Below are 52038 nucleotides of genomic sequence, written 5' to 3' on the forward strand. Positions count from 1 at the left end.
ATGGACCCGACCGATGCCGGAGGGCAGTTCTGCGACCGGGGGCGTAGCTATTCCTCCGCGATTCACGCCGCCACCGACGAAGAAAGGCGCATCGCGCAGGAGGAAGTCGCCCGCGCGCGGAAAGCGCTTGGCCGGGATATCGCCACACCGGTCGAAGGTGAAGCTACCTTCTACCGGGCCGAAGACTACCACCAGAACTACTATATGAGCGAGGTGAGGCAGTTGACCCGTTTCGGCCTCGTCACCCGCGCCAGGGCCTACAAGAGCTACCGCAAGGCCTGCGGTCGCGATGCCAGGGTGAAGCAATTGTGGGGAAGAGAGGCCTATACCGGCGTCGTCCGGAACGGCAGCTAATCGCTTTTCGGACTAACCTCCCGAAAACGTTTGAAGTTCCCGCGGGGGGCACTTATGTGCTGGTGCTGTACTTCCATGATATGAGCGTTATGTCATATTATCGATACAGAGATCGGTAAGAGAACGGCACACAGCCCCCGGACCCATGGCGATGGAATTTCAAAGCGCATCTTCCACCTTTACGGACATCGTGACCGGCCGGGCGGATTCGCGCGCGCCACAGACCGCGCACATCGTCGACCAGTTGATCGAGGAGCGTGGCCAGACTCTGGTCAAGCATCCGTTGTGGCCGCTGCTGCGCCCGGCGCTCTACAAGATGCTGTATTACGATCAGGCCGTTCGCATGGCCGACGATGTTGCCGAGCTTAGCGGCCTTGAATGCTTCGAATATGTCAGCCGGTTGCTCGAGCTCGACATTGTCGTGGAAGGCAAGGAGCACCTGCCGAAGGACGGTGCGTTCGTGCTTGTGTCCAACCATCCGACCGGGATTGCCGATGGCATCGCCGTTTACGACATGATCAAGGATGCGCGGCCCGACCTCGTCTTCTTCGCCAACCGCGACGCCGTCAGGGTCAACCAGCGCCTTTCGGAGATCATCATCCCGGTCGAATGGCGGACGACCGAGAAATCCCACGCCAAGAGCCGCGAGACCCTGGTACGCACCAGCCGCGCCTTTTCCGACGGCCGCGCAATCATATTGTTCCCCTCCGGCCGGATCGCCTATTGGTCGAAGGGCCGCCTGAACGAGCGGCCCTGGCAGGCGACCGGCATCCAGATGGCGAAGCGGTTCGACGTGCCGGTGATTCCGATGCACATGGGCGCCCGCAACTCCAAATTGTTCTATCTCCTATCGCACCGCACGCCGGAACTGCGGGACATGACGGTGTTCCACGAATTGCTCAACAAGAAGGGCCATCCCTTCCGCATTCGAATTGGCAAACCGATTGACCCGGCGGCGCTTGACGGCGACGTGCAGGATCTGACGGTGCGTCTGCAGCAGCACTGCGAGCACACGCTGCGCGCAGACCGGATGGCCGGTTTCCCGGCAGGCTGATCCGCCTCAGTGAAAATCCCGTGATTTCGGTATCACGCTGACATTGCGCGGATGACGACCGGCATTTGAGGGCTGGGGATTGACGACATGGTCGGCGCGCGCGAGGTCGGAGCGCAGGAGATCGTCCGAAAGGCCGGTGAGCCGATCGGTATCGTCGGTCATCTGGCGCGCCACTACATGGATCACGGCGTCGTCCATCTGTACCGTGCCGTGCACCGCCATCAGCCGCGCGCCCATGATCGTTTTCCGATATTTCTTCAACGCACTCGGCCAGACCACCAGATTGACGATACCGGTCTCGTCCTCGAGCGTGATGAACACCACGCCCTTGGCGCTGCCCGGCCGTTGGCGGATCAGGACGATACCGGCCACGGACACGAGCTGCCCGAAGCGAAGCGCGCGCAGGTCAGCTGCCCTGGTGAACCCCTGCCCCGCATAATCCTTTCTTAAAAATGACATTGGATGCGCCTTCAACGAAAGGCGCGTGGTTTGATAATCTGCGACGACATGCTCGCTCAGCGGCATTGCGGGCAGAAGCACCGGTGTGTCGGCGCCCTCGTCGCGCACGTCCTGATAGGAGAACAGCGGCAATTCGTGGGCGTTCTTGATCGCTTTGGCATCCCATAGCGCGGCGCGGCGGTCCTTGGCCAGCGACCGGAAAGCGTCGGCGGCGGCAAGAAGCTGAATGCCCCGCGTCGATAGCCCAGCGCGGCTGCGCAACTCCTCGACGCTCTCGTAAGGCATGTCGCGATGTTCGAGCAGCCGGGCTGCGTCGCCTTGGGAAAAACCATCGATTTGGCGAAAGCCAAGTCGCAGCGCATACTCCCGCGGGCCGTCCGGCATATCCGGAAGCGGCTCAAGCACATTGTCCCAGTCGCTGTAATTGATGTCGGCAGGCAGCACGGTGACGCCGTGTTCGCGCGCATCGCGCACGATCTGCGCCGGCGCGTAGAACCCCATCGGCTGCGAGTTCAGCAGTCCTGCGGCAAAGGCTGCCGGATAATGGCATTTCAGCCAGCTCGATATGTAGACGAGATGCGCGAAACTCGCCGCGTGGCTCTCCGGAAAACCGTATTCGCCGAACCCTTCGATCTGGCTGAAACAGCGCGCGGCGAAACCGGGATCGTAACCACGCTCCACCATGCGGCCGACCATCTTGTCCTTGTGGTCGCTCACCATGCCGCGCGAGCGGAAGGTGGCCATCGCCTTGCGAAGCTGGTTGGCTTCGACCGGCGAGAACCGGGCCGCGACCATGGCGATCTTCATCGCCTGTTCCTGGAAGATCGGCACGCCGAGCGTGCGTTTAAGGATGTTCTTCAGTTCGTCCGGATCGTGCTCGGGGCCGGGCGAGGGATACTCTTCGGGCTCCTTGTTCTGCCGGCGGCGCAGATAGGGGTGCACCATGTCTCCCTGAATCGGTCCCGGACGCACGATCGCGACCTCGATGACGAGGTCGTAGAAGGTGCGCGGCTTCAATCGTGGCAGCATGTTCATCTGCGCCCGGCTCTCGACTTGGAAAACCCCCAGCGAATCGCCCTTGCAGAGCATGTTGTAGACCGCCGGATCCTCCTGCGGGACGGTCGCCAGCGTGTAACGCCTGCCATATTGCGCGGCGATGATGTTGAGGCATTTGCGTATGCAGGTCAGCATGCCGAGCGCCAGCACGTCGACCTTCAGGATGCCGAGCGCGTCGATATCGTCCTTATCCCATTCGATGAAACTGCGCTCGGGCATGGCGCCGTTGCCGACCGGAACCGTTTCGGTCAGCGGATGCTGGGTCAGGATGAACCCGCCGACATGCTGGGATAGGTGGCGCGGCATGCCGATGAGCTGATCGGCAAGCGCGATGGTGCGCTTGAGATGCGGATCGGAAAGATCGAGCCCGGCCTCCCTTACCTCGGCCTCGCCGACCGAAGACCCCCACGATCCCCACACCGTCTTCGCCAGCGCGGTTGTCACGTCCTCCGACAGACCCATGACCTTTCCGACCTCACGGATTGCCATGCGGGGCCGGTAATGGATGACCGTGGCGCACAGACCGGCGCGGTTGCGGCCATATTTCTGGTAGATGTGCTGAATGACCTCCTCACGCCGCTCGTGCTCGAAATCGACGTCAATATCCGGCGGCTCCTTGCGTTCCTCGGAGATGAAACGCTCGAACAGCAATTCGTGCTGCGCCGGATCGACGGAGGTGATCTTCAGGCAATAGCAAACCGCACTGTTGGCTGCCGAGCCGCGGCCTTGGCAAAGAATCTCTTCTTCACAGTCACGCGCAAATTTCACGATATCCCGTATGGTCAGGAAGTAGCGGGAGATGTCCATCTTGGCCATCAGCGCCAGTTCCCTCTCCAGCGTCTCCCGCACGCTCTCCGGAATGCCATGCGGATAGCGCTCCGCCGCGCCCGCCCAGGTCAGTTCGGCCAGATACTCGTCAGCGGTCTTGCCGTCCGGCACCGTTTCCTCCGGATATTCGTAGCGTAGCTCGGCCAATGAAAACGTACAGGCGTCGGCGATGATGCGGCTTTGCGCGATTGCGTCCGGCCAGTCGGAGAACAGGCGAACCATCTCGTCCGGGCTCTTCAGATGGCGTTCCGCATTGGGGTGCAGGCGATGCCCTGCCTCGAAGAGGATCACCTTCTCGCGAATGCAGGTCATTACGTCCTGAAGCGGACGGCGCGCGGGCGTGTGGTAATGTACGTCATTGGTCGCAACGAGTCTCAGGCCATGCTGTCCAGCGAGCCTTGAAAGCCGGTTGATGCGCGCGCGGTCGTCGCCACGATAGAGATGCGCCGCGGCGATGTGGCGGAATGCGGGCAGGCTTTGGCGGAGACGGGGAAGATCGGCGGCAAAGGCATCGAGGTCTTCCTCCGGGATGGCGATCAAGACGACATCGTCAGCTTGCGTCCCCAGAGCTTCAGCAACCATGGAAAGCGTCAGGTCACAGGCACCCTTTTGCTGCCATTCGCCGTTTCGGTCCTCCATCTTGCCCGCCGACAACAGCCGGCAAAGGCGACCATATCCTGCCCGGTTCTTCGGATAGGCGTAAAGCGAAGGCGCATCCAGAAGATCGAGACGGCAACCGATCACCGGCCGCATTCCGGCCGTCGAGGCCTCGGTATGCAGGCGAACGGTTCCTGCCATCGTGTTGCGGTCGGCGATGCCGAGCGCGTCGTAGCCGAGCAGATGCGCCGTCAGCACCAGGTCAACGGGATCGGACGCCCCCCGCAGGAAGGAGAAATTCGTCGCCAATCCCAGCTCCACGAAGGGCGCGGGTGGATTGGACGTGAACCCTTCCTGCCCGGAGATCGTTCTTTTGCCGGGTGTGAGCGGGGCTTCCGGCATCACGCATCCAGTCCGTGAATGAACCACAGTGGCAGCCCGCCCCTGCCATCACCCGGAAGCCCTTGGCGGAAAATCCAGTAACGCCGGCCCTCGCTGTCCTCGATCCGATAATAATCGCGCAGACGCGCTGTCGATTTCTCGCGCCACCATTCCGGGGCGATCCGCTCCGGACCCTCACTTTTATCGATCCGGTGCGTCTTGCGCCGCCAGACGAACTGCGCCGGCGGGCCGTCCGGCAGTGAATAGAGCACCCGCACCTCTTCCGGCTGTCGAAGCAGGCGGAGCGGCCGCTGCAGCTTTCTGCCGATCATTACCGGCTCGGCGGCATCCTGCGCTCTGGCCGGAGCAAGGATCTCTGCGCGCTCCGGGATGTGGCTGCCACGCGCTACCGGCCGCGTCACCGCGGCGGGGCCGAACCGGGTGTTCAACCGGTCGATGAGGCAGAACAGTTCGACATCCTTCACGTCTTCCCCTGTCAGTTCCTTTTGAATCCCGTCTAGTTCCTCATGGACGAGGACGTCGAGCGTCATCACCTCGAAGCCGAAGCCCGGATCGAGCGTTTCGAGCTTGCCGTCGAATAATTTGGTCAGATGCGCGGTTTCCCGGCTGCCCCGGCTGGTCGCCACCTCAACTGTCGAAACCCCGCCACTGACGCGGAAACCGGTCAGGCGCAGGCGCCGCGCGCCGGCACCGCGTTCCTGCATGCGCCGCACGACATCGCCTGTCAGTTCGGCTAGGACGAAGCGGACGCTTTCAAGTTCGCCGATCGGTTCGGCTAGCCGCCGCATGGCGCGCAACAATGGCGGGGGTTCTTCCGCCATCAGCGGCTCGGCAAGGCGGCCCATGGCCTGGTCCAGGCGCAGAACCGGATTGGCGGAAAGCGCGTTATCGCGCCGGAACCGCCGGACCAGCGCCGCGCGCGGCACGTCCGCCACCGCGCCGACGGACTTCAGCCCGAGCCGTTCGAGCAGCACCACGGTCCGGGCGTCGATCCTGAGCGCGGCGACAGGCAATAGCGCAAGCATCTCCGCCAGATCGTCTTCCGTGCACATGCTGCGTGGTTTCGCTGCGTAGCGCGCCAGCGCCCAGGCAGCGCCGGTCGTCGGCGCAACGGCTGCGCGTATCGTCAGGCCGGCCGCCGCGAAGGCGCGGGCCATGTCGTCCAGCATCGCTTCCTCACCGCCCCACAGATGGTCGGACCCGGTGGTGTCGAGCAGCAGCCCGTCGCTGTCATCCGTCCTGGTCCAGGGACACCATCGCCGCGCCCAGTGCGACAGCCGGGCGAGATCCTTTTCATCTTCGCCCTCCTCCGCATCCTCGACCCGAATTGCCGGCACCAGCGCCCGCATGTCGGTGACGCGGGCACCGCGCTTCATGCCAAGCTTCGCCGCTATGGCGTTGACGCCATGAATCACCGGCCCATGCGCACCTTGGCGCGCCAGTACGACCGGTTCGGATTCAGCCGGCGCGGGAATACCGTAATGGCGGCTCCTCCAGCGCTGGATCGCGAAGTGGGGAAGAAAGATCGAGACGATGCGCCTTTGCGTCATAGCCCGCCTCCCAGAGGCCCGGCCTGCTGTCGCGCGCGCGAAACAATTCCGCCCGCCAGCGCGGAACGCCCGGCGCCTGGGGATCGTAGGGATGGGGCGCGGAGATGGAAGACGTAACACGCCAGCGCGAGCGGGCCGCCGACAAGCTGGACCCAGCCGCGAAACGGATCAGGAAAACTTGTATCCCGGTACGCTCGGAACGCATGGCGAGCCGCTTCGTCGCCGTGAAGTCGAGCGCCGCCGGATCTCCCCATATCTCGCCGATGACGGCTGCGAGGGCGCTGCATTTCAGCCCCTCCTCCATTGCCCACAAGACACCTGCCGCGTCCGATGCGCATACGGCGATGAGCTTGTGGCGGTCTGCGCCGAAGCGCTCCAGGCCCTGCCCGTAAGGGCGGCCCATCTCCTCTGCGCACATGCGGTCCTGAACCCATAGAACGGGCTTTCCGGCCGGTATCTGCGCCAAGGCGAACCCCGCAGCACCGGCGTCGCGTGTTGCTCCCATGAGTTCGGCCAGTTGCGGCTTCGGGAACGGGCGAAGTGTCTCGCCTCTGCGCAAATCAGCGGCGTGGCGCACGTTGGCGCCTTTCCGGGAATCCGGCGCAAGGACAGTTTTCTGCGAATGGCCATTCATTCCCATCAGACATTTGTTCTCTTTTTGTTCCAACAATAAAACATCCGAATCCCTCGGAGAGTCAATCGCGGAATTGCATAAGGGTTTAAACCGGCGCGACCGGCACCCTCCCTGCGTCGATGGAAAGCCGAGCGGTATCGCCCTTCATACTGGATCGGATTTTCCGGAAACTGGAGCGGGCGATGGGATTCGAACCCACGACCCCAACCTTGGCAAGGTTGTGCTCTACCCCTGAGCTACGCCCGCTCGGCGCCTGAAATCGGCTGCCGCTCTATGCCGCAAGCGCAAAACGAATGCAACACCAAATTCGCACGATTTCCGTGACGGCCTTGTGCGCTGCCCCGCTTGCCAAAAGCGGTCCCCGCCGCCTATTCAGGCAAGCATCCGGAACGATGGAAAGCCGCATGACCGCCGCCTCAGAAAACCCTCGCCACGATCCGTTGACCCGCGACGATCTTTCCGCCTTTCTCGGCGAACTCGGCATCGAGGCCCCGACCAGGGACCATCCGCCGGTTTTCACCGTGGAGGAATCGAAGTCGCTGCGCGACGCCATACCCGGCGGCCACACCAAGAACCTCTTCCTGAAAGACAAGAAAGGCCGGCATTTCCTGCTCACGGTGGGCGAGGATGCGGTTATCGACCTGAAAACGATTCACGGCCTGATTGGGGCGAGCGGGCGTGTCTCTTTCGGCAAGCCCGAACAGATGATGGACTATCTCGGCGTCGTTCCCGGCGCCGTCACCGCCTTTGGCGTGATCAACGACCGCGACGGCGCCGTCACGCTGATTTTCGACGAGGAACTGATGGCTCACGACGTCATCAATGCCCACCCGCTGACCAATGCCGCCACCACGTCGATCCGCACGAGCGACATGAAACGGTTCGTCGAGGCGACCGGCCATTCCTTCAACGTCTTGAATCTCTCGTCACAAGGCGCGACATAGGCGCCACAGAAGAAACGCACGACGTGCAAGGGAACAGATCATGAGCGCGAGCGACAATCCGTTTGCCCCGAACTCCGCCTCCGGTGAATACGGCGCCCAGACCGTGGGCCTGGCCGAGGAAAGGCAAGCGCCAGCCGCACCACGACCGGACGGGCTGCTCGGCGGCCCGCTGGCCGGGGGCGACCTGATCAAGGACACGACGACGGCGAATTTCCAGGCCGATGTGATCGCCGAATCGCGCAATCAGCCGGTTCTGGTCGATTTCTGGGCCCCCTGGTGCGGGCCTTGCAAGCAACTGACGCCCAAGCTCGAGGATGCCGTCCGCAAGGCAGGCGGCAAGGTCAAGCTGGTCAAGATGAATATCGACGACCATCCGTCAATTCCCGGCCAGATGGGCGTGCAGTCGATCCCGGCGGTCATCGCCTTCCATAACGGCCAGCCCGTAGACGGCTTCATGGGCGCGGTTCCCGACAGCCAGTTGCAGGAATTTATCGGCAAGCTCGCCGGCGCGGCCGGCGGCGCTCAGGAAGAAGCGCTGAAACAGGCGCTGGAAGCCGCCGGGACCGCGCGCGAGGCCGGCGACACCAATCGCGCCGCGCAGATTTACTCGATGGTGCTCGACCAGATGCCCGAAAATGCCGCCGCCTATGCGGGTCTGGCGGGCATGTTGTTCGACGCCGGCCAAGCGGACGACGCACGGGCGATGGTCGAGCAGGCTCCGGAAGCGGTCGCCAGGTCGCCGGAACTCGCCTCGGTTCAGGCGCGAATCGATCTGGCTGAGAAAGTCGCCGATATCGGCGATCCGGCGGCGCTCGAGAAGCGGCTGGCCGACAATCCGAAAGATCATGACGCGAAGTTCGATCTGGCCCAAATCCGCAACGCTACGGGCGAGCACGAAGCCGCCGCCGAGTTGCTTCTGGAGATTATGCGCGACGACCGCGAATGGCGCGACGATGGCGCCCGCAAGGAACTATTGATGTTCTTCGAGGCATGGGGCCCCGCAGATCCGGCGACAGCGCACGCGCGGCGCAAGCTCTCGAGTATGCTCTTCCGCTAGCGATGGTGCCCACTTGAGATCGGTCGCTACCGCTCCAGATTGGAGGAAGACGCCGTCGAAGAGGTGTCGATTTAGATATGCACGCAGGCAACAAAACCTACAGTTCGATCAAGGATATCCCGGATCAGGTACCGGTATTTCCACTTTCCGGCGCGCTGCTTTTGCCGGGCGGTCAGATGCCGTTGAACATCTTCGAACCGCGTTATCTTGAGATGATCGATGCGGCCTTGCGCGGCGACCGCGTCATCGGAATGATCCAGCCAAAATTCAGCGGTGAAACCGGCTCGCCCGATAAGCCCAATCTGTGCTCCGTCGGATGCCTTGGCCGGGTGGCATCCTTTGCAGAATCCGGAGACGGCCGTTATCTGGTTTCGCTGCAGGGTATCTGCCGTTTCCGCGTCAGCGACGAAGTTCATGTGCGCACCCATTTCCGCCAGTGTCGCATCATTCCGTTTGCGTCCGATCTGACGGAGGATCAGGATGACGGAGCGGCTGTGGACCGCGAGGAGCTTCTGCGCGTGTTCCGTGCTTATCTCGAGGCGAACGAACTCGAGGCCGATTGGGAAAGCGTTCAAAGAGCCGGCAACGACACGCTGGTCAACGCCTTGTCTATGATGTCGCCCTACGGCCCGGCGGAAAAGCAGGCGCTGCTCGAGGCGCCTGACCTGAAGAGCCGGGCCGAGACGCTGATCGCGCTGACCGAAATGTCGCTCGCACGCGACAAGGACGACAGCGGCCGTACGCTGCAGTAAGGTCGGCGTAAAGCGGGAGCTTCAACATGGCGCAGAACCGTTCAGAAACCGGCGATCTGGACCCGAAACTGCTTGAGCTGCTTGTCTGCCCGCTGACGAAGACCCGGCTGCGCTACGATGCTGGGAACGGCGAACTGATCTCGGAAGCTGGAAAGCTGGCCTATCCGGTGCGCGGTGGGGTTCCGATCCTGCTGCCCTCCGAGGCCCGCACGCTCGACAATTCCTGATGGAGATGGATGGAGCCAAACGGACGCGCGGCGCGGCCAAGCGCGAAGCCTTGGTGCAGGCGGCGGCCGAATTGTTCTGGATACGCGGTTTCGAGGCGACAAGCCTTGCCGACATCGCTGCGGCTTCAAACGTGCCGCTCGGCAATATCTACTACTACTACAAATCGAAGGCCGATCTCGCCATGGCCGTCGCTAACCTGTTCGTCGCGCAGACCGAACGCCTCGTAGCGGACGTCTGTGGTGAGACGCCCGACCCACGCGAGCGGCTGAAATTCTTCGTGGCGCGCTTGCAGTCGACGCAGTCGAGCCGCGTCCGCTACGGATGCCCGATTTCCGGCGCGGCGCGGGATTTTCGCCGCACCATGCCGGAACCTTCCGCACGCGCGGCAGAGAGTTTCTCACTCCTGACGGGCTTTCTCGCCGCCGAGCTTGGTCGAACCGGCGCCCGCCCTTCCGTCTCCCTGTCAAGGGCGCGTGCAGCGATTGCCGACTGGCAGGGATCCATCGCGCTCGCCCATGCGTTGAACGAACCGACGGTGCTGGCCGAATGCTTCCGGCGCATGGAGCGGCTACTGACGGCTGCCCGGTAATTCTTCTCAGATCGGTTCGCCCCGCAGAAGCCGCGGCGAGGTACCCGACAGACCGGCAGCCTGACCAATGAAAAACCGTTTCAAGCCGGGCATCCGGTCGACGATGCCGAGACCAACATCGCGCACGGCGCGCAAGGGGCCGAAATTGTTGGAGAACAGACGGTTCAGAACGTCCGTTGTGACGCCCATCTGAACCGTATCGAAGCGCCGCCAGCGTTCGTACCGCTGGAGAACGTCAAGCGCGCCTATGTCCTGGCCGAGGCGATCGGCCTCGACAATCGTTTCGGCGAGCGCGGCGGCGTCCTTGAAGCCAAGATTTAGTCCCTGCCCGGCGATCGGGTGGATGCCGTGCGCGGCATCCCCCGCGAGCGCGATACGGGGTTTGACGAAATCGCGCGCCAACGTCAGTCCGAGCGGATAGGCCCGCTTCGCCCCCTCAACGTGGATTTCGCCCAGTTTCAGGCCGAATCGCTTCTCCAGTTCAAGGTCGAAGCTGAAATCGTCGCCTTCGAGCAGCCTTTCGGCGGTCCGTTTCGATTCGGTCCAGACAATCGACGACCGGTTTCCCGAAAGCGGCAGGATCGCGAAAGGTCCCGCGGGCAGAAAGTGCTCTTCGGCGCGGCCGTGATGCGGTCGTTCATGCGCGATTGTCGCAACGATGCCCATCTGGCCGTAGTCCCAGTGAACGGTCTTGATTCCGGCCATGCCGCGCAGCGCCGAGCGCACGCCGTCGGCGGCGATCAGGAGGCGCGTACGAAGTTCCTCGCCGTTCGAAAGCGTGACCGACAGCGCGGCCGCGCCTTGCGTTTCGGAAAATGCCGTCGCCGCCACGCCTTGCGTGATCTCGACCCCGCATTCGGCGCATTTTTCGCGCAGCGCGCCATTCAACTCGACGTTTGGCACCATGTGCGCGAACGGTTCGCCCGGAGTCACCTCGCCGTCGAACGTCAGGAACACCGGACGCACCGGATCGCTGGTCCGACTGTCGGTAACGATCATCTCCAAGATCGGCTGTGCGTCGTCGAGCAGGGGCTGCCAGCAGCCGAGTTCGTCGAGCATCCGGCTCGCGGCCGCGGCAACCGCCGAGGCCCTTCCGTCCTTCTTCCAGACGCCCTCGGGCGCCGCGTCGACGACGCGCACCTTCAGGTGCGGAGCCGCTGTCGCGATCGCCACCGCCGTCGCCAGGCCAACGTAGCCCGCGCCCGCAACCAGCACGTCGACGGGGCCGTCTTTCCTTTTTCTGCCTTTTCCAGTCGGCTTGCGCCGTGCCGTCGCCGCCATCGATGATCTCCTTGTCGCGAACCGCCTGGCCGCCGCATCGCCTGCAACCTTGACTTGCCGCCGGGCGGCTGTAGCAAGGCGCAGACTTCACGCGCGAAACGGACCGCCTTCATGTCTTCTGCCGTTCAGGACCTGCTTTCCATACTTGATCTCGAAACGCTCGAACACAACCTGTTTCGTGGTCGCAGCCCACAGGTGGGATGGCAGCGGGTCTTTGGCGGCCAGGTGATCGGCCAGGCGCTTGTCGCCGCCCAAAGAACGGTGGAACCGGAACGCCACGTTCACTCACTACACTGCTACTTCATGCGGCCCGGCGATCCGACAGTTCCGATCATCTACGAGGTCGACCGCATCCGCGACGGATCGAGCTTCACCACCCGCCGCGTCGTCGCAATCCAGCACGGCCACGCGATTTTCTCCCTTTCCGCTTCCTTCCAGTATGACGAGGAAGGTCTGGAGCACGCGTTCGAAATGCCCTCGGACGTGCCCGCGCCCGACACGCTGTTGAGCGAGAAGGACCTGATCGCCCAGTTTATCGACAAGGTGCCGGAAAACGTGCGGCGCTACTGGCAGCGCGAGCGGCCGATCGAGATGAAGCCGGTATCTCTCACCCACTACACTACCCGCGAGAAGTTGCCGCCACGACAGCACATCTGGATCCGGACCACCGGGCCGGTGCCCGACGACCGTGCCATCCAGGCGGCCATACTCGCCTATCTTTCCGACATGACGCTGCTGGATACCTCGCTGTTTGCCCACGGGCGATCCATCTTCGACCCCGACCTCCAGGTCGCGAGCCTCGACCACGCCATGTGGTTCCATCGTCCGCACCGGCTTGACGACTGGTTCCTGTACACCCAGGACAGCCCGAATTCGTCGGGCGCCCGCGGCTTCACGCGCGGCCATATCTACGGCTCTGACGGCGCTCTGGTTGCCTCGGTTGCGCAGGAGGGGCTTATCCGCCGCCGCACCAAGCGCAAAAAATAGGCGCGCTTTGCACACTGCATAAAATTTGTGCGAAACTTCCGCGTCTTTCCCTGCCTGCGCTCTGCCGTAAATAAAATTCTGCAATAATTTCAAATACCTACAGTTCGTCTATCGAACTGGCACACGGTGTGACTATGCAGTGCGTGGAGCCGCAGGTGTAGCCGCCGGCGCTCCGGAGACGTCCGGCAGTGGGCCGGCGTCGTCTACCGAGAGGGAAAGAAAGCGCATGAAAATAGTCATGGCCATCATCAAGCCCTTCAAACTGGATGAGGTGCGTGAAGCCCTCACAGGGTTTGGCGTCCAGGGCCTGACCGTCACCGAGGTGAAGGGCTACGGGCGTCAGAAGGGGCATACCGAAATCTACCGCGGGGCGGAATACGCGATCAGCTTCCTGCCGAAGCTGAAGATCGAAGTGGGCGTCGACGACGACACGGTCGACAGCGTGGTCGACGCAATCTCCGCCGCCGCCAAAACCGGGCAGATCGGAGACGGCAAGATCTTCACCTACACGATCGACCGGGCGGTGCGCATCCGCACCGGCGAAACCGATTCCGACGCGCTCTGAAGCGCGACCCGTCATTCAGGAGTTCCACAGACATGATCTTGTCAAAACCCTTTCGACTTGGCCTCGCCGCCGCGGCGACGTCAGCGCTTCTCGCCGTCCCTGCGCTCGCCCAGGAAGCGGCCGCGCCCGCGCCGGCTGTATCCGCGGATGTCGCCTATATTCTCAACACCCTGCTCTTCCTTATCGGCGGATTTCTGGTGATGTGGATGGCCGCGGGCTTCGCCATGCTGGAAGCCGGCCTCGTCCGTTCCAAGAACGTCTCCATGCAGTCTCTGAAAAACATCGCGCTCTACTCGATCGCCGGCATCATGTATTGGGCGATCGGCTACAATCTCATGTACACCGGCGTTGACGGCGGCTTCATGGGTTCGTTCGGTACCTACGGCTTCGATCCGGTGGGCCTTGAGGGCGCCGATTCCGCCGCGCTTCTCGAGACGGGCTACTCCACGGCTTCTGACTGGTTCTTCCAGATGGTGTTCGTGGCAACGGCGGCATCAATCGTGTCCGGAACAGTCGCCGAGCGCGTGCGCCTGTGGCCGTTCCTGGTCTTCGTTGTGATGTTGACCGGCTTCATTTATCCCATCGCCGGGTCTTGGCAGTGGGGCGGCGGCTGGCTGGCGGAAAGGGGCTTCTCCGATTTCGCTGGTTCGACGCTCGTTCACTCGGTCGGCGGATGGGCGGCGCTCGCGGGGGCCATCGTCATCGGCGCGCGCACCGGCAAGTATGAGGGTGGCGCGGTTCACCCGATGCCCGGCTCGTCCATTCCGTTGGCAACGCTCGGAACCTTCATCCTCTGGCTCGGCTGGTTCGGCTTTAACGGTGCGTCGCAGCTCGCCATGGGCACGATAAGCGACGTATCCGACGTCTCGAGGATCTTCGCCAACACCAATCTCGCCGCCGCTGCCGGCGTCGTGACCACTCTGGTGCTGCTCCAGCTTCTGTACAAGAAGATCGACGTCACCATGGTCCTCAACGGCGCCCTTGCCGGCTTGGTCTCCATCACCGCCGAACCGCTCGCTCCGGCCGTCTGGCAGGCGCTTCTCATCGGCGCGGTCGGCGGTGGGATCGTGGTCTTCGCGGTGCCGCTGCTCGACAAGCTGAAGATTGACGACGTTGTCGGTGCAATTCCGGTCCACCTTCTGGCAGGCATCTGGGGCACGATGATCGTACCCTTTTCCAACACGGGAACGAATTACGTTACGCAGTTCATAGGGGTTCTCGCCTACGGAACCTTCACGCTGGCCTGCTCCTTCATCGTCTGGTTCGTCCTCAAGGCGGCAATGGGCGTGCGGACCTCGGCAGAAGAGGAAATGATGGGGCTCGACAAGGCGGAAATCGGCGTCGAGGCCTATCCCGAATTCGGGCGCGGCTGACGCTGCCCCCGGACGGCCGCTGCCGCAGTACCGGCCGCCCCGATCCATCCCGTCGTGACGCATGTCGTCACGTGCTTGGCCCGGTCGAGAGACCGGGTCCTTTTTTGCGTAATTTTTAGACAACAGTCCGTCAGTGAGTGCGCAAATTATGTGCACACGGTCACATCCTGTGCGCTTTCGGGCCGTGGGAGCGAGGAGGGAGCCGTTTGGCATGGATTGTGGAAAGGAGGCCGCAAACAACCAAAATAACAACGGGATACAGATGGAAAACACTTCGGTCGGGGGCGACGTCTTTTTCGTCCTGATGGGCGCCATTCTGGTTTTTGCCATGCATGGCGGCTTTGCGTTTCTCGAGGTCGGAACGGTTCGGCACAAGAATCAGGTCAATGCGCTGGTGAAGATTCTGGCCGATTTCGCGCTCTCCACGGTCAGTTATTTCTTCGTCGGCTACTTCATCGCCTACGGCACGCATTTCTTCATTTCCGCCGCCGGACTGTCCGGCGCGGTGGAAGGGTTCGAACTCCAGGGCCTGTCGCTGGTGAAATTCTTCTTCCTGACGACCTTCGCGGCGGCAATCCCGGCGATCATCTCCGGCGGAATCGCAGAGCGCATGAAGTTTGCGCCGCAATGTTTCGCTACGGTTGCGCTCGTGGGCGTGTTCTATCCGCTCTTCGAGGGTATTGTCTGGGGCGGAAATTTAGGCATACAGGCCTGGCTCGAGGCGAGCTTCGGCGCGCCGTTCCGAGATTTTGCAGGCTCGATCGTCGTTCATGCCGTTGGTGGATGGATCGCGCTTTCGGCGGTGTTGCTGCTCGGCGCGCGCACCGGCCGGTATCGCCCCGGCGGCGGCATGACAGGGATCCCGCCATCATCGATTCCCTGGCTTGCTCTAGGTTCGTGGATGTTATGCGTAGGCTGGTTCGGCTTCAACGTCATGACCGCGGCCTCGCTCGAGGGCGTGTCGGGCCTCGTCGCGCTCAATTCGCTGATGGCGATGGTCGGCGGCATCCTGAGCGCTCTTCTTGCCGGCCGTAACGATCCCGGCTTCGTCCACAACGGCGCGCTGGCCGGTCTCGTTGCTGTCTGCGCCGGGTCCGACATTCTGCACCCGATCGGGGCCCTGGTCGTGGGCGGCGCGGCGGGCGTGATCTTCGTTTACGGCTTTGCTTGGTGCCAGAACCGGCTGAAGATCGACGACGTGCTCGGCGTCTGGCCGCTGCACGGGATGTGCGGCGCCTGGGGCGGAATCGCGGCCGGCATCTTCGGCGCCGAGGCGCTCGGCGGCATGGGCGGCGTCTCGCTCGCCTCGCAGGTTATCGGAACGGTGATGGGCGTGGTTTACGCGCTCGCGGCGGGCGCGGTGGTCTATGGCGTCCTGAAAAGCACCACCGGCCTGCGGTTGAGCCCGGAAGACGAGATGCGCGGCGCGGACCTTTCCATTCACAAAATCGGCGCCAACCCCGAGGCCGAAATTCGTGGGGTCTGACCGTTCTGCAACGGGCTTCCAAAGCCCCGCCGGGTAAGTTACCGGCGGGGCATTTTCCCTGCTCGGGATGGTTAATGCCTGTTTAACCAACCTTCGCTAGCCTGCCGAGCGGTTTAGTATGTCCGCCTCGGCGGATCTGTAACGGGGTTTTGTGATGCGGGCCGAGCACGCAGTTTCAGTAGGACGCAACCGGCAGAGCACGAGCCACGGCCGCAACCGGACGCTCCAGGCGGGAATGACGGCCCTCTTCCGGCGCCAGATTGAAATCCTCAACGGACTTGCCCTTTGGGGGACCGCCGCGTTCGCCCTTTTCTCGCTCGCTACCTGGAATGCTGGCGATCCGAGCTGGAGCTTCGCCGTCGATGCGCCCGTGCGCAACGCGATGGGCTATCCCGGCGCGGTGTTTGCAGACCTGGCTATGCAGTTCTTCGGCGTGGCCTCTCTACCGGTGCTTCTTCCCTTGGTCTTCCACGGACTGGCGCGCGTTCGTGGCCTTCCCTGGTCATATCCGCTTCGCCGGCTTGCGATCTGGCCGCTCGCGGCACTGCTGAGCGCCGCGGCAGTCGGCTGCCTGCCGCTCACCGAGAACTGGGCGCTTCCGACCGGACTTGGCGGCGTAACCGGTGACATGGTCCTGCGGGTTCCCGGCATGCTGACGGGCGGTTATCCCGCCGGCTGGCTGCTGGTGGCGTGCTTTCTCGTGCTGCTGCCTGCGTCCGTCTACGCGCTCGCACTGGCATGCGGCTTCTTCTGGCGCGAACCTGATGACGAACTAACCGACGAAGACGGCGATGCGGTCACGGGCCGTTTCGTCACGCTCGGCGCACTAATTCACGGCTTCTATACCCTGCGGGCCGCGCTCCGCCGCACGTTTTTCGGCAGCCGCCGAAGAAAATCCGGGCGCGAGCGGCCGTCGCGGCAAACCCGGGCCGCGGGCGGTCGAATCGAACCCGATTTCGATGATGGATCTCACGACGATTTCGATGCGGGGTTCGGCGAGGACGAGGAGGACGGCGAAAACTGGGAGGGCGCCGAGGACTGGGCGCCGCAGCCCGCCATGCGCGATTCACACAGCGCCACGCCGCACAATCCAACGCGCGTTTCCTCTCCCGCCCCCAAGCCCAAGCCCAGCGTGCGGGCCGCGCGCGAGGCACAATCCTCATTCATTCGCGATGAGAAGTTTGAACTTCCCCCGGTTGTGCTGCTCGCCGAGCCGAAGAGCATCGCCAAGGACGCCAGCCTGTCGAAGGAGGCGCTCGAGCAGAACGCACGGCTTCTGGAAGGTGTACTAGAGGACTTCGGCGTGCGTGGCGAGATCATCCACGTTCGCCCCGGCCCGGTGGTCACGCTCTACGAGCTTGAACCGGCGCCAGGTATCAAGTCTTCCCGCGTCATCGGGCTCGCCGAGGACATTGCACGCTCCATGAGTGCCATCGCCGCGCGCGTCGCCGTTGTCCCCGGTCGCAACGCCATCGGCATCGAACTTCCCAATGCCAGACGGGAAACGGTCTTCCTGCGCGAACTCATCTCGTCGCAGAACTACGATAATTCCAAAGCCAGGCTCGCGCTTACCCTCGGCAAGACCATCAATGGCGAGGCTGTGATTGCGGATCTGGCGAAAATGCCGCACCTGCTCGTCGCCGGAACCACGGGCTCGGGCAAGTCCGTCGCCATCAATACGATGATTCTGTCGATCCTCTACAAGATGACGCCGGAACAGTGCCGCCTCATCATGATCGACCCGAAGATGCTTGAACTGTCCGTCTATGATGGAATTCCGCATCTGCTGACGCCGGTCGTGACCGATCCGAAGAAGGCGGTTGTCGCGCTGAAATGGACCGTCCGCGAGATGGAGCAGCGCTACAAGAACATGTCGAAGGTCGGCGTGCGCAATATCGACGGCTTCAACGCAAAGGTGAAGGAAGCGGCCGCCAAGGGCGAGCACATGTCGCGCACGGTGCAGACCGGGTTCGACCGGGAGACCGGTGAGGCAATCTACGAGACCGAAACGCTCGAACTCGAACCGATGCCCTACATCGTTGTCATCATCGACGAGATGGCCGACCTGATGATGGTGGCCGGAAAGGACATCGAGGGCGCGGTGCAGCGTCTGGCGCAAATGGCGCGCGCCGCAGGCATCCATGTCATCATGGCGACCCAGCGGCCCTCGGTCGATGTCATCACCGGCACGATCAAGGCGAATTTCCCGACCCGCATTTCCTTCCAGGTCACCTCGAAGATCGATTCGCGCACCATCCTCGGCGAGCAGGGCGCCGAGCAGCTGCTCGGCATGGGCGACATGCTCTATATGGCCGGCGGTGGCCGCATCCAGCGCGTCCACGGCCCCTTCGTCAGCGATCTTGAAGTCGAGGACATCGTCAATCATCTGAAGCTCCAGGGCGTGCCTGAATATCTCGAGGCGATCACCGAAGACGACGACGAGGACGGCAGCGGAGACGATGGCGGCGGCGCGGGAAGTGGTTCCTTCGAGGACTCCGAAGACCCCTACGACCAGGCGGTCGCCGTCGTGCTGCGCGACAAGAAGGCCTCGACCAGCTATATTCAGCGACGCCTCGGCATCGGTTACAACCGGGCCGCCTCGCTGATCGAACGGATGGAGGAGGAAGGCGTGATCGGCCCTGCGAATCACGCCGGCAAGCGCGAGATCCTCGTGCCGACGGAAGATGACGAACTGTAAGCGGTGTGACCCCCCGCCACAGTGAAGCCAAACTCCATTCGTAACGGTTCGGGCAACCAAAACCCGTCCGCGCGGTTAACAGCCTGCGCAGGGAAAAGACACGGACAGGAGTCTGTCATGACAGCATCGAACACAGAATGGCGGCTGACCCGCCGAACAGTGCTGGCGGGGGTCGCGTCGGCGGCGCTGGCAGCCGGACTTCCCGCAATTCCGGCAAATGCCGCATCGGGCGCGGCGCAAAAGATTGCCGAACACTTTTCGCGCGTTAAAACCATGTCCGGCGAATTCGTCCAGTTTGGTCCGAGCGGCGAGTCCACCGGCGGCAAATTCTATATCCAGCGTCCGGGCAAACTCTTGTTTCTCTACGAGAAACCTTCGCCGATCCGCGTCGTCGCCGACGGCAAGACCCTTCTGGTAAACAATACCAAGCTCGATACGTTCGACGCCTACCCCCTCGACAAGACGCCGCTGAAACTCCTTCTGGGCGACCGGATCGATCTGGGCGGCAACCGCGTTCGCCGGGTCAACGAGGCAGACGATCTGACGACCATCGTGATGGGCGACAAGCAGGTCTTCGGTGACAGCGAGATCACCATGATGTTCGACCCGGCTACCTATGATTTGCGCCAGTGGACCATCCGCGACGCCCAAGGCAAGGACACGACAGTGATCGTCTCCAATGTCCGGGAAGGGGTCCAGTTCGGACCAGGCACGTTCGACATCCCCTATCACCAGATTCGCGAGCGTAAGACGCGCAGCAAGTCCCGCTAGGTTCGGGACGGCTTCAATCCTGTGGGCGACGGCGCCGTTTGGGGTCGCCGCCGCTTGCCGTGAACGGATCCGGCTGGGAGAAGGGTGACCGCACAAGAGGTCGCCATGAAATTCTCGATTGCCACCTGGAACATCAATTCCGTCCGTCTGCGGCTGCCGATCGTGCAGACCTTTCTGCGGCAATGGCGGCCGGACGTCCTGTGCCTGCAGGAAACCAAGTGCCCCAACGACCAGTTTCCGCTGTCGGCGTTGCGCAAGCTCGGCTACGAGCACATCGAGATTCACGGCCAGAAGGGTTATCATGGTGTGGCGACCCTTTCGCGCTTCCCGCTGCAGGAGGTGAATCGCAGGGTTTTCTGTGAAATAGACGACACCCGCCATCTTGACGCAATCGTCAGGCTGCCGCACCGGTCGCTGCGCATTCACAATTTCTACGTTCCGGCCGGCGGGGACGAGCCGGATCCGGCGATCAATCCGAAATTCGCCCACAAACTCGGTTTTCTCGACGAGATGCGCGACGTTCCGGCCTGCCCGGGATCGGCGGATTCGGCGCTGCTGGTCGGCGACCTCAACGTCGCGCCGCTCGAGACGGATGTCTGGTCTCACAAGCAACTCTTGAAGGTCGTCAGCCACACCCCAGTGGAAACCGAAACGCTCGAAGCCCTGCGCAAGTCCGGGGAATGGGTCGACCTGATGCGCACCCATATTCCTCCGTCGGAAAAGATATTCACGTGGTGGAGTTACCGGGCGCGCGACTGGGAGGCCTCCAATCGCGGCCGGAGGCTCGACCATGTCTGGGGTTCGGGCGATCTCGAAACTGCGCTCTCGGACATCACGGTCGTGCGCGAGGCGCGTAGCTGGGAGAAGCCGTCCGACCACGTGCCGGTGGTTGCGACCTTCGATTTCTGAAATAACTCAGTCGTCGCGGAAACGCGTTTCGAGCGCGCCGATGTGCCGCAGCATTTCGTTCAGGCGTTCGGCCAACTGACCGTGTAGCACCGCTGCAGTCTCCGGATATTCTTCCAGCATCCGGCGGAACAGGCTGCGGTTGATGCGGATCACCTGCGAATCCTCTGATGCGACTGCTCCCGTCAGGCGCCGGGTTTCCGTCACCAGGGCAAGTTCGCCGAGAATCAGCCCCGGGCCGATTGTGCTGAGAACAACGCGGCCGCGTTCCGTTTCCCGAAACAGATTTATCGCCCCCGAAGCGACGACGTAACCGCCCTCAGCGGATTGCCCCTCGCGATAGAGATCACGGCCCTTCGCGACGGAAACGCGTTCCGCGCCAAACGCGAGCAGGCGCAGCTGTTCCGCGCTCAGGCTCTCGAACAGCGAAACGCCGCTTATGATGCGTATATCGTCTTCAAGCGACACGAACGGTCCCGTCTCATCCCAAGCACCTGTCTGCCGCTGTTATAGGACAGGGTTGGCAATGAAAAGACCGCTTGCCGTCAACACGGCGATATCGCCGTCCGGTCAGGGATTCAGCTTGTAGCCGCCGCTTTCCGTCACCAGCAGCGCGGCGTTCGACGGATCGCGCTCGATCTTCTGGCGCAAGCGGTAGACATGCGTCTCGAGCGTGTGGGTGGTGACGCCGGAATTGTATCCCCACACCTCCTCAAGAAGCGTGTCGCGCGTCACCACCTTGCGGTCGGCGCGATAGAGATACTTGATGATTGCCGACTCCTTCTCCGTCAGCCGGATCTTCGATCCGTTCCCGTCGATCAGCAGCTTCTGGCTTGGCTTGAAGGTGTAGGGTCCGACGACGAAGGTTGCGTCCTCGCTTTGCTCATGCTGGCGCAGCTGCGCTCGGATACGGGCCAGCAGGACCGCGAACTTGAATGGCTTGGTGACATAGTCGTTGGCGCCTGCCTCGAGGCCGAGAATGGTGTCTGAATCGGTGTCATGGCCGGTCAGCATGATGACCGGTGCCTTGAAGCCGCTCTTGCGCAGAATCTTTACCGCTTCTCGGCCATCCATATCGGGCAGGCCCACGTCGACGATCAGGAGGTCGATGACGCCGGCACGCGCCGCTTGGATGCCCTTGGCCGCGGTTTCTTCCTGAAGAACAGCGAATTCTTCATAGAGCGACAGCTGCTCGACCAGCATTTCGCGCAGATCGTTGTCGTCATCGATCAGAAGAATTGTCCGTGCGCTCATGAAATATCCTGTCTAGACTTCGATGATGATTTGATTTCACACTATTCACAAAATCCCTGTCATGGAAATATGAACGGCGGAACCACTTCACGAACCATTGCACCAAGATGTGAGTGTTTGTCGAAAATCGTGAACAAAAAACGGCGGCGGACAGAAATACCGGTGATTTCAACGATCTTGGTGAAAAGGGCGCCGGGCGACATCCGTCGCGGCTTGCTGGACGCGGGGGACCGGGTGATTCCGTGCGCGCTCGGACGCGGCGGCATCCGCGCGCTCAAGCGGGAGGGCGACGGAGCGACCCCTGCCGCGTCCATGCGCATCACCGGTGGCTATTTCAGAGCCGACCGTCTCCTTCGGCCGCCTGCCAGGTATCCGCTGCGCGCCATCCGCTCCGATGACGGCTGGTGCGACGCGCCGGACAATCCGAACTACAATCGTCATGTGCGCCTGCCCTTTTCCGGCAGCCATGAGACCATGATGCGCGATGACCGGCTCTACGACATCTGCCTGGTGCTCGACTGGAACCGTCCGCCGAAAGGACGCAGCCGCAATCGCGGCTCGGCGATATTTCTGCACATCGCCAAGGCCGGCTTTCCGCCAACGGAGGGTTGCATCGCCGTCGAGCCGGAGGCGATGCGCTGGCTGCTGCCGCGAATCGGGCCGGAAACGATTGTTCGAATCGACCGCTAAGCCCCGAACGCGCCGATGATGCCACCCATCAGAACCGCCACGATCAGCCAGTGCGCTCCATCGATGATCGTCAGCTTCCAGCCGAAACCCTGATAGCGGTGATTGACGGTCATCGTGGCCGCGATGAAGCCGAGCCAGACGAATCCGCCGGAGATGACGCCGTTGCGAATCGTCGCCTGACCCTCGCCGAGATGACCGATCACACCCGCCAGAACCCACGCCATGACCAGTTCCGCGACAAAACTCGTGACGAACAGTGCCGGCGACATCTTCGCCTCCGCAGGGTCGATGCGCGCGGCCTTCATCCACGACTTTCCGAGTGCGCCGTAATAGCCCGCTCCCGCAGCGAACGCGGCGACTGCCGCCACGAGGACGGCGAGATAGTTGATTCCACCAAAGTCCACCGCGGTCCCTCCCGATCCATTCTGCCCCAGAAAACACCCCGGGCCCGGAAAACTCAATCGAAACGCCAGACCACCGTGCGCTTCACTTCCCCGTCTTCCAGCGCTCGCGTTACCGGCACCTCGTATTCCGCCAAGAGGGTCAGGTGGTCACGCGGCAGATATGAGCGGCCGGGGTCGCCCACCAGGATCGTCATTCCTTTACCGGCGAGCCGCTCGAACCATGGCGTGATCCGGGCAGCCATCTCGCGATCGAAGAAGACGTCTCCCGCGAGCATCACATCGACATCTATCATGCCCGTCCCGATCAGATCACGCCCGTCGAATTCGATCGGGACGCCGTTCAAGGCGGCGTTCAGCGTAACGGCGGTCCCGCAGAACGGATCGATATCCACCGCTGCAACATGGCGGGCGCCGGAAAGTGCCGCCGCGATCCCGACAAGTCCGCATCCGGTGGCGAAATCCGCGACGCGTCGGCCACGCGCAACGTCGGGGTGATCGAGAACGTAGCGCGCCAAGCCCTGGCCCCCCGCCCAGGCGAACGCCCAATAGGGCGGTGGGACGCCCGCGGCATCTAGTTCCTCTTCCGTCAGGCTCCAGAGTTCATGCGCCTCACTGGCGAGGTGAAGTCTGATCTCGGGTACATGCGGCGGCGCCATGACGGACGTGTTGGCGCGGATGAAGGCCGCCTTCTTCGGATCCACCGGCAATCGCCGTCACATCGGCGGATTGTCGAGCCCGCCCATCCGGCAAACTTCGATCCATTCATCCTTGGTCACCGGCTGCACCGACAAGCGCATCGAGGTGACAAGAGACATGTCCTTGAGCTTGGGATTGGCCTTCACGTCCTTCAGCGTGACCGGCTTTGGCATATCGCGCACAGCACGGATGTCGACGCATTCCCAGCGCTCGTCATCCGTCGTCGTGTCCTGATGGATCTCCGAGCAGACCTCCACGATGCCGACGACCTCCAGCCCCTCATTGGAGTGGTAGAAGAAGCCCTTGTCGCCGATTTTCATGGCGCGCATGTTGTTGCGGGCCTGATAGTTGCGAATCCCGTCCCATTGCTCGCCCGCATCGCCCTTGGCCTTCTGCATCTCCCAAGACCATTTGAACGGCTCGGACTTGAACAGCCAGTAATTCGCCATGCACCACTCTCCCATCGTGTGGCGCGATAGCTAACGAATGGGAGCGTCCGGTCAAGTCTCGGTTTTGAGGGGGCGGGACATCAGCCGGTCGATAGCTGCTTCGACCGACAGGCCGCCGTCGAGAACTGCGTCGACCGCCGCGATGATGGGCGCTTCGACGCCGTGCTCGCGGGCAATGCGGGCCGCCATTGCCGCGGTTTTTACGCCTTCTGCAAGCGCCAATTCATCTAGGGGAGCGCCGCGTCCGATGGCTGCCCCATATGCAAAATTGCGCGATTTCTCCGAACCGCAGGTGAGGATCAGGTCGCCGAGACCGGACAGACCCACAAGGGTTTCCGGACGCCCGCCGAGCGCTGCGGCGACGCGCCGCAGTTCCGCGAAACCGCGCGTCGTCAGCGCGGCGAGTGCGCTCGCGCCGAGCTGCCTTCCGTGAACGATACCGGCCGCGATTGCCAGCACGTTCTTCAACGCTCCGCCGAGTTCCACGCCGGGGATGTCGTCGCTTGCGTAACAGCGCAGAACCGGGTTCGAAAGCGATTCGGCGAGCATCTTCGCTGTCTTGATGTCGGATGCCGCGACCGTTACGGCGGTCGGAAGACCGGCGGCGACGTCGATGGCAAAGCTTGGGCCAGACAGGACGGCGGCGCGGTCGTTGCCCACCAGGGTCGCCATCAGGCCACTCATTGTCCTGCCCGTTTCACGGTCGATGCCCTTGGCGCAGGAAACGAAGACACTCCCGGGCGCCGCAAATGCTGCGAGACCGGGAAGCGCGCTGCTCACCGTCTGCGCCGGAACCGCCACCAGAACGATCTCCGCTCCGGCAAGCGCCTCTGCGGGTTCGAGCGTCATCCTCAGCGTCTCCGGAAGCTCGATTTCGCCCAGATAGCGGGGATTGCGATGCAGTTCATTGATTTTCGCGGCGGTCTCCGAATCGCGCCCCAGGAGGAGGCAGGACCACCCGGCCCGTACAACGGAGGCGGCGAGGGCCGTTCCCCACGCACCGGCCCCGACGACCGCGATCTTTCCGCTCATGCCTTCGCTCCCCTGCGGCCGGCGCCGATCAGGGAGGCTGCGGCCTCGTCCAGCGGCCACCGCGATCGCGGCGCGACGTCCATGCCGGTTGCGGTTCCGGTTTCGAGATGTTCGATACCTGCCCAGGCAATCATCGCCGCGTTGTCCGAGCACAGCGATTGCGGGGGCGCGTAGAGGCGGGTCTTTTCGTCCTTGCAGACATCCTCGAGCATGGCGCGGATGGCTTGGTTTGCCGCAACGCCACCTGCCACGACCAGTGCCGCCGGGTGGTCGGAGACCTCCCCCCGATAGCGCCGCAGTGCGCGAAGCATCCGGTCGCGCAGCGTGTCCGTCACGGCGGCCTGAAACGAGGCGCAAAGATCGTGAACATCTTGTGCGGTCAAAGGGGCGAGCTCGCTCGCCTGCCGCCGGACGGCGCTTTTCAGTCCGGAGAACGAAAAATCCAGCCGCTCTTCGCCCTTCATCGGCCGGGGCAGCGGGAAGCGGGTCGCATCGCCGTTCCGGGCTTCCCGCTCCACCGCAGGGCCGCCGGGATAAGGCAGGCCGAGCAACTTCGCCGTCTTGTCGAAAGCTTCGCCCAGTGCGTCATCTATCGTCGTACCCCAGCGTTCGTAATCGCCAAGGCCGCGCACCAGAAGAATTTGGGTGTGCCCTCCGGAGACCAGCAACAACAGGTATGGAAACGGCATTCCGTCAGTCAAACGCGGCGTCAGCGCATGACCCTCCAGGTGATTGATGGCGACCAGCGGCAGGCTGCGCGCAGTGCAGATCGCCTTGGCTGTCATCATCCCGACGATCAGCCCGCCGATCAGCCCCGGCCCGGCGGTCACGGCAACGGCGTCGATATCGTCGAGCGTCACGTCGGCGTCAGCGAGGGAGCGCGCGACGATCGCATCCAGACCTTCGACATGGGCCCGCGCGGCGATTTCCGGCACAACCCCGCCAAAGGCGGCATGATCCGCAATCTGGCTGTAGACCGTGTTCGACAGGATCTCGCCTCCGGCGGACCCTTCCACGCTGCGGACGACCGCCGCCGCCGTTTCGTCGCAACTCGTTTCTATTCCGAGAACTGTTGTCATGAATTCCGGGCGTTGCTGCGCGCGTGTTGCCCGCACTTGCGTTTGCGGTTACGTCTCGCGGGTCGGGTACCACGGAACGAAAGGCTTGCAAACTCGGATGGCGCGGCGCGAAACAATCAGGATCGGCACACGCGGCAGCCCATTGGCGTTGGCACAGGCGAACGAGGCGCGCGACAAACTTGTCGCCGCGCACGGAATCCCGGCAAACGCCATCGACATCATAGTCATTTCGACGGCCGGGGATCGTATTCAGGACCGTCCGCTATCGGAGGTTGGCGGCAAGGGCCTGTTCACCCAGGAATTGGAAGAGCAATTGCTCGACGGCCGGATCGACATCGCCGTCCACTCCTCCAAGGACATGCCGACCGTGCTGCCCGAGGGATTGGCGCTCACCGCGTTTCTCGAGCGCGAGGACCCCCGGGACGCCTTCATCAGCCACGATGCCGGCTCACTTGAGAGTTTGCCGGAAGGTGCGGTCGTTGGATCGTCCTCCCTGCGCCGCCAGGCGCTGATCCGGCGCATCCGGCCCGACGTCGAGGTTGTCGGCTTTCGCGGCAACGTGCAGACTCGCCTGCGCAAATTGTCTGAAGGCGTGGCCCACGCCACGCTTCTCGCCAATGCGGGGCTTCGGCGTCTGGGCATGGCCTCGATTGTCACCGACCTGATGGAGCCGGATTATTTTCCGCCTGCGCCAGGCCAGGGCGCGATCTGCATCGAGGGCCGCGCCGGCGATGCGCGCACCGACGCTCTCGTCGCGCCCCTGAACCACGACGCGACCACAATCGCGCTGTCCTGCGAACGGGCGTTCCTGGCCGCGCTTGACGGCTCGTGCCGGACGCCCATCGCCGGACTTGCGACGGTCGACGCAGGCCGTGTGAGCTTTCACGGCATGATCCTCACACCCGACGGAAAGGATGCGCACGCCATCGAGATCTCCGGACCCGTCGGGCGCGCCGCCGACCTCGGACGCGAGGCGGGCGAAACGCTTCGTGAACGGGCCGGGCCGTACTTCTTCGCCTCCTGGTCCTAGCATCATGGCCCAGACCGGTCCCGCTATCCTCGTCACCCGCCCCCAGCCGGGCGCGGACAGCACCGCGGCACGCCTTTCGGCGATGGGTTATCGACCGCTCGTCCTCCCCCTCACGGAGGTAACCCCGGTTCCGCCGGCCCTCGGTCCTGCCGAAACGGCCGCACTCGATGGCGTCGTGGTCACCAGCGGCAACGCCTTGCGCCATGCCCCACCCGACCTGCTGGCGTCGCTTCTCGAGAAGCCGCTCTTCACGGTCGGCGACGCCACGATGGAGGAGGCGAGGACCCACGGTTTCACCGATACTCGCAGTGCCGCCGGAGATGTCGACGATCTTGTCCGGTTGCTCTCCGAGACGCAGAAGCCGTTTGCGCGGCTGCTCTACCTCTGCGGCCGGAGGAGAACCGGTGATCTCGATCGGAAATTGGCGGAACTGGGCATTCGAACCGTGGTAGCCGAGGTGTATGCCACCGATAAAGTCAGTTATACAGCTCATAAACTGAACGCAATCTTTCGCGATCAAGACGTCGTAGGAGCAATTTTTCATTCGGCCTTCTCGGCAAGCCTCTTCAGACAGTATGTCGATACAAAATCGGTGCAACTTACTGATAAATTGTTCTTTTTTGCGCTCTCGAACCGCGTGGCGCGCTCTCTGTCATCGATTCCGCAGTCCTGTATTCACGTCGCGGCGGTCCCGACGGAGGATGCGCTTCTTGCATCCATCGCCGAGGTGTTCCCCGTCGTGGGGAACTGATCAACTACGAAACCCTTTTGCTTTCGGGGAGCCGTGCTAAAGACATCGGCGACACGCGCACCTGGAGGCATGAAATGGCGCAATCTTCCAAGAACAGACGCGGCCGGACGAGCCGGAAGCCGGTGACCCTCGATCTCGAGGCAAGCGAGGTTTCCGAGGCGCCTGCGCCCACCAGCGAAGTTCCCGACGCCGAACCTGTCGCCTTCGACACGGTCGACGCATCTGCCGCAGGCGCGAAGGACAGTCCCGGGGCCTCGGCCGACGCCGACGCGGCTGCGCGCGGAGCGGTTGAGAGCGGCGCAGGCGCGGACAAGGACGCCGGATCGGCGCCACCGTCCGCCACGCTCCCGAAATCGCGCCCGGACGGCCGAGGGTTCAGCGTATTCGCCGGCGGGGTCGCCGGTGGCGTCGTTGCCTTGCTGCTCGCCGGGGGCCTTCAATGGGCCGGTGTTCTACCGTCACCGGGCGCCTCAGCGCCGGGCGATCTTGCTTCGTTGCAGGTGGAAATCGATTCGCTGGATGAGAACGTCGCTGCGCTGCAGGACCGGCCGGCCGGCGCGGAAGCCGGTGGCGAAGTGGCGGCGACCGTCGAGGGAGCCGTCGCTGGTATCGATGAAAACCGCCAGGCGGTTTCCGCCCTCTCGGCCCGACTTGGCGAGTTTGAGGAGCGTTTGTCAGGCCTCGACGACGCATTCGCGTCGGTTAGCGCCGGAGACGGCACGGAGCCGACCGCAGTGGCGGATTTGAGAGGGCGGATCGACGCGATGGAGTCCTCGGTCGCTTCGGCGGTTTCTCAGGAGGCGGTCGCCGATATCGAGGCGGCAATCAGCGGATTGCGCGAGCAGATCGGCGCTCTCTCGGGCCGGCTCGACGGGTCGCTGCCAGCGCTTGAGACCTCGATCGCCGACCTGCGGACATCCATTGGCGGGCTCGACCAGCGACTTGCCGATGTTGAGAACGACATCGACGCCGGCGCCGGCAGCCGCGTCGCGAGCGCCATCGCCGCCTCGGCCCTGAAATCAGCCGCCGACCGCGGCGCATCGTTCATGGCCGAACTGGAAGCCTTTGCGGCCGTGCGCGCCGACGACGAGTCGGTCAAAGCGCTGCGCGAATACGCCGCTTCGGGTGTGCCCACGATTTCGCAACTTTCCGAGCGTTTTCCGGCAGTGGCCAATCGCATTGTCGCTGCCGGCAGCGGCGTCGACCCGGATGCAGGTGTCGCGGATCGCTTGATGGCGAGCGCCCGGTCTCTGGTGCAGATCCGTCCGGTCGGCGAGGTCGAGGGCGAAGCACCCGGGGCCGTTGCGGCGCGCATGGAGACGGCGTTGCAGCGCGGCGACCTCGAGCGCGCGCTGGCCGAATGGGACACCCTGCCCGAAGAGGCGAAGGCGGTCTCCAGCGACTTTGCCGCCGATCTGCGCGCACGCAAGCAGATCGACACATTGATTTCTGATGTGCTGGGCGGTGCGATCCGCGGCAGCCAGGCCGTCAGCGGCCAGTAGGAGCATCGTCATGTTGCGCGTACTTTTCTTCATCATTGTTGTCGCCCTTTTTGGTCTCGGTTTCGCGTGGCTGGCCGATACACCCGGCACGATCGTCCTGACGATCGCGGGACAGCAGGTGACCGTATCGCTGATGGTCGCGGCGGTGGCCTTCGTCGCGACGCTCGTCACCGTCATGGTGCTGTGGTGGCTGTTCCGCGTCATCTTCACCTCGCCGCAGCGCATGCAGCGCTTCTTTCGTGCGCGCCGCCGCGATCGCGGCTACCAGTCGCTGTCGACTGGCATCATCGCCGCCGGGGCGGGCGACAGCCACACCGCGCGACGCATGCTGAAACAGGCCAACGGCCTTCTCGATTCGAGTTCCGAGCCGCTGATCCAGCTTCTCGATGCGCAGGCCAGCATGGTCGACGGCGACCACGAACAGGCGCGCGGGAAGTTCGAGGCGATGCTCGAGGATCCGGAATTGCGCATGCTTGGCCTGCGGGGCCTCTACATGGAGGCAAAGCGCCTCGGTGACCGCGAGGCCGCTCGCCACTACGCCGAGAGAGCGGCGGAACTCGCGCCGCATCTTTCCTGGGCGGGAAATGCCGCTCTGGAACTCAAGACCGCCGCGGGCGACTGGAATGGCGCGCTGCGCCTGCTCGACAGCCAGAAGAGCGCCGGACAGCTTGCCCGCGATGCCGCCAAGCGCAAAAGGGCAGTCCTGCTGACGGCGATGGCGCTGGAAAACCTCGAACACGATCCCGCAAAGGCGAAATCTGCCGCCCTGGAAGCCCACCGCCACGCGCCCGACCTCGCCCCGGCTGCCGTCGCGGCCGCGCAGGCCGCCTTCCGTCTGAACGACATGCGCAAGGGGGTGAGCGTTCTGGAAAGCACGTGGAAGAAAGCGCCCCACCCGGATGTGGCGCTCACCTATATCGACGCGCGCCCCGGTGATTCCGCACTGGACCGCTACAAGCGTGCCCGGCGGCTCGAGCGTCTGAAGCCCAATCACACCGAATCGAGCATGATTGTCGCGCAGATGGCGCTCGAGGCCGGTGAATACGAGGATGCGCGCAAGGCGGTTGCCAGCGTGTTGCGCAACGAGCCGCGCGAGGGCGCCTTCATGCTGATGGCCGACATCGAGGAGGCCGAGACCGGAGACCAGGGCAAGATGCGCGAGTGGCTGGCGCGGGCGGTGCGCGCACCGCGCGATCCGGCTTGGACCGCGGACGGTTACGTCTCCGAGAAATGGCTGCCCGTTTCGCCGATCACCGGCCGTCTCGACGCTTTCGAATGGAAGACGCCAGTCGAACGGCTTGGTCCGGTGCTGGAGAACGATCTCGATCCAATGGTGCCCGGGATTTCCGTCAACCGAGCCGAGGCGCCCGCCGGGGCGAAACCCGCCGAACCGGTCGAGACGGAGGCCGCACCGGTTACAAGGCCTGTCCCGGAGGGGCCTGCGAAACCGGTGGAGCCTTTGCCCGCCGCGACAGCGCCGGCGGACAACGTCATCGAGCACGAGAGCGATGAGTCCGTGCCTTCCGCCGCGAAGGCCGAAGAGACGGAGACCGAAGCCGACAAGGCGGAGACGAAGGGCGCGGAAGTGATCGAACTTGCCGCCGTCGAAAGCCGTCCCGAAACCGTCGAGACAGATGATGACGCGCCATCCGTCGGGAACACGAAGCCTCATGAACCCGGCGAAGCCGGGAAGGACACTCCAACGGAAAAAACGACCCGGGCGGCCGCCGTAACAGCGTCCGCTGAAAAGGGAAGCCCACCCCCGATACCCGACGATCCGGGGATTGATGCAGACGAGCCACAGGAAGAGGCAAAACGCCGCTTCCGACTTTTCTGAGTGGAACGGGCTGGATAGTCTGGCGGGCTTGAAACGGCGAGAAGCGTAGACATGTTCGACCGAATTGCTTCATTTTTCCAGTCGATAGGGAAGGATGGGTCTGCCCCGGACGGCACCTTCTCGCTCGACGATCCGCGTCTTGCCGCCGCAGCGCTGATGCATCACATCATCGAGGCCGACGGAGTCGCCCAGGCCGTGGAGCGCGAGCGCTTGGCCGAATTGTTGCGCGATGCCTATTCGCTTGACGAAAAGACCCTCAAATCGCTACTCGCCGAGGCGCGCGAGGCCGACAATGAGGCGATCGACCTCTACCAGTTCACGAGCGTACTGATGCGCACGCTCGATGCGGAAGAGCGCTTGAAGTTCATCGAACTCCTCTGGGAAATCGTCTATGCGGACGGCGTCAATCACGAGCTCGAGGACAATATTGTCTGGCGGGTCGCCGAATTGCTCGGCATTGACGGACGCGACCGGGTCCTGCTGCGGCAGTCCGTCGCTGCCCGGCGCCTGGCGGACGCGACCGGGGATTAGGCGATCGGACCGTCCATGAACGACCATGCCGGCCCCAAGCCGGTCCTCATCGTGCTGCATCAGGAAAGCTCGTCACCGGGACGGGTCGGGCAGGTTCTCCGCGCGCGGGGCTTCCCGCTTGACATCCGCAAGCCGCCGCTTGGCGATCCTCTGCCGGAGACACTTGCCGAACACAGCGGCGCGGTCGTCTTCGGCGGGCCGATGAGCGCAAATGACGATGCTGAATATGTCCGCCGCGAGACCGACTGGCTCGCCGTTCCGCTGAAGGAGGGAAAGCCCCTGCTTGGCATTTGCCTCGGCGCGCAGATGCTGGTCAATCACCTTGGCGGAAAGGTTTGCGGACACCCGGAAGGGCTGGTGGAAATCGGTTGGTACCCGCTTGAAGCGACCGAGGAAGGCCGGCGCCTGCTGCCTTGGCCGCGAATGATCTATCAGTTTCACCGCGAAGGGTTTTCGCTCCCGCGGGGCGCCGTGCATCTGGCCAGATCCGCCGAATATGAAAACCAGGCGTTCCGCTACGGGGACAATGCCTGGGCGGTCCAGTTTCACGCCGAACTCACGCAGGTGATGATGCAGCGTTGGGTTGTGCGCGGTGCGCACCGCTTCTCACTGCCCGGCGCTCAGGAGGGACTAAGACATCTCGACGGACGGTATCTCTACGACCGCCCCGTCTTCGAGTGGCTGAACAGTTTCATCGACCTGGTATTCCCAAGCGACGGGCAAATGCGCTCGCGCTCCTGATCATCCTGCACGGTGGAGATAGCGTGCATCTCGCAATTGCGGGAACAGGAGGGCCCAACCGGTCGCCACCGCGACCGCGCCCACACCACCGAACACTACGGCCGGCACCACGCCGATCCAGGCCGCCATGAAGCCGGCCCGGAACTCGCCGAGTTCGTTCGACGCGCCGAGAAACACCATGTTGACCGCGTTGACCCGGCCGCGCACCTCGTCCGGTGTCCACAGTTGCAGGAGCGTCTCGCGGATGTAAACGCTCACCATGTCGGCTGCGCCGACCAGTGTCAGTGCGGCGATCGACAGCCATGTGAGGGTGGAAATTCCGAATATTACGGTGAAGATGCCGAACAGCGCGACAAAGAACAGCAGGACGCGCCCGGCGTGATCGCGGATCGGTGAAGCCGCCAGAAAGGCGGCCATCGAGACCGCGCCTATCCCCGGTGCGGCGCGCAGCAATCCGAGGCCCCAGGGGCCGAGATCGAGAATGTCGTGCGCATAGACCGGTAGCAATGCCACGGCGCCGCCGAGCAGCACGGCGAAAAGATCGAGCGAGATCGCGCCGAGCACCACCTTCTCGCGGCGGATGAACCGCAGCCCGTCGAACAGCGACGAGAACGTCACTTTCTTGACCTCGCCCCGCACTGGAGGCTTTGGAATGCGGCTGACGAGGAAAAGGGCCGTCAGCAGCATCGCCAGCGCGGTCGTGTAGGCGACGTTCGCACTGATACCGTAGAGCAGCCCGCCGGCCACCGGTCCCCCGATGCTCGCCACCTGCCAGGCCGAGGAGTTCCAGGCGACAGCATTGGCAAAATCGCGGCGCGGGACCAGGTTTACCACCAGCGACTGCGACGCCGGGCCGAAAAACGCCCGCGCGATCCCCATCCCGGCAAGCGCTACGAAAACCGGCAGCGGTGTTGTCAGACCGCGCCACGAGAAAAAGAGAATTGCGCCTGCGCAAGCGCATTCGAGGGCGATTGCCGAGCCCATTACCAGCCGCCGCCCGAACCGGTCCGCGACCGCGCCGGTTACCAGCACCAGAAGCAGCAGCGGGAGAAACTGGACGAGGCCGATCAGACCGAGATCGAGCGGATCGCGGGTCAGCGCATAGATCTGCCAGCCGACCGCGACGGCGATGATCTGCACGGCGAAGGTGGTGGAGAATCGCGCCAGCCAATACCGAACGAACGCGCCATGCGAGAACGCCGCAAAACGCGCGCCGACCGCCCCGTCTTCCGGGTCGTCCTGCCGGCCGGCTTGCGATTCGTCGGTCATGGTGGGGTAGCGGAACCGGGTTGAGGGAAGGAAGATCTGCAACCCACGCGTTATCCGCTTTGTCGGCCCAAGGCAAAGACGATTTTCATCTGCATTCAGCCCGGAACTTGCAGCCTTCCGTCGGAACGCCTAAGTGATTTGCGTTCGAATTAGGGGAGACATCTCTTGGGCCTGACCATCATTCAGACGCTGCTTTTTGCGCTCGGCATCTACAAGTGGATCGTGATCGCGACCGTCATTTTCTCGTGGCTGTTCGCTTTCAACGTCGTCAACAACTCGAACCGCTTTGTCGCGATGGTCGGCGAGTTCCTCTACAAGGCGACCGAGCCCCTGTTGCGTCCCATCCGCCGATTCATGCCGGATCTTGGTGGCCTCGACATCTCGCCGATCATCCTCTTCGTGATCATCTTCTTTATCGAGCGGATCATCATCAACGTGTTGGCGCCTGCGATCGTATGATCGTCGTTTGCGGCGCTCCGACCCGTTCGGGGCGCTGGATGGCGGATTTCGCTTACCGGAGCCGGTAGATCGCGGCCCCGTGGCTGCCGAGCACGTCCGGATCCGGTCCGCTCCCGGTGGTTTCGGTCGAAAGAAGCAGATCGCCTTCGAACGGAACCGTTTGCCGTTCGGCGCTGAAGTTGATGGCGACTGCGATCCTATCGGAATTATCCCGCCGCTCGTAGCAGAAGAGAGCCTCCGAGACCTGAAGCGTGGCGTAGCTTCCTTTCGCCAATGCCGGTTCGCGCCGGCGCAACGCGAGCAGCGCGCGATAGAGCGAAAGCATCGAGTCGGGGTCCGCGTTCTGGCGCTCCACGGTCATTTCGGGTCTGTCATCGATCGGCAGCCAGGGAGTTCCACTGGTGAACCCGGCACCGGCGCCGGTGTCCCAGGCCAGCGGCGTGCGGACCGGGTCGCGTCCGAGCCCCTCACCGGGAACGTTCTTCTCCCACGGATCCATCACCCGGTCGGGGGGAATGGGCACATTCTCCATGCCGAGTTCCTCTCCCTGGTAAATCGTCGGCGTCCCGCGCAGGGTCAGAAGCACTACCGCCGCCGCTCTCGCGTTTTCGGGACCGATGCGCGATGCGATGCGAGCCCGGTCGTGGTTGCCCAGCACCCAGTTCGGCCATGCCCTTTCCGGCAATGCAGCCTCGTAGGTTTCGACCAATCCGGCGATATTTCGTGCGCTCCACGTGGCCCCGATCAGCAGGAAATTGAACGGAAGATGGAAGCCCGAGAGTTCAGCTCCGTAGTAGGCGAGAAACTGGTCGAGGGTCCCGTAGGCCTCTCCGATCAGCAGCTTTTCCTCAGGGTACGATTGGGCGATGCGCCGCATCTCGCGGACGACTTCCAGGACCTCTGGCTGATGCTGTGAATACCGGCCGATATGGCTGCGTGCAGGGCCCATCGACGGCACCCAGTCCGGATTCGGCGGATTGTCCCGCAACTGCGTGTCATGGACCATGTGCTCCACGGCGTCGACCCGGAAGCCGTCGACGCCCCTGTCGAACCAGAATCGCATGGCGCCGTACATCGCCTCGCACACTTCTGGATTGCGCCAGTTCAACGAGGGTTGTTCGGTCAAAAATATGTGCAGGTAATACTGGCCGGTCGCGGGATCGAGAGTCCATGCCGGGCCGCCGAATTCGCTGATCCAGTTGTTGGGCGGTCCGCCATCCGGGCCCGGATCACGCCAGATATACCAGTCCCGCCTGGCGGATTTCCTGGATTTGCGGCTTTCGGCGAACCACGGATGCTCGAGCGACGTGTGGCCGGGCACAAAATCCATGAGAATCTTGAGGTCGCGCGCATGGGCGGCCGCCAGCAGGCTGTCGAAATCCTCGAGCGTCCCGAACATAGGATCGACATCGCAGTAGTCTGTGATGTCGTAACCGAAATCGGCCATGGGCGACGGATAGATCGGCGAAATCCAGACCGCATCGACACCGAGACCGGCCAGATAGTCCAGCCGCTGTTCTATCCCGGCAAGATCGCCGATACCGTCGCCGTCACTATCCTGGAAGGATCGCGGATAGACCTGATAGACGGACCCGGTCTTCCACCACTCGAGGGAATGCGCTTTTCCACTCATCGAGGCGTCCTCCTGTGAAATTCGAACGCGCGTCGGCCGAATACGGTCCGGCCAAGCGGTGCCGATCAGGCCCGCGTCTTCGCCCGCTCGATCGCCTCGACGATCAGGCGTTTTGCGACGTCCTTGTCCTGCCAGCCGCCGATCTTCACCCATTTGCCGGGTTCCAGATCCTTGTAATGCTCGAAGAAATGCTCGATCTGCTGTCGCGTGATCTCGGGCAGTTCGGAATAGTCGGACACGCTGTCGTAGCGCTTGGTCAGCTTGCTGACCGGAACCGCAATGATCTTCTCGTCTTGGCCGGAATTGTCCTCCATCAGCATCACGCCGATCGGCCGGACATTGATGACGCAGCCCGGCACCAGCGGCCGCGTATTGCAGACGAGCACGTCGATCGGGTCGCCATCGTCCGACAGCGTATGCGGCACGAAACCGTAATTCCCGGGATAGGTCATCGGCGTGTAGAGGAACCGGTCGACCACCAGCACGCCCGCATCCTTGTCCATCTCGTATTTGATCGGCTGTCCACCCACCGGGACTTCAATTATCACATTGACGTCGTCTGGCGGATTCTCGCCAATGGCGATCGCTTCGATACGCATCCCGGGGTCTCCTGTTCTGCGCGCGGCTGATAGACGGTTTGCTGGTGCGGTGCAACATCAGCGCCAGGGGAGTTTCACGGGAAAATTTGTCGCCGGGTGGGCTGATGGTGCGGCCGGCCGTTCAGTTCCAGACGAAGGCGACCTTGCGCAGCTTGCGGTCCTCGAACGTCTCGTACCCTTGGGCGACATCCTTCCCGCCATGGCTGGCGTAGAAGTTCATCGCCATGTCGTTTTCTTCGAGAGCCCAGACGACCAGTCCGTGACAGCCGTGATTCCTGAGGCTGGCATGAGCCGCCTCGAACAGCCGCGAGCCAACGCCGATACCCTGGTACTCGGGGCGGATGTAGAGTTCGTAGATCTCGCCGTCCTGTGACAAGGCCCGCGCCCGATTGAATCCGTAGGTGCAGTAACCCGCGATAAGGCCACCCATATCGACGACCATCACCGAGATACGCCGCTCGATGGCGCGCTGCCACCAGCCCCCGTGCCGTCTTGCGATCATCCGCTGCAGCGATTTGTGCGGGATCAGACCCTGATACGTGTTCGTCCACGCGGCCGCATGCACATCCGAGATTTGTTGTGCATCGTCGGCGTCTGCTGGCCTAATGTCGATCGTAAGAGAGTTCATCGCCGCTGGACCATGCGTCATGGTAAATGCCCGGGCAAGCGCCTTTTGATGAAAGTGAACGCTATTCACAGGCAGTTCGGCGCGGGACGCGATCGCTTGCCCAATGTTCCGTTGCGTCATCTTTGGGAATGGTGCGACAACACCCTCGCGATGTCATTTCCGCGCAGGGCCCGAGACCGAATCACCCGCCCGCAGCAGGCTCTCCCAGGCGCGGCAGGAGTTCGCGCTCCACCACGCCCGGGTTGAGCGGTCCGACATGCTTGTAGAGGATTGTCCCGTCGGTGCCGACTACGAATGTCTCGGGCACGCCGTAAACGCCCCATTCGATCGCGGCGCGGCCAGACGAGTCCGCCCCAACCTGGTCGTAAGGATTGCCCAGTTCGCGCAGGAACCCGGCAGCGTTCTCTGCCTTGTCCTTGTAGTTCAGCCCAGCGATGACGACGCCGTCCTTCTCGGCCAGCGCCATCAGTAGCGGATGCTCCTCCCGGCACGGGCCGCACCAGGACGCCCAGATGTTCACCAGAACCGGCTTGCCCCCGAAGGTCGCCGGATCGAAACCCGGCAGCGGTGCGCCGTTCGCATCGGTCGCGCCTGGAATGGCCGGCAACGGCGTTTGCGGCGCCGGCTTGCCGATCAGCACGGAAGGTACGGTCGACGTGTCGCGGCCGGGCTGCAGCAGCATTACCGCAAACAGCGCGGCCAGACCGAGAAAGGCGAGGGCTGGAAGAAAGACCGCGATGTTGAAGCGCTTTTGCGGCGTTTCGTTTGATGTCTCGTCGCTCATGACTGCTCCGAACGGCGGCGCACGCCGCTTTCCTCAAGGCGTGCCAGTTCCCGCCGACGCGCGCGGGCATCGAGCCAAAGCCAGAGACCGAGACCAGCCAGCACGAGGGCGGTCAGTGCGTAACTCGTGAGGACATACTGGAAATGTGTCATCGGCCCTGCTTTGCGAGTATCGGGTTTGTCGCGGTCCTGTTTTCCTGGGCGCCGGCGCGGCGCATGGACGCGATCCTGCGGCGCCGGATTTCCGTTCGCATGGCCACCATGTGCATGGTGAAGAAGAGGAAGGTGAATCCGAACGCCATCACCAGCAGCGGCCACAGCAGGCTCGGATGGATCGTCGGCCCGTCCAGGCGGATTACCGAAGCCGGCTGGTGCAGCGTGTTCCACCATTCCACCGAGAACTTGATAATCGGAATGTTGACCGTGCCGATCAGCACGAGAATGGCGACCGGCCGCGCCGCCTTCACCGGGTCGTCCATCGCCCGCTGCAGCGCAATCACACCGAGATACATCAGGAAGAGCACGAAGACCGAGGTCAGCCTTGCGTCCCAGACCCACCATGTTCCCCACATCGGCTTGCCCCACAGCGAGCCGGTGGCGAGGGCCAGGAAGGTGAACGCCGCGCCGATCGGGGCAGTCGCCTTGATCGAGACGTCGGCCAATGGGTGCCGCCAGATCAACGTGCCGAGCGCCGAGACCGCCATCACCATGTAGCCCATCATCGCCAGCCAGGCGGCCGGCACATGCACATACATGATGCGCACCGTCTCGCCCTGCTGGTAATCCTGCGGGGCGGAAAATGCCATGAACAGCCCGGCCACAAGCAGCACGGCGCTTGCCGCCGCGAGCCACGGCAGCAGCCTGGCCGAATAGCCGAGAAAACGCGTCGGATTGGCGAGGCCCGTAAAGAAGCCGGGCTTGGCGATGTCGGCGGTGTCACTCATGCGATCTACCTAATATGTCGCGTATGGCGGCGCAATCCGGCAAAGGTGCGGCAAAGGGTGCGCGGCCGAGTGCGAAATAGGAAAGATGAGGCGGATGGCCGGATTGAGCCAGTTCGAGGCTCTTCATCTCAAGATGCGACCGCCGGTCTCGGCCCGGACCGGACGTTCGCTCGTCTTCCGCTGGATGGCGGTTCTGGAAGGCGCAGCAGGAACAGGCATTCATTCGCATTGCGGCGGAGGTCCGCTTACCGCCCGTTGCCGTTTGCGCCGACCAATGGAATCCTTGATCGCGGGCTTGGCACCTAGGGCCCGTCAGGATTACGACGACGCGAGATGGCGGTATGTGGTTCTTCAAACTGATCTTTATCCTCGCTGTGGCCTACATCGCTGTAGTCGCGGTGATGTATGCTGCTCAAACCCAGATGCTCTTTCCAACCAGGTTGGCGACGGCGGGCCAACCGCTCCTGCCGGCGTCCGCGGGCCGGTTGGAGGTTGAGACGCCGGACGGCGAACACCTCCAGGGAGTGCACGTTGCGCCCGCACAGGTCCTGCCCGAAGAGCGGTTGGTGGTTCTCGGCTTCGGCGGCAATGCCTGGAACGCAGAAAATCTCGCTGCGTATCTTCACGGGTTGTATCCCGATGTCGAGGTCGTCGCCTTCCACTACCGAGGCTATCGGCCGAGCACCGGCAGGCCGAGCGCTGCCGCTTTGCTTGCCGATGCGTCGGTCGTCTACGATCATGTAGTGGCGACCCTGGAGACGGAACGCGTCGTCGCCGTCGGGTTCAGTATCGGCGCCGGCGTCGCGATACATCTCGCAAGCCGCCGGCCGCTTGCCGGCCTGATCGTGGTGAGCCCGTTCGATTCGCTGGAAGCGCTTGCGCGCGAACATTATCCATGGGCACCGGTGGGATGGCTGTTGCGCCATCACATGTCTACCGTCGAAGACGTACGCGGCCTAACCACTCCGATCGCATTGATCGCCGCGGGGCGCGACACGGTCGTTCCGCCCCGGCGCACTGAGGCGGTGCGGCAGGCGGCTCCTGCTCTCGTTTTCGACCGCACGATCGCTTTTGCAGACCATAATGATCTATATGGTCGACCGGACTTCCGCATGGCAATGTTGGAGGCGCTAGCGCGGATCAATTTGCCGACAACTCACTGATCTGTACCTGGCTTACAAGTCAATTATGCAGAAGGCGAGCAGCCGCGACTCCAATTGGCTGGGCTGCGGCAACACCTGCAATCACCAACACTGACGCCGATGTCTGATTTCCGCCCGTACACGAGTTCATCCCGAACTGACCTTGATCGCGCGGTCCCGCTCCCTCAGTCCCCCGCCGCCTTCAACGCCGCGCCGGCCGCCAGCGGCCCGAGCACGGCGAAAAACAGCGTCAGGGCGCACAGCAGCAGGAAAGGCTGCGTGAATGGCGCCGGCTCTTCGACCGCGCCATAGGCCGCCATCACGCCGAAAATAAGGACGGGGATGACAAAAGGCAGCACCATCACCGAAACCAGCAGCCCGCCGCGCGGCAGGGCCACCGCGACAGCCGCCCCGGTCGCGCCGATAAAGGTGATCGCCGGCGTCCCGGCAAGCAGGGTCAGCGTCGTCGCGCCGATCGCCGCCGGCTCCATGTTCATCAGCAGACCCAGCACCGGCGACACGATCACCAGCGGCAAGCCGGTCGTGAGCCAGTGTGCCACGCATTTGGCGAACACGGTGAGCGCCGGCGCGTGGTCGTGGCGGCGCAGAATCAGCAAATCGAGCGAGCCGTCCTCGAGATCTGCCTGGAACAGCCGGTCGAGGCCGAGCAGTGCCGCCAGCAGCGCCCCGATCCACAGGAGCGCAGGGCCGATCCGCGCCAGCAGGTTCAGGTCCGGGCCGATCCCGAACGGCACCACCGTGATGACCGCCAGGAAGAACAGGATGCCGATCAGCATTCCGCCGCCGGCCCTCAGACCGATCCGTATGTCTCGGACGATCAGGGCGATCATGCCGCCACCGCCGCACCGAAACGCAGTTCCCTCAGGCCCGCGACATCGAGCGGCAGATGCGTGGCCGCGACCGCTATTCCGCCGTCTTCGAGATGATCGCGCAGCAATTCCGCGAACCGCGCCTCCGCCGCCGCGTCAAGGCCGGATGTCGGCTCGTCGAGCAGCCAGAGCGGCCGCCTGTTGAGGAACAGTTTGGCGATCGACACCCGCCGCCTTTGCCCCGTCGACAGGTAGCTGAACGGCAACTCGGCCGTATGGGCGAGCCCGACGATCTCCAGCGCGGCGGCTATGTCGCAGTCCCTCTGGCCGCCAAAATCCCGCCAGAAGGTGAGATTTTCGCGCACGGTCAGGGCCGGCTTCATGGCATTCGCCGGCCCCAGATAATGGCACGCCGCCGCCACGTCCGGCCACTCCTCACCGCCGCCCTCGAGCACAACCGTTCCGGCGCTCGGCCGCAGCAGCCCGGCGACAGCGCGGATCAGCGTCGATTTTCCCGCGCCGTTCGGCCCGATCACCACCAGGCCGGTCCCGCGTTCGAGCGTAAAACCCACATTCTCGAATATGATCCCCGCACCGCGATCGGCCGCGAGGCCCGACACTGCGAGCTTCATCGAAATTCCCTCTCCATGCCGCGATTTGGCATGGAAGGGACATAGGTTTCAATCGTGTTGCGCCGTTCGGCTGGCACTGCCGTCCGGCGCCGGGGACATGTCACGCCCGCCCCGTGGCGTATCCGAACGGCCATGAAGCTTTCTCAGTCGTCGCCATCCGCCTTTTCTGGCAGGTCTGACCGGTCGGTCGACGCGATATCCTCCAGTTCGCTCTCGCTCATGGAATCGTACATTTCCTTGGCCGCCCCTTGCAGCTCGGAAACTTTCGTTTCGCCGCGCTTGGCGGATAACGCTGCGCCGGCCGCTTTTTGCTGGGCCTTCGATTTCGCCGGCATGGCTTGCTCCTTTTTCCGGTCGATCACGACTGTGACAATGCATTAGCCGTGCGAGGCGTTCCGCCCTGTCCGCTCCCATGCGGTCCCGCCCATTGGAGGTTCGTCATGCCGGCTCTTGCGTGCGATCAGGAAACGCTTTCCCGCCACGCAACCGCCGCGCCTTCGGCGGCGAGCGCGTCGCCGACGTCCAGAACAGGCCATACCTCGAACTCGAATACCGCAAAGGTACTGGTCATCTGATGGATTGAGGAAAGGTCGTCGGTCTCGAGAAGCGCAACGCCGCCATATTCCCCGACACGGACCACGAACTGGAGAAACGCGACGCCTTCGGGTTCTTTCCAGTTCTGCATAAGCGAGAGCACGCGCTGCTGCGCACTTTCAGCAGCTTCGGCGCTCCCGTAACGGCGCTCACGCCAGACCATCGCATACTTCATGACGGTTCCTCCTCGTTTGAATTGGGAGGTCAGCATGCCGGCCCGAAGCTTGACTGTGATCACCCGTTTGGGTGAAATTGCCTCTGTATTGGACGGTGAACGCCGTGGACGAACGCCAGATGCACGAGCTGATCGGCGGCATTTACGAATGCGCCCTTGAGAGCGGGCGGCTTCCGGAAATCGGGCGGCAGATCGAACGGGCGCTCGGCGTCGAAAGCAGCATCCATTTCGTGTCGGAGGGGCAAACGGGCCGGATGCTTCGGCTGTTCTCCGCCTCTCCGAATTTCGATCCTGACGCACGGTCGGATTACGAGCGGTATTACCACCAGAAAAACCCCTGGTTTCAAAGGGCGGTGTCCCGGGTGCGCAGTGCGAGCCGGAGGGGATCGCGTCTGGTGATGCGCGGCGAGGAACTGATCGAGGAGCGCGAATTCGCCAGGACGGAGTTTTGTGCCGACTGGTGCAGCCGGGTCGGGATTTATCACATGATCGGATGCGCCTATCCCTTGCCGGGCGGCATGCTCGGCGGCAGTGGCGTACACAAGACGCGACATCAGGGGCCTTTCAGCGGTCAGGAAAAGCGGCTCTACGGGCTTTACATGCGCCACTTCGCGCGGGCGATCGAGATCAACATGCGCTTGAGGATTGGGGAAAGTCCGGGTGGCGTCGCTCCGGCATTGGTCGAGGCGCTCGACATGGGCATGATCCTTGTCGGCGAGGATCGGAAAATCGTCCAGGCCAACCGCGTCGCCGACGCGCTTCTTTCCGGCCGCCGCTGGCTTACGGCCGTCGACGGGCGCTTGCGAACCGTCCATCATGGCAGTCTTGGAAAATTTGCATGGCTGGTGGCGGAAGCGGCGCGCACCGGAGCCGGTCGCGGCCTCAGTCCCGGTTCGGTGATGCGCCTGCGGGACGGCGAGGGCGCGATCCTCCCGGTTCTGATCGCCCCGTTTCGGGCGGAAGGCGGGCCTTGGGGTGCCTTGCTTCCGACCGCGACGATTATGTTCAGGGATCCCGCCTCGGGCCGCCTTCCGTCGGAAACTGCCATTTCGGAGATATTCGCGCTGAGCGCCGCCGAGAGCCGTCTGGTCGCGATGCTGTCTGCCGGCCTGACGCTCACCGAGAGCGCCCGGCTGGCGAAAATCAGCCGCAACACCGCCAAGACCCAGCTTCAATCGGTTTTCGCCAAAACCGGACATTCCCGTCAGAGCCAACTCGTCGCCGATGTCCGCGCCAATCCCCTGATCGCCATGCACCGGAATTGAGGCCGCCGCCGGATCTGGCTAGACCGCAGCTTGCGAGCCGCCGGGATCGGCACTAGCGTATCTTCATAACCGGAAGAAAACTTGGGAGGATCGCCATGCGCAGGACATTGTCTTATCTGCTTTCTGCCGCGTTTGCGGCGGGGTTGTTTGTCGGCTCCGCGGTAGCGGAGGAGTGGAAATTCAACAACGGCCTTCCCGAGAGCCGCGGCGAGTCGCAGCAGCTCAACACGTTCGCCGACGACGTCGCCGACCTCAGCGACGGCAGCCTGAACATCAAGGTTTTCCATGGCGGCTCGCTCAACCTGAAGGACAACGATGTGGTGCGCTGGCTGCCCGGCGGCGCGGTCGAAATGGGCTTGGTCTGGGCCAATTATCTCGGTCGCGACGCGCCCGCGCTCAATGCCGTGCTGGTGCAAGGGTCGGTCGGCAGTTCGGATGAGCTGATCGAGGTGCTGCCTGAAATCCAGGACATCTATACGCAGGAACTCGAGGAGTGGGGCATCGTCACCACCGGTTTCATGGCGCTTCCGCTGCTCAAGGCCTCGATCTTCTGCCGCAACGAGCCGGTACGCTCGCTCGATGATCTTCGCACCCGTAAGCTGAGGGTGTGGAGCAAGGACCAGGTCGACACCTTCGCCAAGCTGGGCGTTTCGGCGCAGATCGTCGGCCAGAATGATCTGTACGTGGCCTTGCAGACGGGCGTCGTCGATTGCGCGGTCTATCCCGCCCTGTTCGCCCACACGATCTCGCTGCAGGAAGTCACCGACTATGCGTCCTACCTCTATCCGATCGCCAGCGTCCCTTATGTGCTGGGAGCGGACAAGGAGGCCTGGGAATCGCTGTCCGATGCGCAGCGTCAGGCCGTCACCACAGCCGCCGACCGTGTATGGGAGCGGACCAACGAATACACGAAGTCGGAGGAAAACGAGCAGGCCGCGCGCGCCAAGCTGGCTGAGCAGGGCGTGGAGTTTCTTGAGCCGTTCTCCGACGAGGACCGCGCCGCCTTCCTCGAAGCCGCATCGGCGACATGGAAGGAAACCGCCGAGGAGGCCGGCGGAAAGGCGCCCGAATACAGGCAGCGGATTCTCGATGTTCTCGGGCGTTGACATTGGAGGGACCTGAACGCGCGGACAACCGGCCGTCGGGTCCTGTGCGGCGGATCGAGGGCTGGTTGATGCCCGTTCTTGCAGCGCTCGCCACTCTTGGCGCCTTCGCCGGTATCGCCATGGTCGGATTGATTGGCGTCAGCGTGACGATGCGCCATCTCGCAAATGCGCCTCTTCCCTATACCGAGGAACTGGTCGGGCTGCTGATGACCGCCGCCTTTTTCCTCGCCCTGCCGTTCGTCACGCTGAAGGCCGAACATGTGCGGGTCTCGATCCTGGTTGCCAACCTGCCGGAGCGCTTCCGCCGCCGGGTCGGCCTGGCCGCCGCTCTGTTCGGCATCGTTTTCTGCATCTGGTTTTTCGTGCTCTCCCTTCCCTGGCTGGAATTCGCCTTTTCGCGCAACCTCAAGACGGAAGCCGCTCGTCTGCTGCTCTATCCCTGGATGGCGCTGGTTCCGTTCTCGCTCGCCCTGACGGCGGTGGCCTTCGCCGTGCGCGGCATTCTGGGGGCGCCCGGCGCTCCTGTCGATCGCTAACGGCGGCGGTGAAGTCGGCCTGATTGGGGATCTCGATGACGGCATTCTGGGGACTTCTGCTCGGCGGACTGACCGTGCTGGCCGGATCGGGGCTGGCGCTCGGCGCCGCGCTCGGCCTGACGGGCTTCCTGCTCCTCCAATTCGCGGCTGGCGGAGCGACCTTCGTCGCCGTCGACGCGGTCTGGAACGTCCTCAACTCCTTCACCTTGAGCGCGATTCCGCTGTTCATCATGCTCGGCGAGATCATGCTGCGCAGCGGCGTCAGCGAACGCATCTACAGCGCGCTTTCCCCTCTCTTTCGCCGCGTGCCGGGCGGCCTCCTTCACACCAACATCGCCGTCTGCACCGTCTTCGGCGCGGTCAGCGGATCGAGCCTGTCGACCGCCGCCGCCGTCGGTTCCGTCGCCTATCCGGAAATGTCCGCCCGCGGCTACGACCGGCAAATGGTGGTCGCTTCGCTCGCCGGCGGCGGCACGCTCGGGCTGCTGATCCCGCCCAGCCTGTCGCTGCTGATCTACGGCGCGCTCACCGAAACCTCGATCGGGCGGTTGTTCATCGCCGGAATCGTGCCCGGTTTGCTGATCGCGTTGATGTTCATGGGCTACATCCTTCTGCGCTGTCTCGCGTCGCCGGATCTGGCGCCGCGCGACGAGACCCCGGTCCGGCCGTTTCGCGTGCTCGCCGACCTTCTCGGCCTGTGGCCGTTCCTGCTCCTCATCTTCGCCATCATGGGAAGCATCGTCTTCGGCATCGCCACGCCGACGGAAGCCGCCGGGATCGGGGTTCTGGCGACCATCATCGTCGGCCGGCTCTGGGGGTCGCTGACCCTCCGCACCCTGGCGGGCAGCATCTACGGCGCGGTCCTTCTCTATGCCTCGATCGGTTTCGTCGTGGTCGGCGCGACCATTCTGGCGCAGGCGGTCAGCCTGCTTGGAGCGCCTCAGGCGATCCTCGAATCGGTGCGGGCCTTCGATCTCGGCCCGCTCACGGTGCTGGCCCTCGTCGTTTTGGTCTATCTCGCGCTTGGCTGTTTCTTTGACGGCCTCTCGCTGATGATCATGACGCTGCCCATCGTCTTCCCGCTGCTGACCGGCATCGGCTATGACCCCGTCTGGCTCGGCGTCATCATCACCATCATGATCGAGATCGGGCAGGTTACCCCGCCCGTGGGACTGAATCTCTCCGTGCTGGTTTCGGTCACGAAGGAGGAGGTCACGCTCGGCGGCGCGGCGCTCGCGACCACACCCTACTGGCTGCTGCTGCTGCTCGGCGTCGCCATCCTGGCCGCCGCGCCGCAACTGGCGCTCTGGCTTCCGGGAGCGCTGATGTAATCCGGCTCGCTGCCGCGGACGAGCGTCTTCGCGATCGGGGTGGCGCGGGCGAATTTGACTTTCGATGGTCTGGAAAGCCGAAAGGAATGTGGCTATACGGACCTCAGCGCGCCAGCGGCCGGCGCGGAAACATATGAGCCGACCCCAAAATGTCGGGCCCCTTCGCGTGGCCAGGCAGGGACGGACAGCGGAAATGGTCGCACCCGCATCTTCACAGAAGCCCCGGCTCCGGGTGCATGCGGAAGAGTTCGTTCCTGAACAGGCTAACCGGACTCGAAAGGTTTATGACCGTGTCAAAGATCGACAGCTTCAAATGCCGCAAGACCATGACCGTCGGCGGCGAGGATTTCACCTATTACAGCCTGACGGAGGCCGAAAAGAACGGCCTCGAAGGCATCTCGCGGCTTCCCTATTCGATGAAGGTGCTGCTTGAGAACCTGTTGCGCAACGAGGACGGCAACTCGGTCACCAAGGCTGACATCCAGGCCGTCGCCGCCTGGCTGAACGACAAGGGCAAGGCCGGCTACGAGATCGCCTATCGCCCGGCGCGCGTGCTGATGCAGGATTTCACCGGCGTTCCCGCCGTCGTCGACCTCGCCGCGATGCGCGATGCGATGGTGTCGCTCGGCGGCGATCCCGAGAAGATCAATCCGCTGGTGCCCGTCGATCTCGTCATCGACCACTCGGTGATCGTCGACGAATTCGGCACGCCGATGGCGTTCGCCCACAATGTCGAGAAGGAATACGAGCGCAACGGCGAGCGCTACCGCTTCCTCAAATGGGGCCAGCAGGCGTTCAAGAATTTCCGCGTCGTCCCGCCCGGCACCGGCATCTGCCACCAGGTCAATCTCGAGTATCTCGGCCAGTGCGTCTGGACGAAGGATGAAAACGGCGAAACGACCGCCTACCCGGACACCTGCGTTGGCACCGATTCGCATACCACCATGATCAACGGTCTCGGCGTGCTCGGCTGGGGCGTCGGCGGCATCGAGGCGGAGGCGGCCATGCTCGGCCAGCCGATCTCCATGCTGCTGCCGGAAGTTATCGGCTTCAAGCTGACCGGCAAGATGAAGGAAGGCGTCACTGCCACCGACCTCGTGCTCACCGTCGTGCAGATGCTGCGCCAGAAGGGCGTCGTCGGCAAGTTCGTCGAGTTTTACGGCGACGGCCTCGACCACCTGACGCTCGCCGACGCCGCGACCATCGGCAATATGGGGCCGGAATACGGCGCGACCTGCGGCTTCTTCCCGATCGACTCCGAGACGCTGAACTATCTCAACATGACCGGCCGCGAATCCGGCCGCATCGTGCTGGTCGAGGCCTATGCGAAGGAACAGGGCATGTTCCGCGAGACCGGCGGCGAGGAGCCGGTCTTCACCGACACGCTCGAGCTCGATCTTGGCGACGTCGTCACCTCGATGGCCGGGCCGAAGCGTCCGGAAGGCCGCCACGCGCTGGAAGACATCGGCGCGAAGTTCCGCGAGGCCTTCGAGAAGGAATACAAGAAGAACCCGGCCGAACTGACGAAGCGTTACGCCGTCGATGGCGAGGATTACGATCTCGGCCATGGCGATGTCGCCATCGCCGCCATCACCTCCTGCACCAACACGTCGAACCCGTCGGTGCTGATCGGGGCCGGGCTCCTTGCCCGCAACGCCAACCGGCTCGGCATGAAGCAGAAGCCGTGGGTCAAGACGTCGCTCGCGCCGGGCTCGCAGGTCGTGGCGCAGTATCTCGAGAATTCCGGTCTCCAGAAAGAACTCGACCAGATCGGCTTCAACCTGGTCGGCTTCGGATGCACCACCTGCATCGGCAATTCCGGCCCGCTGCCGGGTCCGATCTCGAAGACCATCAACGACAAGGGCCTGATCGCCGCCGGCGTGCTTTCCGGCAACCGCAATTTCGAGGGCCGCATCTCGCCGGACGTGCAGGCCAACTATCTCGCCTCGCCGCCGCTGGTCGTTGCCTATGCGCTCACCGGCACGGTCAATATCGACCTGACAACGGAACCCGTCGGCGAAGACAAGGACGGCAATGACGTCTTCTTGAAGGACATCTGGCCCACCAACCAGGAGATTCAGCAGTTCATCCACGAGCACGTCACCCGCGAACTGTTCGAGAAGAAATACGCCGACGTGTTCAAGGGCGACGAGAACTGGCGGGCCGTCGACGTGCCCGGCAGCCAGACCTACGCCTGGGACGACAATTCCACCTACGTCCAGAACCCGCCCTATTTCGCCGGCATGACCAAGTCTCTCGACCCCATCGGGGACATTGTCGGGGCGCGCGTGCTCGGCATTTTCGGCGACAAGATCACGACCGACCACATCTCCCCGGCCGGTTCGATCAAGGCGCAGTCTCCGGCCGGCGCCTATCTGATGGATCACGGCGTCGGCATCGCCGACTTCAACCAGTACGGCACGCGGCGCGGCAATCACGAAGTGATGATGCGCGGCACCTTCGCCAACATCCGCATCCGCAACCACATGCTCGGCGAGAACGGGCGCGAGGGCGGATATACGATCCACTATCCTAGCAAGGAGGAGATGCCGATCTACGACGCCGCCATGAAATACCGCGAGGAGGGCGTTCCGCTGGTCATCTTCGCCGGCGGCGAATACGGTAACGGCTCGTCGCGCGACTGGGCGGCCAAGGGCACCAATTTGCTCGGCGTCAAGGCGGTGATCGCCCAGTCCTACGAGCGCATCCACCGCTCCAACCTCGTCGGCATGGGCGTCGTGCCCTTCGTGCTGGAGGAAGGGACATCTTGGCAGTCGCTTGGTCTTAAGGGCGACGAGAAGGTCACCATCGAGGGCCTCGCCGACGTCAAGCCGCGCCAGAAGGTGATCGCCAAGGTCGAATATGCCGACGGAACGGTGAAGGACGTGCCGCTGATCTGCCGCATCGATACCGCCGACGAACTCGGCTACGTCCACAATGGCGGCATCCTGCAGACAGTGCTGCGCGATCTCGCGGCGTAAGCCAGGCGCGATGTTGAAGTAATAAACCCGCCGGGTGGACAAGCCCGGCGGGTTTATTATGGATCCCCATTTTTTTGCGGTTCCGCGCAAAGGCGGTGGCTGCGCTCCTCCCTTCTCCCCTGTGGGAGAAGGTGTTTTCGGCTCTCTTGATAGAGGGGCGAAAACGGATGAGGGGTTGTCCGGCGCAGCTCCCCTCACCCGCCTTCGCTTCGCTCAGGCCCTCTCCCACCAAGGGAGAGGGAGGAGCCTTACGTCCCCAACCGCACCTCACCTCCGTGCAAAAAACATGCCTTGTCGAACAGGTCGAGATCGAGCGGATTGGGCAGCCGGACGTCCTCGCGGCCGGGGACGGGCTTGAGCTCCGGATCGAAACTCCGGTCGATCTGCGAGAGGAAGACAATGGTGATGGCCCGCTCACGGGCGAAAGCCCTCAGCGTCGCGACCTGTTCTGACAACGGCGGATTTTCCCGTCTCTGGTCAAGCAGTTGCAGATAGTCGATCACAACGAGCGCGCCGCGTGGCGCATCGCCCAGCCGGGTCACAATATATCCGGCGCTGATCGCGTCGGAGCAATCGGCGGCGAACCGGCTGCCGAATCGGGCCTCGTCCTCGCCGATGAGACCGAAGTGTTCCACCACTTCCGTCTTCGTGAAGTCGAGGGTGAAGAAGAACGCTTTTCTGCCGATCTTCATCGCGTGCGCCGCGAGCCGGAGGCTCATCAGCGTCTTGCCCTGCCGCGGCCGCGCGCCGAGCAGCAGCAGGTCGCCGGGCTGAAGCGCGGCGTGCAACTTTTCCGGGTCGGGGACGGCGGCCATCTTCGCCATCAGCAGGCTCCATGCGGCAAAGCGCCGCGCGATGCGGTCGAGCGCCTTCGTCAGCGGGATGTTCTGACGGCGGGAAAGCGCCTTGGCCTCCCGCTTGAGGGCATGGATCGGAGCAGATAGATTCATGTTGAAACCTCCTGTTGCGAGCGGCTTCGCAATCCCTCCTTGTGCTGGTGCCCGGCAGTCGGTCCGATGTTGAATGAGCCCTGCATGAATTGTGCTTTCCCGGATGGAGGGGGGAGGCGCGGGCTGCGCGCGATGCATATGTTACCGCGATTCGGCGGCTTCGCGGAACCACTTCCGCCCTTCCGCGTTCACCACGCAGAGCGGCGGGCCGCGTCAACCGGGCACAGTGGTACAGGGCACCGGTCAGGTTTTCCCGGTTTCCCGCCGGGTCTTGGGAATGACTCCCACCCTTGTCCCACTCGGCCCGCCGCTTCCCCCCTTTCCCTAAACGCCCTACAATGAGAGCTACCCGACAGGCGATCGGGGGCAGGACGCAACCGCGCCTCCCGCCCGTTGACGGCGCAAAGGAACGACCCATGACCGTCCCGACCCCCGATTACGACACCAGCGCACCGGTTCTGGTGACCGGCGCCACCGGCTATGTCGCCGGCTGGCTCGTCAAGCGGCTGCTGGAGGAGGGGTTCACCGTCCATGGGGCGGTGCGCGATCCCTCCGCCACGGCCAAGGTCGCCCATCTTGAAAAAATGGCGGCAGAAAATCCCGGGACGCTGAAACTGTTTAGGGCCGATCTGCTCGAGGACGGCAGCTATGAAACCGCGATGGCCGGCTGCGCCGTCGTGTTCCACACCGCTTCGCCCTTCACCCTGCATTTCACCGACCCGCAGCGCGATCTTGTCGACCCGGCGGTCAAGGGCACGCGCAACGTGCTGAACACCGCCAACCGGGTGGAAAGCGTCAAGCGCGTGGTCGTCACCAGTTCGTGTGCGGCGATATTTGGCGACAATGCCGACGTCGCCAGGGCGCCGGGCGGCATTCTGACGGAAGACGTCTGGAACACCTCCTCCACGCTCCATCATCAGGCTTACTCCTATTCCAAGGTCGAGGCCGAGAAGGCGGCATGGGACATCGCCAAGGGGCAGGACAGGTGGAAGCTGGTGACCGTCAATCCGGCGCTCGTCATCGGGCCCGGAACCGCGGACACGCAGACCTCGGAATCCTTCTCGCTCATCCGGCAGTTCGGCGACGGGACCATGAAAGCGGGCGTGCCGCCCTACGAGATCGGAATGGTTGACGTGCGCGATGTCGCCGAGGCTCATATGCGGGCCGGTTTCATCGACTCCGCCGAAGGCCGTCACATCGTCTTTGCGGAAACGCGCAGCTTTCTCGACCTTGCCGGCATGCTGCGCGAGAAATTCGGCGACTCGTGGCCGTTGCCGAAGCGCACCCTGCCGAAATGGCTGGTCTGGCTGGTCGGTCCGCTGGCCGACAAGAGCTTTACGCGCAAATCGATCGCCGAAAATATGGGACACGCCTGGCGCGCCGACAACACCAAGTCGGTACGCAAACTAGGATTGACCTACGGCCCGGTCGAAAAGGCGATCACGGACATGTTCCAGCAGATGATTGACACCGGCACTTTTAATAAGGGCTGAGCTCTCCCTCTCCCCCCTTGGGGGAGGGGTCGTATGACGGGTTATTATATTTTTTCCGCCAAAAACTTATCAACACCTCCCGAGCTTGGCGCATACTGTTCCCGTCTCTCGCAGGAAGCCT

General features: G+C 63.4%; 52 protein-coding genes and 1 tRNA gene (1 of these 53 running past the window's edge). 29 read left to right on the forward strand and 24 right to left on the reverse strand.

Annotated features, from left to right (window positions below):
• Together msrA and LC298_RS04425 are read left to right on the forward strand one after the other, a co-directional pair.
• Nucleotides 1-354, forward strand: partial view of a peptide-methionine (S)-S-oxide reductase MsrA gene (gene msrA / locus LC298_RS04420; protein WP_131564286.1) — the 3' portion only. The gene continues 285 nt to the left of window position 1, outside the view; the window shows 354 of its 639 coding nt (coding positions 286-639); its start codon lies off the left edge, out of view; the stop codon is at nucleotides 352-354.
• Nucleotides 355-505: 151 nt separating this feature from the next.
• The gene (locus tag LC298_RS04425) at nucleotides 506-1408 is read left to right on the forward strand and encodes a 1-acyl-sn-glycerol-3-phosphate acyltransferase (RefSeq protein ID WP_131564284.1); all 903 of its coding nucleotides are present in this window, start codon (nucleotides 506-508) and stop codon (nucleotides 1406-1408) included.
• Nucleotides 1409-1414: 6 nt separating this feature from the next.
• Here LC298_RS04425 and LC298_RS04430 read toward each other — a convergent pair whose 3' ends face one another.
• The 4 genes from LC298_RS04430 to LC298_RS04445 all read right to left on the reverse strand — a co-directional run bounded on the left by LC298_RS04430 (nucleotide 1415) and on the right by LC298_RS04445 (nucleotide 7180).
• Complete coding sequence (locus LC298_RS04430) at nucleotides 1415-4750, reverse strand: error-prone DNA polymerase (protein ID WP_131564282.1); 3336 nt, start codon at nucleotides 4748-4750, stop codon at nucleotides 1415-1417.
• Entirely contained in the window at nucleotides 4750-6300 is a 1551-nt protein-coding gene (locus tag LC298_RS04435) for a Y-family DNA polymerase (RefSeq protein WP_131564280.1), read from the reverse strand. Before LC298_RS04435 ends, LC298_RS04430 begins: the two co-directional genes overlap by 1 nt.
• Nucleotides 6209-6967 (reverse strand): ImuA family protein, encoded by a 759-nt coding sequence (locus tag LC298_RS04440; protein WP_223385529.1) that lies wholly within the window; start codon nucleotides 6965-6967, stop codon nucleotides 6209-6211. The genes LC298_RS04435 and LC298_RS04440 overlap by 92 nt, the downstream gene beginning before the upstream one ends.
• A 138-nt stretch (nucleotides 6968-7105) precedes the next feature.
• Nucleotides 7106-7180: transfer RNA gene (locus LC298_RS04445), tRNA-Gly, on the reverse strand.
• 158 nt (nucleotides 7181-7338) lie between these two features.
• On the opposite strand from LC298_RS04445, the gene LC298_RS04450 reads away from it, so the two are divergent.
• From LC298_RS04450 to LC298_RS04470, 5 genes are all read left to right on the forward strand, one after another.
• Nucleotides 7339-7878 (forward strand): prolyl-tRNA synthetase associated domain-containing protein, encoded by a 540-nt coding sequence (locus LC298_RS04450; RefSeq protein ID WP_223385530.1) that lies wholly within the window; start codon nucleotides 7339-7341, stop codon nucleotides 7876-7878.
• 40 nt (nucleotides 7879-7918) lie between these two features.
• The gene (trxA, locus tag LC298_RS04455; protein WP_131564275.1) at nucleotides 7919-8935 is read left to right on the forward strand and encodes a thioredoxin; all 1017 of its coding nucleotides are present in this window, start codon (nucleotides 7919-7921) and stop codon (nucleotides 8933-8935) included.
• Nucleotides 8936-9012: 77 nt separating this feature from the next.
• Nucleotides 9013-9687, forward strand: coding sequence for an LON peptidase substrate-binding domain-containing protein (locus tag LC298_RS04460; protein WP_131564273.1), 675 nt, complete (start codon nucleotides 9013-9015; stop codon nucleotides 9685-9687).
• Nucleotides 9688-9713: 26 nt separating this feature from the next.
• Entirely contained in the window at nucleotides 9714-9914 is a 201-nt protein-coding gene (locus LC298_RS04465) for a Trm112 family protein (protein WP_131564271.1), read from the forward strand.
• On the forward strand, nucleotides 9914-10504 hold the full coding sequence (locus LC298_RS04470; RefSeq protein ID WP_131564269.1) for a TetR/AcrR family transcriptional regulator: 591 nt from the start codon (nucleotides 9914-9916) through the stop codon (nucleotides 10502-10504). Before LC298_RS04465 ends, LC298_RS04470 begins: the two co-directional genes overlap by 1 nt.
• A 6-nt stretch (nucleotides 10505-10510) precedes the next feature.
• Here LC298_RS04470 and LC298_RS04475 read toward each other — a convergent pair whose 3' ends face one another.
• A complete protein-coding gene (locus tag LC298_RS04475) occupies nucleotides 10511-11785 on the reverse strand; it encodes a ubiquinone biosynthesis hydroxylase (protein ID WP_131564267.1) in 1275 nt (424 codons plus the stop codon).
• Nucleotides 11786-11896: 111 nt separating this feature from the next.
• Between LC298_RS04475 and tesB the strand changes: the two genes are divergently transcribed.
• The 7 genes from tesB (at nucleotide 11897) to LC298_RS04510 (ending at nucleotide 20574) form a co-directional block, all read left to right on the forward strand.
• Nucleotides 11897-12772 (forward strand): acyl-CoA thioesterase II, encoded by an 876-nt coding sequence (tesB, locus tag LC298_RS04480; RefSeq protein ID WP_131564265.1) that lies wholly within the window; start codon nucleotides 11897-11899, stop codon nucleotides 12770-12772.
• 226 nt (nucleotides 12773-12998) lie between these two features.
• Entirely contained in the window at nucleotides 12999-13337 is a 339-nt protein-coding gene (locus tag LC298_RS04485; RefSeq protein WP_131564263.1) for a P-II family nitrogen regulator, read from the forward strand.
• A 32-nt stretch (nucleotides 13338-13369) separates the two neighbouring features.
• On the forward strand, nucleotides 13370-14710 hold the full coding sequence (locus LC298_RS04490) for an ammonium transporter family protein (protein WP_131564261.1): 1341 nt from the start codon (nucleotides 13370-13372) through the stop codon (nucleotides 14708-14710).
• Nucleotides 14711-14972: 262 nt separating this feature from the next.
• Nucleotides 14973-16196 (forward strand): ammonium transporter, encoded by a 1224-nt coding sequence (locus LC298_RS04495; protein ID WP_131564259.1) that lies wholly within the window; start codon nucleotides 14973-14975, stop codon nucleotides 16194-16196.
• Between the two features lie 235 nt (nucleotides 16197-16431).
• Nucleotides 16432-18894 carry a DNA translocase FtsK gene (locus LC298_RS04500; protein ID WP_199223157.1) on the forward strand — a complete coding sequence of 821 codons (2463 nt, stop codon included), beginning with the start codon at nucleotides 16432-16434 and terminating at the stop codon, nucleotides 18892-18894.
• Nucleotides 18895-19011: 117 nt separating this feature from the next.
• Nucleotides 19012-19665, forward strand: coding sequence for an outer-membrane lipoprotein carrier protein LolA (locus LC298_RS04505; protein WP_131564255.1), 654 nt, complete (start codon nucleotides 19012-19014; stop codon nucleotides 19663-19665).
• 105 nt (nucleotides 19666-19770) lie between these two features.
• On the forward strand, nucleotides 19771-20574 hold the full coding sequence (locus LC298_RS04510) for an exodeoxyribonuclease III (RefSeq protein WP_131564253.1): 804 nt from the start codon (nucleotides 19771-19773) through the stop codon (nucleotides 20572-20574).
• A gap of 6 nt (nucleotides 20575-20580) precedes the next feature.
• Here the strand turns inward: LC298_RS04510 and LC298_RS04515 are convergent, their stop codons facing one another.
• Both LC298_RS04515 and LC298_RS04520 read right to left on the reverse strand, forming a co-directional pair.
• On the reverse strand, nucleotides 20581-21039 hold the full coding sequence (locus LC298_RS04515; protein ID WP_131564251.1) for a Crp/Fnr family transcriptional regulator: 459 nt from the start codon (nucleotides 21037-21039) through the stop codon (nucleotides 20581-20583).
• 102 nt (nucleotides 21040-21141) lie between these two features.
• Nucleotides 21142-21825 (reverse strand): response regulator transcription factor, encoded by a 684-nt coding sequence (locus LC298_RS04520; protein ID WP_131564249.1) that lies wholly within the window; start codon nucleotides 21823-21825, stop codon nucleotides 21142-21144.
• A gap of 162 nt (nucleotides 21826-21987) precedes the next feature.
• Between LC298_RS04520 and LC298_RS04525 the strand changes: the two genes are divergently transcribed.
• On the forward strand, nucleotides 21988-22515 hold the full coding sequence (locus LC298_RS04525; protein ID WP_223385531.1) for a L,D-transpeptidase family protein: 528 nt from the start codon (nucleotides 21988-21990) through the stop codon (nucleotides 22513-22515).
• On the opposite strand, the gene LC298_RS04530 is transcribed toward LC298_RS04525, so the two are convergent.
• From LC298_RS04530 to tsaD, 5 genes are read right to left on the reverse strand one after another with little or no spacing between them, the layout of a single operon-like run.
• Complete coding sequence (locus tag LC298_RS04530) at nucleotides 22512-22919, reverse strand: DUF1761 domain-containing protein (protein WP_131564245.1); 408 nt, start codon at nucleotides 22917-22919, stop codon at nucleotides 22512-22514. The two genes, LC298_RS04525 and LC298_RS04530, sit on opposite strands and share 4 nt — an antisense overlap.
• 53 nt (nucleotides 22920-22972) lie before the next feature.
• Entirely contained in the window at nucleotides 22973-23626 is a 654-nt protein-coding gene (locus LC298_RS04535) for a class I SAM-dependent methyltransferase (RefSeq protein WP_131564243.1), read from the reverse strand.
• Between the two features lie 6 nt (nucleotides 23627-23632).
• A complete protein-coding gene (locus LC298_RS04540) occupies nucleotides 23633-24064 on the reverse strand; it encodes an EVE domain-containing protein (protein WP_131564241.1) in 432 nt (143 codons plus the stop codon).
• A 51-nt stretch (nucleotides 24065-24115) separates the two neighbouring features.
• Nucleotides 24116-25096 (reverse strand): NAD(P)H-dependent glycerol-3-phosphate dehydrogenase, encoded by a 981-nt coding sequence (locus LC298_RS04545; protein WP_131564238.1) that lies wholly within the window; start codon nucleotides 25094-25096, stop codon nucleotides 24116-24118.
• The gene (gene tsaD, locus LC298_RS04550; protein ID WP_131564236.1) at nucleotides 25093-26175 is read right to left on the reverse strand and encodes a tRNA (adenosine(37)-N6)-threonylcarbamoyltransferase complex transferase subunit TsaD; all 1083 of its coding nucleotides are present in this window, start codon (nucleotides 26173-26175) and stop codon (nucleotides 25093-25095) included. The genes LC298_RS04545 and tsaD overlap by 4 nt, the downstream gene beginning before the upstream one ends.
• Before the next feature lie 85 nt (nucleotides 26176-26260).
• On the opposite strand from tsaD, the gene hemC reads away from it, so the two are divergent.
• The 6 genes from hemC to LC298_RS04580 all read left to right on the forward strand — a co-directional run bounded on the left by hemC (nucleotide 26261) and on the right by LC298_RS04580 (nucleotide 32567).
• Nucleotides 26261-27205, forward strand: coding sequence for a hydroxymethylbilane synthase (gene hemC / locus LC298_RS04555; protein ID WP_428977518.1), 945 nt, complete (start codon nucleotides 26261-26263; stop codon nucleotides 27203-27205).
• 4 nt (nucleotides 27206-27209) lie between these two features.
• A complete protein-coding gene (locus tag LC298_RS04560; RefSeq protein ID WP_223385532.1) occupies nucleotides 27210-27956 on the forward strand; it encodes a uroporphyrinogen-III synthase in 747 nt (248 codons plus the stop codon).
• A 74-nt stretch (nucleotides 27957-28030) separates the two neighbouring features.
• Nucleotides 28031-29458: a mitofilin family membrane protein gene (locus LC298_RS04565; RefSeq protein WP_131564222.1), complete on the forward strand. Its 1428-nt coding sequence runs from the start codon at nucleotides 28031-28033 to the stop codon at nucleotides 29456-29458.
• Nucleotides 29459-29468: 10 nt separating this feature from the next.
• Nucleotides 29469-31295 carry a heme biosynthesis protein HemY gene (locus tag LC298_RS04570; protein ID WP_131564221.1) on the forward strand — a complete coding sequence of 609 codons (1827 nt, stop codon included), beginning with the start codon at nucleotides 29469-29471 and terminating at the stop codon, nucleotides 31293-31295.
• A 51-nt stretch (nucleotides 31296-31346) separates the two neighbouring features.
• Nucleotides 31347-31826: a tellurite resistance TerB family protein gene (locus tag LC298_RS04575; RefSeq protein WP_131564220.1), complete on the forward strand. Its 480-nt coding sequence runs from the start codon at nucleotides 31347-31349 to the stop codon at nucleotides 31824-31826.
• Nucleotides 31827-31841: 15 nt separating this feature from the next.
• Nucleotides 31842-32567: a glutamine amidotransferase gene (locus LC298_RS04580; RefSeq protein ID WP_131564217.1), complete on the forward strand. Its 726-nt coding sequence runs from the start codon at nucleotides 31842-31844 to the stop codon at nucleotides 32565-32567.
• Here LC298_RS04580 and LC298_RS04585 read toward each other — a convergent pair whose 3' ends face one another.
• Nucleotides 32568-33836 (reverse strand): MFS transporter, encoded by a 1269-nt coding sequence (locus tag LC298_RS04585; RefSeq protein WP_131564215.1) that lies wholly within the window; start codon nucleotides 33834-33836, stop codon nucleotides 32568-32570.
• A 165-nt stretch (nucleotides 33837-34001) separates the two neighbouring features.
• On the opposite strand from LC298_RS04585, the gene LC298_RS04590 reads away from it, so the two are divergent.
• Nucleotides 34002-34295: a YggT family protein gene (locus LC298_RS04590; RefSeq protein ID WP_131564213.1), complete on the forward strand. Its 294-nt coding sequence runs from the start codon at nucleotides 34002-34004 to the stop codon at nucleotides 34293-34295.
• Between the two features lie 52 nt (nucleotides 34296-34347).
• Here LC298_RS04590 and LC298_RS04595 read toward each other — a convergent pair whose 3' ends face one another.
• The 6 genes from LC298_RS04595 to LC298_RS04620 form a co-directional block, all read right to left on the reverse strand.
• Nucleotides 34348-35928 carry an alpha-amylase family glycosyl hydrolase gene (locus tag LC298_RS04595; RefSeq protein ID WP_131564211.1) on the reverse strand — a complete coding sequence of 527 codons (1581 nt, stop codon included), beginning with the start codon at nucleotides 35926-35928 and terminating at the stop codon, nucleotides 34348-34350.
• Between the two features lie 65 nt (nucleotides 35929-35993).
• Complete coding sequence (gene ppa / locus LC298_RS04600) at nucleotides 35994-36527, reverse strand: inorganic diphosphatase (protein WP_131564209.1); 534 nt, start codon at nucleotides 36525-36527, stop codon at nucleotides 35994-35996.
• Between the two features lie 121 nt (nucleotides 36528-36648).
• The gene (locus tag LC298_RS04605; protein ID WP_131565795.1) at nucleotides 36649-37155 is read right to left on the reverse strand and encodes a GNAT family N-acetyltransferase; all 507 of its coding nucleotides are present in this window, start codon (nucleotides 37153-37155) and stop codon (nucleotides 36649-36651) included.
• 181 nt (nucleotides 37156-37336) lie between these two features.
• A complete protein-coding gene (locus LC298_RS04610) occupies nucleotides 37337-37939 on the reverse strand; it encodes a DsbE family thiol:disulfide interchange protein (RefSeq protein ID WP_131564206.1) in 603 nt (200 codons plus the stop codon).
• Nucleotides 37936-38091 (reverse strand): heme exporter protein CcmD, encoded by a 156-nt coding sequence (gene ccmD, locus LC298_RS04615; RefSeq protein ID WP_131564204.1) that lies wholly within the window; start codon nucleotides 38089-38091, stop codon nucleotides 37936-37938. The genes LC298_RS04610 and ccmD overlap by 4 nt, the downstream gene beginning before the upstream one ends.
• Nucleotides 38088-38882, reverse strand: a complete 795-nt coding sequence (locus LC298_RS04620; protein ID WP_131564202.1) for a heme ABC transporter permease — start codon at nucleotides 38880-38882, stop codon at nucleotides 38088-38090. The genes ccmD and LC298_RS04620 overlap by 4 nt, the downstream gene beginning before the upstream one ends.
• A 341-nt stretch (nucleotides 38883-39223) precedes the next feature.
• On the opposite strand from LC298_RS04620, the gene LC298_RS04625 reads away from it, so the two are divergent.
• Nucleotides 39224-40045 (forward strand): alpha/beta hydrolase, encoded by an 822-nt coding sequence (locus tag LC298_RS04625; RefSeq protein WP_131564200.1) that lies wholly within the window; start codon nucleotides 39224-39226, stop codon nucleotides 40043-40045.
• A gap of 164 nt (nucleotides 40046-40209) precedes the next feature.
• On the opposite strand, the gene ccmB is transcribed toward LC298_RS04625, so the two are convergent.
• From ccmB to LC298_RS04645, 4 genes are all read right to left on the reverse strand, one after another.
• Entirely contained in the window at nucleotides 40210-40875 is a 666-nt protein-coding gene (gene ccmB, locus LC298_RS04630; protein WP_131564198.1) for a heme exporter protein CcmB, read from the reverse strand.
• The gene (ccmA, locus tag LC298_RS04635) at nucleotides 40872-41486 is read right to left on the reverse strand and encodes a heme ABC exporter ATP-binding protein CcmA (protein WP_131564196.1); all 615 of its coding nucleotides are present in this window, start codon (nucleotides 41484-41486) and stop codon (nucleotides 40872-40874) included. Before ccmA ends, ccmB begins: the two co-directional genes overlap by 4 nt.
• A 143-nt stretch (nucleotides 41487-41629) precedes the next feature.
• Nucleotides 41630-41821 (reverse strand): DUF3008 family protein, encoded by a 192-nt coding sequence (locus tag LC298_RS04640; protein WP_131564194.1) that lies wholly within the window; start codon nucleotides 41819-41821, stop codon nucleotides 41630-41632.
• 125 nt (nucleotides 41822-41946) lie between these two features.
• On the reverse strand, nucleotides 41947-42255 hold the full coding sequence (locus LC298_RS04645) for a DUF3303 domain-containing protein (protein WP_158284649.1): 309 nt from the start codon (nucleotides 42253-42255) through the stop codon (nucleotides 41947-41949).
• 104 nt (nucleotides 42256-42359) lie between these two features.
• Between LC298_RS04645 and LC298_RS04650 the strand changes: the two genes are divergently transcribed.
• The 5 genes from LC298_RS04650 (at nucleotide 42360) to acnA (ending at nucleotide 49474) form a co-directional block, all read left to right on the forward strand.
• Complete coding sequence (locus LC298_RS04650; RefSeq protein ID WP_131564190.1) at nucleotides 42360-43520, forward strand: helix-turn-helix transcriptional regulator; 1161 nt, start codon at nucleotides 42360-42362, stop codon at nucleotides 43518-43520.
• A gap of 95 nt (nucleotides 43521-43615) precedes the next feature.
• Nucleotides 43616-44626 (forward strand): TRAP transporter substrate-binding protein DctP, encoded by a 1011-nt coding sequence (dctP, locus tag LC298_RS04655; RefSeq protein WP_131564188.1) that lies wholly within the window; start codon nucleotides 43616-43618, stop codon nucleotides 44624-44626.
• A 68-nt stretch (nucleotides 44627-44694) separates the two neighbouring features.
• Entirely contained in the window at nucleotides 44695-45162 is a 468-nt protein-coding gene (locus LC298_RS04660; protein WP_131564186.1) for a TRAP transporter small permease, read from the forward strand.
• 35 nt (nucleotides 45163-45197) lie between these two features.
• Nucleotides 45198-46493 carry a TRAP transporter large permease gene (locus tag LC298_RS04665; RefSeq protein WP_131564184.1) on the forward strand — a complete coding sequence of 432 codons (1296 nt, stop codon included), beginning with the start codon at nucleotides 45198-45200 and terminating at the stop codon, nucleotides 46491-46493.
• Nucleotides 46494-46783: 290 nt separating this feature from the next.
• A complete protein-coding gene (gene acnA / locus LC298_RS04670) occupies nucleotides 46784-49474 on the forward strand; it encodes an aconitate hydratase AcnA (protein ID WP_131565793.1) in 2691 nt (896 codons plus the stop codon).
• A 248-nt stretch (nucleotides 49475-49722) separates the two neighbouring features.
• Here the strand turns inward: acnA and LC298_RS04675 are convergent, their stop codons facing one another.
• On the reverse strand, nucleotides 49723-50424 hold the full coding sequence (locus LC298_RS04675; protein ID WP_131564182.1) for a DNA helicase: 702 nt from the start codon (nucleotides 50422-50424) through the stop codon (nucleotides 49723-49725).
• 416 nt (nucleotides 50425-50840) lie between these two features.
• Here LC298_RS04675 and LC298_RS04680 point away from each other — a divergent pair, with 416 nt between their 5' ends.
• Complete coding sequence (locus LC298_RS04680) at nucleotides 50841-51917, forward strand: NAD-dependent epimerase/dehydratase family protein (RefSeq protein WP_131564180.1); 1077 nt, start codon at nucleotides 50841-50843, stop codon at nucleotides 51915-51917.
• Nucleotides 51918-52038 lie beyond the last annotated feature (121 nt).

It is taken from the genome of Oricola cellulosilytica, from assembly GCF_019966575.1.
GTDB classification, from domain to species: Bacteria; Pseudomonadota; Alphaproteobacteria; order Rhizobiales; family Rhizobiaceae; genus Oricola; species Oricola cellulosilytica.

Coding starts and splice junctions, on each gene's coding strand:
- LC298_RS04425 (WP_131564284.1), top strand. CDS start 506: ATGGAATTTCAAAGCGCATCTTCCACCTTTACGGACATCGTGACCGGC.
- LC298_RS04430 (WP_131564282.1), bottom strand. CDS start 4,750: ATGCCGGAAGCCCCGCTCACACCCGGCAAAAGAACGATCTCCGGGCAG.
- LC298_RS04435 (WP_131564280.1), bottom strand. CDS start 6,300: ATGACGCAAAGGCGCATCGTCTCGATCTTTCTTCCCCACTTCGCGATC.
- LC298_RS04450 (WP_223385530.1), top strand. CDS start 7,339: ATGACCGCCGCCTCAGAAAACCCTCGCCACGATCCGTTGACCCGCGAC.
- trxA (WP_131564275.1), top strand. CDS start 7,919: ATGAGCGCGAGCGACAATCCGTTTGCCCCGAACTCCGCCTCCGGTGAA.
- LC298_RS04460 (WP_131564273.1), top strand. CDS start 9,013: ATGCACGCAGGCAACAAAACCTACAGTTCGATCAAGGATATCCCGGAT.
- LC298_RS04465 (WP_131564271.1), top strand. CDS start 9,714: ATGGCGCAGAACCGTTCAGAAACCGGCGATCTGGACCCGAAACTGCTT.
- LC298_RS04470 (WP_131564269.1), top strand. CDS start 9,914: ATGGAGATGGATGGAGCCAAACGGACGCGCGGCGCGGCCAAGCGCGAA.
- LC298_RS04475 (WP_131564267.1), bottom strand. CDS start 11,785: ATGGCGGCGACGGCACGGCGCAAGCCGACTGGAAAAGGCAGAAAAAGG.
- tesB (WP_131564265.1), top strand. CDS start 11,897: ATGTCTTCTGCCGTTCAGGACCTGCTTTCCATACTTGATCTCGAAACG.
- LC298_RS04485 (WP_131564263.1), top strand. CDS start 12,999: ATGAAAATAGTCATGGCCATCATCAAGCCCTTCAAACTGGATGAGGTG.
- LC298_RS04490 (WP_131564261.1), top strand. CDS start 13,370: ATGATCTTGTCAAAACCCTTTCGACTTGGCCTCGCCGCCGCGGCGACG.
- LC298_RS04495 (WP_131564259.1), top strand. CDS start 14,973: ATGGAAAACACTTCGGTCGGGGGCGACGTCTTTTTCGTCCTGATGGGC.
- LC298_RS04500 (WP_199223157.1), top strand. CDS start 16,432: ATGACGGCCCTCTTCCGGCGCCAGATTGAAATCCTCAACGGACTTGCC.
- LC298_RS04505 (WP_131564255.1), top strand. CDS start 19,012: ATGACAGCATCGAACACAGAATGGCGGCTGACCCGCCGAACAGTGCTG.
- LC298_RS04510 (WP_131564253.1), top strand. CDS start 19,771: ATGAAATTCTCGATTGCCACCTGGAACATCAATTCCGTCCGTCTGCGG.
- LC298_RS04520 (WP_131564249.1), bottom strand. CDS start 21,825: ATGAGCGCACGGACAATTCTTCTGATCGATGACGACAACGATCTGCGC.
- LC298_RS04540 (WP_131564241.1), bottom strand. CDS start 24,064: ATGGCGAATTACTGGCTGTTCAAGTCCGAGCCGTTCAAATGGTCTTGG.
- LC298_RS04545 (WP_131564238.1), bottom strand. CDS start 25,096: ATGAGCGGAAAGATCGCGGTCGTCGGGGCCGGTGCGTGGGGAACGGCC.
- tsaD (WP_131564236.1), bottom strand. CDS start 26,175: ATGACAACAGTTCTCGGAATAGAAACGAGTTGCGACGAAACGGCGGCG.
- LC298_RS04560 (WP_223385532.1), top strand. CDS start 27,210: ATGGCCCAGACCGGTCCCGCTATCCTCGTCACCCGCCCCCAGCCGGGC.
- LC298_RS04565 (WP_131564222.1), top strand. CDS start 28,031: ATGGCGCAATCTTCCAAGAACAGACGCGGCCGGACGAGCCGGAAGCCG.
- LC298_RS04570 (WP_131564221.1), top strand. CDS start 29,469: ATGTTGCGCGTACTTTTCTTCATCATTGTTGTCGCCCTTTTTGGTCTC.
- LC298_RS04575 (WP_131564220.1), top strand. CDS start 31,347: ATGTTCGACCGAATTGCTTCATTTTTCCAGTCGATAGGGAAGGATGGG.
- LC298_RS04580 (WP_131564217.1), top strand. CDS start 31,842: ATGAACGACCATGCCGGCCCCAAGCCGGTCCTCATCGTGCTGCATCAG.
- LC298_RS04585 (WP_131564215.1), bottom strand. CDS start 33,836: ATGACCGACGAATCGCAAGCCGGCCGGCAGGACGACCCGGAAGACGGG.
- LC298_RS04595 (WP_131564211.1), bottom strand. CDS start 35,928: ATGAGTGGAAAAGCGCATTCCCTCGAGTGGTGGAAGACCGGGTCCGTC.
- ppa (WP_131564209.1), bottom strand. CDS start 36,527: ATGCGTATCGAAGCGATCGCCATTGGCGAGAATCCGCCAGACGACGTC.
- LC298_RS04605 (WP_131565795.1), bottom strand. CDS start 37,155: ATGAACTCTCTTACGATCGACATTAGGCCAGCAGACGCCGACGATGCA.
- LC298_RS04610 (WP_131564206.1), bottom strand. CDS start 37,939: ATGAGCGACGAGACATCAAACGAAACGCCGCAAAAGCGCTTCAACATC.
- ccmD (WP_131564204.1), bottom strand. CDS start 38,091: ATGACACATTTCCAGTATGTCCTCACGAGTTACGCACTGACCGCCCTC.
- LC298_RS04620 (WP_131564202.1), bottom strand. CDS start 38,882: ATGAGTGACACCGCCGACATCGCCAAGCCCGGCTTCTTTACGGGCCTC.
- LC298_RS04625 (WP_131564200.1), top strand. CDS start 39,224: ATGTGGTTCTTCAAACTGATCTTTATCCTCGCTGTGGCCTACATCGCT.
- ccmB (WP_131564198.1), bottom strand. CDS start 40,875: ATGATCGCCCTGATCGTCCGAGACATACGGATCGGTCTGAGGGCCGGC.
- ccmA (WP_131564196.1), bottom strand. CDS start 41,486: ATGAAGCTCGCAGTGTCGGGCCTCGCGGCCGATCGCGGTGCGGGGATC.
- LC298_RS04640 (WP_131564194.1), bottom strand. CDS start 41,821: ATGCCGGCGAAATCGAAGGCCCAGCAAAAAGCGGCCGGCGCAGCGTTA.
- LC298_RS04645 (WP_158284649.1), bottom strand. CDS start 42,255: ATGAAGTATGCGATGGTCTGGCGTGAGCGCCGTTACGGGAGCGCCGAA.
- dctP (WP_131564188.1), top strand. CDS start 43,616: ATGCGCAGGACATTGTCTTATCTGCTTTCTGCCGCGTTTGCGGCGGGG.
- LC298_RS04660 (WP_131564186.1), top strand. CDS start 44,695: ATGCCCGTTCTTGCAGCGCTCGCCACTCTTGGCGCCTTCGCCGGTATC.
- LC298_RS04665 (WP_131564184.1), top strand. CDS start 45,198: ATGACGGCATTCTGGGGACTTCTGCTCGGCGGACTGACCGTGCTGGCC.
- LC298_RS04675 (WP_131564182.1), bottom strand. CDS start 50,424: ATGAATCTATCTGCTCCGATCCATGCCCTCAAGCGGGAGGCCAAGGCG.
- LC298_RS04680 (WP_131564180.1), top strand. CDS start 50,841: ATGACCGTCCCGACCCCCGATTACGACACCAGCGCACCGGTTCTGGTG.